67 protein-coding genes and 2 pseudogenes (2 of these 69 only partly in view) are annotated in these 55,463 nt (G+C 43.7%); 42 read left to right on the forward strand and 27 right to left on the reverse strand.

Features of this window, described 5'->3' with window-relative positions; translation table 11 throughout:
• On the reverse strand, nucleotides 1–347 hold the 5' end (the start) of the coding sequence (locus tag AD710_RS13770; RefSeq protein WP_049628279.1) for an SMI1/KNR4 family protein. It extends 493 nt beyond the left edge of the window; 347 of the gene's 840 nt are visible here — the first part of the coding sequence; its start codon is at nucleotides 345–347; its stop codon lies off the left edge, out of view.
• 154 nt (nucleotides 348–501) lie between these two features.
• Between AD710_RS13770 and AD710_RS13775 the strand changes: the two genes are divergently transcribed.
• From AD710_RS13775 to AD710_RS13785, 4 genes are all read left to right on the forward strand, one after another.
• Nucleotides 502–939, forward strand: a complete 438-nt coding sequence (locus AD710_RS13775) for a hypothetical protein (RefSeq protein WP_049628280.1) — start codon at nucleotides 502–504, stop codon at nucleotides 937–939.
• 93 nt (nucleotides 940–1,032) lie between these two features.
• Nucleotides 1,033–1,236, forward strand: a complete 204-nt coding sequence (locus AD710_RS13780) for a helix-turn-helix domain-containing protein (protein ID WP_049628281.1) — start codon at nucleotides 1,033–1,035, stop codon at nucleotides 1,234–1,236.
• A 114-nt stretch (nucleotides 1,237–1,350) separates the two neighbouring features.
• A complete protein-coding gene (locus AD710_RS19610) occupies nucleotides 1,351–1,815 on the forward strand; it encodes a hypothetical protein (protein WP_156187170.1) in 465 nt (154 codons plus the stop codon).
• A gap of 32 nt (nucleotides 1,816–1,847) precedes the next feature.
• Nucleotides 1,848–2,396, forward strand: a complete 549-nt coding sequence (locus AD710_RS13785) for an HIRAN domain-containing protein (RefSeq protein WP_231595056.1) — start codon at nucleotides 1,848–1,850, stop codon at nucleotides 2,394–2,396.
• Nucleotides 2,397–2,563: 167 nt separating this feature from the next.
• Here the strand turns inward: AD710_RS13785 and AD710_RS13790 are convergent, their stop codons facing one another.
• The 3 genes from AD710_RS13790 to AD710_RS19260 all read right to left on the reverse strand — a co-directional run bounded on the left by AD710_RS13790 (nucleotide 2,564) and on the right by AD710_RS19260 (nucleotide 4,652).
• On the reverse strand, nucleotides 2,564–3,181 hold the full coding sequence (locus AD710_RS13790; RefSeq protein WP_049628282.1) for a LysE/ArgO family amino acid transporter: 618 nt from the start codon (nucleotides 3,179–3,181) through the stop codon (nucleotides 2,564–2,566).
• 28 nt (nucleotides 3,182–3,209) lie between these two features.
• Nucleotides 3,210–4,193, reverse strand: a complete 984-nt coding sequence (locus AD710_RS13795; protein WP_156187171.1) for a fatty acid desaturase family protein — start codon at nucleotides 4,191–4,193, stop codon at nucleotides 3,210–3,212.
• Between the two features lie 279 nt (nucleotides 4,194–4,472).
• Nucleotides 4,473–4,652, reverse strand: coding sequence for a DUF8096 family protein (locus AD710_RS19260; protein WP_082197886.1), 180 nt, complete (start codon nucleotides 4,650–4,652; stop codon nucleotides 4,473–4,475).
• A gap of 523 nt (nucleotides 4,653–5,175) precedes the next feature.
• Here AD710_RS19260 and AD710_RS19615 point away from each other — a divergent pair.
• From AD710_RS19615 to AD710_RS13850, 11 genes and pseudogenes are all read left to right on the forward strand, one after another.
• Entirely contained in the window at nucleotides 5,176–5,334 is a 159-nt protein-coding gene (locus AD710_RS19615; RefSeq protein ID WP_156187172.1) for a hypothetical protein, read from the forward strand.
• Nucleotide 5,335: 1 nt separating this feature from the next.
• Nucleotides 5,336–5,554: a hypothetical protein gene (locus tag AD710_RS13805; protein ID WP_049628285.1), complete on the forward strand. Its 219-nt coding sequence runs from the start codon at nucleotides 5,336–5,338 to the stop codon at nucleotides 5,552–5,554.
• Nucleotides 5,547–6,404 (forward strand): LPO_1073/Vpar_1526 family protein, encoded by an 858-nt coding sequence (locus AD710_RS13810; protein WP_044802831.1) that lies wholly within the window; start codon nucleotides 5,547–5,549, stop codon nucleotides 6,402–6,404. Before AD710_RS13805 ends, AD710_RS13810 begins: the two co-directional genes overlap by 8 nt.
• A 208-nt stretch (nucleotides 6,405–6,612) precedes the next feature.
• Nucleotides 6,613–6,954, forward strand: coding sequence for a hypothetical protein (locus AD710_RS13815; RefSeq protein ID WP_049628286.1), 342 nt, complete (start codon nucleotides 6,613–6,615; stop codon nucleotides 6,952–6,954).
• A 204-nt stretch (nucleotides 6,955–7,158) separates the two neighbouring features.
• Complete coding sequence (locus tag AD710_RS13820) at nucleotides 7,159–7,764, forward strand: hypothetical protein (protein WP_049628287.1); 606 nt, start codon at nucleotides 7,159–7,161, stop codon at nucleotides 7,762–7,764.
• A 218-nt stretch (nucleotides 7,765–7,982) separates the two neighbouring features.
• Entirely contained in the window at nucleotides 7,983–8,315 is a 333-nt protein-coding gene (locus AD710_RS13825) for an HIT domain-containing protein (protein ID WP_077391943.1), read from the forward strand.
• Nucleotides 8,316–8,426: 111 nt separating this feature from the next.
• Nucleotides 8,427–8,897 (forward strand): hypothetical protein, encoded by a 471-nt coding sequence (locus AD710_RS13830; RefSeq protein ID WP_049628822.1) that lies wholly within the window; start codon nucleotides 8,427–8,429, stop codon nucleotides 8,895–8,897.
• A gap of 738 nt (nucleotides 8,898–9,635) precedes the next feature.
• Complete coding sequence (locus AD710_RS13835) at nucleotides 9,636–9,998, forward strand: hypothetical protein (protein ID WP_049628288.1); 363 nt, start codon at nucleotides 9,636–9,638, stop codon at nucleotides 9,996–9,998.
• Nucleotides 9,995–10,265, forward strand: a pseudogene (locus tag AD710_RS13840) (hypothetical protein). The gene AD710_RS13835 and the pseudogene AD710_RS13840 overlap by 4 nt, the downstream one beginning before the upstream one ends.
• Before the next feature lie 301 nt (nucleotides 10,266–10,566).
• Complete coding sequence (bla, locus tag AD710_RS13845; protein ID WP_156187173.1) at nucleotides 10,567–11,487, forward strand: class A beta-lactamase; 921 nt, start codon at nucleotides 10,567–10,569, stop codon at nucleotides 11,485–11,487.
• A gap of 42 nt (nucleotides 11,488–11,529) precedes the next feature.
• The gene (locus AD710_RS13850; RefSeq protein ID WP_156187174.1) at nucleotides 11,530–11,850 is read left to right on the forward strand and encodes a putative quinol monooxygenase; all 321 of its coding nucleotides are present in this window, start codon (nucleotides 11,530–11,532) and stop codon (nucleotides 11,848–11,850) included.
• 97 nt (nucleotides 11,851–11,947) lie between these two features.
• Here AD710_RS13850 and AD710_RS13855 read toward each other — a convergent pair whose 3' ends face one another.
• From AD710_RS13855 to lacG, 9 genes are all read right to left on the reverse strand, one after another.
• Nucleotides 11,948–13,360 (reverse strand): MDR family MFS transporter, encoded by a 1,413-nt coding sequence (locus AD710_RS13855; protein ID WP_049628291.1) that lies wholly within the window; start codon nucleotides 13,358–13,360, stop codon nucleotides 11,948–11,950.
• Nucleotides 13,361–13,501: 141 nt separating this feature from the next.
• Nucleotides 13,502–13,975 (reverse strand): MarR family transcriptional regulator, encoded by a 474-nt coding sequence (locus tag AD710_RS13860; protein WP_045925370.1) that lies wholly within the window; start codon nucleotides 13,973–13,975, stop codon nucleotides 13,502–13,504.
• A 221-nt stretch (nucleotides 13,976–14,196) separates the two neighbouring features.
• Nucleotides 14,197–15,309 (reverse strand): glycoside hydrolase family 53 protein, encoded by a 1,113-nt coding sequence (locus AD710_RS13865; protein WP_049628292.1) that lies wholly within the window; start codon nucleotides 15,307–15,309, stop codon nucleotides 14,197–14,199.
• 52 nt (nucleotides 15,310–15,361) lie between these two features.
• On the reverse strand, nucleotides 15,362–16,861 hold the full coding sequence (galT, locus tag AD710_RS13870) for a UDP-glucose--hexose-1-phosphate uridylyltransferase (protein ID WP_053102069.1): 1,500 nt from the start codon (nucleotides 16,859–16,861) through the stop codon (nucleotides 15,362–15,364).
• 1 nt (nucleotide 16,862) lies between these two features.
• Entirely contained in the window at nucleotides 16,863–17,855 is a 993-nt protein-coding gene (gene galE, locus AD710_RS13875) for a UDP-glucose 4-epimerase GalE (protein WP_049628293.1), read from the reverse strand.
• Between the two features lie 3 nt (nucleotides 17,856–17,858).
• Nucleotides 17,859–19,028 (reverse strand): galactokinase, encoded by a 1,170-nt coding sequence (locus AD710_RS13880; protein WP_049628294.1) that lies wholly within the window; start codon nucleotides 19,026–19,028, stop codon nucleotides 17,859–17,861.
• Nucleotides 19,029–19,043: 15 nt separating this feature from the next.
• Nucleotides 19,044–20,750, reverse strand: coding sequence for a PTS lactose transporter subunit IIBC (locus AD710_RS13885; RefSeq protein ID WP_049628295.1), 1,707 nt, complete (start codon nucleotides 20,748–20,750; stop codon nucleotides 19,044–19,046).
• An 11-nt stretch (nucleotides 20,751–20,761) separates the two neighbouring features.
• Nucleotides 20,762–21,076: a PTS sugar transporter subunit IIA gene (locus AD710_RS13890; protein ID WP_016936492.1), complete on the reverse strand. Its 315-nt coding sequence runs from the start codon at nucleotides 21,074–21,076 to the stop codon at nucleotides 20,762–20,764.
• A 62-nt stretch (nucleotides 21,077–21,138) separates the two neighbouring features.
• A complete protein-coding gene (gene lacG, locus AD710_RS13895) occupies nucleotides 21,139–22,539 on the reverse strand; it encodes a 6-phospho-beta-galactosidase (protein ID WP_016936491.1) in 1,401 nt (466 codons plus the stop codon).
• 252 nt (nucleotides 22,540–22,791) lie between these two features.
• Between lacG and AD710_RS13900 the strand changes: the two genes are divergently transcribed.
• Both AD710_RS13900 and AD710_RS13905 read left to right on the forward strand, forming a co-directional pair.
• Nucleotides 22,792–23,553: a DeoR/GlpR family DNA-binding transcription regulator gene (locus tag AD710_RS13900; RefSeq protein WP_045925377.1), complete on the forward strand. Its 762-nt coding sequence runs from the start codon at nucleotides 22,792–22,794 to the stop codon at nucleotides 23,551–23,553.
• Between the two features lie 17 nt (nucleotides 23,554–23,570).
• Nucleotides 23,571–24,254: an HAD family hydrolase gene (locus tag AD710_RS13905; RefSeq protein ID WP_049628296.1), complete on the forward strand. Its 684-nt coding sequence runs from the start codon at nucleotides 23,571–23,573 to the stop codon at nucleotides 24,252–24,254.
• 185 nt (nucleotides 24,255–24,439) lie between these two features.
• Here AD710_RS13905 and AD710_RS13910 read toward each other — a convergent pair whose 3' ends face one another.
• The gene (locus AD710_RS13910; protein WP_045925379.1) at nucleotides 24,440–24,784 is read right to left on the reverse strand and encodes a DUF3147 family protein; all 345 of its coding nucleotides are present in this window, start codon (nucleotides 24,782–24,784) and stop codon (nucleotides 24,440–24,442) included.
• The gene (locus tag AD710_RS13915) at nucleotides 24,768–25,193 is read right to left on the reverse strand and encodes a MarR family winged helix-turn-helix transcriptional regulator (RefSeq protein WP_045925380.1); all 426 of its coding nucleotides are present in this window, start codon (nucleotides 25,191–25,193) and stop codon (nucleotides 24,768–24,770) included. The genes AD710_RS13910 and AD710_RS13915 overlap by 17 nt, the downstream gene beginning before the upstream one ends.
• A 291-nt stretch (nucleotides 25,194–25,484) precedes the next feature.
• Between AD710_RS13915 and AD710_RS20375 the strand changes: the two are divergent.
• A pseudogene (locus AD710_RS20375) lies at nucleotides 25,485–25,881 on the forward strand (MgtC/SapB family protein); the annotation flags it as partial.
• Between the two features lie 580 nt (nucleotides 25,882–26,461).
• Here the strand turns inward: AD710_RS20375 and AD710_RS19270 are convergent.
• From AD710_RS19270 to AD710_RS13930, 3 genes are all read right to left on the reverse strand, one after another.
• A complete protein-coding gene (locus AD710_RS19270; protein WP_064777866.1) occupies nucleotides 26,462–26,635 on the reverse strand; it encodes a YjfB family protein in 174 nt (57 codons plus the stop codon).
• A 43-nt stretch (nucleotides 26,636–26,678) separates the two neighbouring features.
• A complete protein-coding gene (locus AD710_RS13925) occupies nucleotides 26,679–27,080 on the reverse strand; it encodes a ribosomal maturation YjgA family protein (RefSeq protein WP_016936485.1) in 402 nt (133 codons plus the stop codon).
• Between the two features lie 97 nt (nucleotides 27,081–27,177).
• Nucleotides 27,178–27,747 (reverse strand): YjgB family protein, encoded by a 570-nt coding sequence (locus AD710_RS13930; protein ID WP_049628297.1) that lies wholly within the window; start codon nucleotides 27,745–27,747, stop codon nucleotides 27,178–27,180.
• Nucleotides 27,748–27,871: 124 nt separating this feature from the next.
• Here AD710_RS13930 and fdhF point away from each other — a divergent pair, with 124 nt between their 5' ends.
• From fdhF to AD710_RS13950, 4 genes are all read left to right on the forward strand, one after another.
• Nucleotides 27,872–30,829 (forward strand): formate dehydrogenase subunit alpha, encoded by a 2,958-nt coding sequence (gene fdhF, locus AD710_RS13935; RefSeq protein ID WP_047477953.1) that lies wholly within the window; start codon nucleotides 27,872–27,874, stop codon nucleotides 30,827–30,829.
• Nucleotides 30,822–31,364 carry a helical membrane plugin domain-containing protein gene (locus AD710_RS13940; RefSeq protein ID WP_016936482.1) on the forward strand — a complete coding sequence of 181 codons (543 nt, stop codon included), beginning with the start codon at nucleotides 30,822–30,824 and terminating at the stop codon, nucleotides 31,362–31,364. The genes fdhF and AD710_RS13940 overlap by 8 nt, the downstream gene beginning before the upstream one ends.
• A 208-nt stretch (nucleotides 31,365–31,572) precedes the next feature.
• Nucleotides 31,573–32,793: a cytochrome P450 gene (locus AD710_RS13945; protein WP_049628298.1), complete on the forward strand. Its 1,221-nt coding sequence runs from the start codon at nucleotides 31,573–31,575 to the stop codon at nucleotides 32,791–32,793.
• Nucleotides 32,790–33,974: a macrolide family glycosyltransferase gene (locus AD710_RS13950; RefSeq protein ID WP_016936480.1), complete on the forward strand. Its 1,185-nt coding sequence runs from the start codon at nucleotides 32,790–32,792 to the stop codon at nucleotides 33,972–33,974. Before AD710_RS13945 ends, AD710_RS13950 begins: the two co-directional genes overlap by 4 nt.
• Nucleotides 33,975–34,012: 38 nt before the next feature.
• Here the strand turns inward: AD710_RS13950 and AD710_RS13955 are convergent, their stop codons facing one another.
• Nucleotides 34,013–34,198 (reverse strand): DUF8096 family protein, encoded by a 186-nt coding sequence (locus AD710_RS13955; protein ID WP_003154919.1) that lies wholly within the window; start codon nucleotides 34,196–34,198, stop codon nucleotides 34,013–34,015.
• Between the two features lie 173 nt (nucleotides 34,199–34,371).
• On the opposite strand from AD710_RS13955, the gene AD710_RS13960 reads away from it, so the two are divergent.
• Nucleotides 34,372–35,190, forward strand: coding sequence for a uroporphyrinogen-III synthase (locus AD710_RS13960; RefSeq protein ID WP_049628299.1), 819 nt, complete (start codon nucleotides 34,372–34,374; stop codon nucleotides 35,188–35,190).
• Nucleotides 35,191–35,213: 23 nt separating this feature from the next.
• Here AD710_RS13960 and AD710_RS13965 read toward each other — a convergent pair whose 3' ends face one another.
• From AD710_RS13965 to AD710_RS13975, 3 genes are read right to left on the reverse strand one after another with little or no spacing between them, the layout of a single operon-like run.
• Nucleotides 35,214–35,975, reverse strand: a complete 762-nt coding sequence (locus AD710_RS13965; protein WP_049628300.1) for an ABC transporter permease — start codon at nucleotides 35,973–35,975, stop codon at nucleotides 35,214–35,216.
• 1 nt (nucleotide 35,976) lies between these two features.
• Complete coding sequence (locus tag AD710_RS13970) at nucleotides 35,977–36,714, reverse strand: ABC transporter ATP-binding protein (RefSeq protein WP_049628301.1); 738 nt, start codon at nucleotides 36,712–36,714, stop codon at nucleotides 35,977–35,979.
• A gap of 26 nt (nucleotides 36,715–36,740) precedes the next feature.
• A complete protein-coding gene (locus AD710_RS13975) occupies nucleotides 36,741–37,724 on the reverse strand; it encodes a DMT family transporter (RefSeq protein ID WP_049628302.1) in 984 nt (327 codons plus the stop codon).
• Nucleotides 37,725–37,853: 129 nt separating this feature from the next.
• On the opposite strand from AD710_RS13975, the gene AD710_RS13980 reads away from it, so the two are divergent.
• The 5 genes from AD710_RS13980 (at nucleotide 37,854) to AD710_RS14000 (ending at nucleotide 42,415) form a co-directional block, all read left to right on the forward strand.
• Nucleotides 37,854–38,351 carry a cupin domain-containing protein gene (locus tag AD710_RS13980; protein ID WP_049628303.1) on the forward strand — a complete coding sequence of 166 codons (498 nt, stop codon included), beginning with the start codon at nucleotides 37,854–37,856 and terminating at the stop codon, nucleotides 38,349–38,351.
• A 386-nt stretch (nucleotides 38,352–38,737) separates the two neighbouring features.
• Nucleotides 38,738–39,154, forward strand: a complete 417-nt coding sequence (locus AD710_RS13985; RefSeq protein ID WP_016936474.1) for a helical membrane plugin domain-containing protein — start codon at nucleotides 38,738–38,740, stop codon at nucleotides 39,152–39,154.
• A 39-nt stretch (nucleotides 39,155–39,193) separates the two neighbouring features.
• Nucleotides 39,194–40,372 carry an NAD(P)/FAD-dependent oxidoreductase gene (locus tag AD710_RS13990; RefSeq protein WP_016936473.1) on the forward strand — a complete coding sequence of 393 codons (1,179 nt, stop codon included), beginning with the start codon at nucleotides 39,194–39,196 and terminating at the stop codon, nucleotides 40,370–40,372.
• A 381-nt stretch (nucleotides 40,373–40,753) separates the two neighbouring features.
• Complete coding sequence (locus AD710_RS13995) at nucleotides 40,754–41,752, forward strand: LacI family DNA-binding transcriptional regulator (protein WP_049628304.1); 999 nt, start codon at nucleotides 40,754–40,756, stop codon at nucleotides 41,750–41,752.
• Between the two features lie 471 nt (nucleotides 41,753–42,223).
• Entirely contained in the window at nucleotides 42,224–42,415 is a 192-nt protein-coding gene (locus tag AD710_RS14000) for a hypothetical protein (RefSeq protein WP_049628305.1), read from the forward strand.
• Between the two features lie 65 nt (nucleotides 42,416–42,480).
• Here the strand turns inward: AD710_RS14000 and AD710_RS14005 are convergent, their stop codons facing one another.
• Nucleotides 42,481–43,245: a sulfite exporter TauE/SafE family protein gene (locus AD710_RS14005; RefSeq protein ID WP_047475431.1), complete on the reverse strand. Its 765-nt coding sequence runs from the start codon at nucleotides 43,243–43,245 to the stop codon at nucleotides 42,481–42,483.
• Between the two features lie 145 nt (nucleotides 43,246–43,390).
• Nucleotides 43,391–43,858, reverse strand: coding sequence for a DinB family protein (locus AD710_RS14010; protein WP_016936470.1), 468 nt, complete (start codon nucleotides 43,856–43,858; stop codon nucleotides 43,391–43,393).
• Nucleotides 43,859–44,064: 206 nt separating this feature from the next.
• On the opposite strand from AD710_RS14010, the gene AD710_RS14015 reads away from it, so the two are divergent.
• From AD710_RS14015 to AD710_RS14025, 3 genes are all read left to right on the forward strand, one after another.
• Complete coding sequence (locus AD710_RS14015) at nucleotides 44,065–45,198, forward strand: Rap family tetratricopeptide repeat protein (RefSeq protein ID WP_095240872.1); 1,134 nt, start codon at nucleotides 44,065–44,067, stop codon at nucleotides 45,196–45,198.
• On the forward strand, nucleotides 45,188–45,322 hold the full coding sequence (locus AD710_RS19620) for a PhrA family phosphatase inhibitor (protein ID WP_016936467.1): 135 nt from the start codon (nucleotides 45,188–45,190) through the stop codon (nucleotides 45,320–45,322). Before AD710_RS14015 ends, AD710_RS19620 begins: the two co-directional genes overlap by 11 nt.
• A gap of 141 nt (nucleotides 45,323–45,463) precedes the next feature.
• A complete protein-coding gene (locus tag AD710_RS14025) occupies nucleotides 45,464–46,417 on the forward strand; it encodes an N-acetylmuramoyl-L-alanine amidase (protein ID WP_049628306.1) in 954 nt (317 codons plus the stop codon).
• Nucleotides 46,418–46,453: 36 nt separating this feature from the next.
• Here the strand turns inward: AD710_RS14025 and AD710_RS14030 are convergent, their stop codons facing one another.
• Complete coding sequence (locus AD710_RS14030; protein WP_049628307.1) at nucleotides 46,454–46,831, reverse strand: PH domain-containing protein; 378 nt, start codon at nucleotides 46,829–46,831, stop codon at nucleotides 46,454–46,456.
• A gap of 109 nt (nucleotides 46,832–46,940) precedes the next feature.
• Between AD710_RS14030 and AD710_RS14035 the strand changes: the two genes are divergently transcribed.
• Nucleotides 46,941–47,546, forward strand: coding sequence for a poly-gamma-glutamate hydrolase family protein (locus tag AD710_RS14035; protein ID WP_049628308.1), 606 nt, complete (start codon nucleotides 46,941–46,943; stop codon nucleotides 47,544–47,546).
• Between the two features lie 129 nt (nucleotides 47,547–47,675).
• Here the strand turns inward: AD710_RS14035 and AD710_RS14040 are convergent, their stop codons facing one another.
• Together AD710_RS14040 and xre are read right to left on the reverse strand one after the other, a co-directional pair.
• Nucleotides 47,676–48,266: an ImmA/IrrE family metallo-endopeptidase gene (locus AD710_RS14040; RefSeq protein ID WP_049628309.1), complete on the reverse strand. Its 591-nt coding sequence runs from the start codon at nucleotides 48,264–48,266 to the stop codon at nucleotides 47,676–47,678.
• Nucleotides 48,267–48,413: 147 nt separating this feature from the next.
• Nucleotides 48,414–48,752 carry an HTH-type transcriptional regulator Xre gene (gene xre / locus AD710_RS14045; RefSeq protein WP_016936462.1) on the reverse strand — a complete coding sequence of 113 codons (339 nt, stop codon included), beginning with the start codon at nucleotides 48,750–48,752 and terminating at the stop codon, nucleotides 48,414–48,416.
• Nucleotides 48,753–48,942: 190 nt separating this feature from the next.
• On the opposite strand from xre, the gene AD710_RS19885 reads away from it, so the two are divergent.
• The 10 genes from AD710_RS19885 to AD710_RS14085 all read left to right on the forward strand — a co-directional run.
• Entirely contained in the window at nucleotides 48,943–49,119 is a 177-nt protein-coding gene (locus AD710_RS19885) for a hypothetical protein (protein WP_016936461.1), read from the forward strand.
• Nucleotides 49,109–49,936 (forward strand): hypothetical protein, encoded by an 828-nt coding sequence (locus tag AD710_RS14050; protein ID WP_049628310.1) that lies wholly within the window; start codon nucleotides 49,109–49,111, stop codon nucleotides 49,934–49,936. The genes AD710_RS19885 and AD710_RS14050 overlap by 11 nt, the downstream gene beginning before the upstream one ends.
• Nucleotides 49,836–50,636, forward strand: coding sequence for an ATP-binding protein (locus tag AD710_RS14055; RefSeq protein ID WP_049628311.1), 801 nt, complete (start codon nucleotides 49,836–49,838; stop codon nucleotides 50,634–50,636). The genes AD710_RS14050 and AD710_RS14055 overlap by 101 nt, the downstream gene beginning before the upstream one ends.
• Complete coding sequence (locus AD710_RS19890) at nucleotides 50,636–50,803, forward strand: hypothetical protein (RefSeq protein WP_095240868.1); 168 nt, start codon at nucleotides 50,636–50,638, stop codon at nucleotides 50,801–50,803. The genes AD710_RS14055 and AD710_RS19890 overlap by 1 nt, the downstream gene beginning before the upstream one ends.
• A gap of 97 nt (nucleotides 50,804–50,900) precedes the next feature.
• Nucleotides 50,901–51,242, forward strand: a complete 342-nt coding sequence (locus AD710_RS14060; RefSeq protein ID WP_049628312.1) for a hypothetical protein — start codon at nucleotides 50,901–50,903, stop codon at nucleotides 51,240–51,242.
• On the forward strand, nucleotides 51,232–51,435 hold the full coding sequence (locus AD710_RS14065; protein WP_045925401.1) for an XtrA/YqaO family protein: 204 nt from the start codon (nucleotides 51,232–51,234) through the stop codon (nucleotides 51,433–51,435). Before AD710_RS14060 ends, AD710_RS14065 begins: the two co-directional genes overlap by 11 nt.
• 112 nt (nucleotides 51,436–51,547) lie before the next feature.
• Nucleotides 51,548–52,057: a sigma-70 family RNA polymerase sigma factor gene (locus AD710_RS14070; RefSeq protein ID WP_016936454.1), complete on the forward strand. Its 510-nt coding sequence runs from the start codon at nucleotides 51,548–51,550 to the stop codon at nucleotides 52,055–52,057.
• 116 nt (nucleotides 52,058–52,173) lie between these two features.
• Nucleotides 52,174–52,971: a terminase small subunit gene (locus AD710_RS14075; RefSeq protein WP_016936453.1), complete on the forward strand. Its 798-nt coding sequence runs from the start codon at nucleotides 52,174–52,176 to the stop codon at nucleotides 52,969–52,971.
• Nucleotides 52,968–54,266 (forward strand): PBSX family phage terminase large subunit, encoded by a 1,299-nt coding sequence (locus tag AD710_RS14080; protein ID WP_016936452.1) that lies wholly within the window; start codon nucleotides 52,968–52,970, stop codon nucleotides 54,264–54,266. The genes AD710_RS14075 and AD710_RS14080 overlap by 4 nt, the downstream gene beginning before the upstream one ends.
• Nucleotides 54,267–54,314: 48 nt before the next feature.
• On the forward strand, nucleotides 54,315–55,463 hold the 5' portion of the coding sequence (locus AD710_RS14085; protein ID WP_156133002.1) for a phage portal protein. It continues 243 nt past the right edge of the window; the window shows 1,149 of its 1,392 coding nt (coding positions 1–1,149); its start codon is at nucleotides 54,315–54,317; its stop codon lies off the right edge, out of view.

Below are 55,463 nucleotides of genomic sequence, written 5' to 3' on the forward strand. Positions count from 1 at the left end.
GTTTCTCGATAATCCATTGCTACCCAAGTATGTCCGTCTCCATGGATAAGGAGCACATTTTCAGGTAAATCCCATTCCTTTATTAGGTATGAACTGTCTAGTATCCCTGGGTCTTCACCTAGCCCTAGTAGGTAATCAAACTCAATATGATCTTCTGCCCATGAATTTTGAACAGTTGTGGGGAATGCATTATAATTTATCATTCCTCCATTTTGCTCAAGTATAAGCTTCTTGTACGGCTCAGGTAGAATGATATTTAACCTGTTCTCGGTATGTTTGATCATCTCTTCAGTTACACTATCAAGTTTATAAGGATCTTCCTCAATTGCTTCCCAAAAATTACGCACTGTTTTTCCTCCTTAAAAGCAATACCGCGGTATAATTCGCATAGCTATATATATTATTCGACATTAAAGTAGATATACCTGTAATATTGCGAAAAAATTATAAAGGGAAACCACCTCCCGATGTTGTATTATTTGGAATAAGGGGGAGAGGAAAATGAAAAAGTTAATCGTTCTGACCTTAATTTGCATTGGTTTTATATTGAGTTTTAACACGCCAAGTGCTGAGGCGAAGCTTACATTAGACTACAAAAATGTGAATTTTCACATGAGTGAGGATTCAGAGAGTTTTTCAATGGCAGATTATTTTGATCGGAATTATGATCGCACTTGGCTCTTCTACAAATTCACAATTAACAATGCTGAAGGGTGTACTCTAAATATGAAAATCAGTAGGATAACTCTTGCTGGCTGGGTATTTCCACGTAGTGAGAAGCAGTTTGTAGGGAACTATGCTGACTATACTGCTACAGATCGAGTAGAGGGAGATGCTAATCGTAATCATGTGTTAGAGATTACAAAGAATCCAGGCTGCGGAGATGTGTGGATTAAAGGTATTTATGGATTTGAACATGAAGATTCATTTGATTGGTAAGCTTGATACATAGTCAAGGTATATCCTTGACCTTTTTTATGGATATAATGATAATTTAAAGTGATCATACATAATGAATGCGAGGTAGTAATATTGATTAAATCAAATTTAAAGCCAATATTAGACGAAAGGAATATCAGTATTCGAAAGCTGTCCAATGATATTGATCACGGTTTTAACACAGTCAGGAAGCTGTATCATGATGAAATGGAGCGGTACCCAAGGGATCTGTTGGATAAAGTCTGTACATATTTAAATATTGAGCTGCATGAGCTGTTGATTTACAAAAAAGATTAAAAAGATATTGATCACTTAAAGTGATCATGGTATACTAAAGTTACAAGAACAGTAAATACTTACAAATTTTCTAGGTCTACGTAAAATCATTCTTTTAAAGAGAAGGGGATTAGGTTGGATCAGTTAATAAATCCTACGAAACATTCTTTTTATTTTAGACTAAGTAAACATGATTGTTATAAAGTTAGAACAGGAAAGTGCTCCTTAGATTTAACATATAAGGAATTTAATGCATTAGAAGGCGAAGAGCATGAATATGCACTAAAATGCAGAAGATTGGCCGCACACTACATAAAACCAGACATGCATAAAAAACATTCAGGAATATATGCAAGCATAAATGCTTGCGGTCATATTTCGTTTAGTAATGGTCAGCACAGGATGTGTATCTGCAAAAGGTCAGGTGTCGATAAATTGCTTATTCATTTATCAAACAACGGAGATTATATATGTCATATATGTCAGGACAAAAACAAAAAATTAACAGTTAAAGAAAAATTGAAACAAAGGCTTTTTAAAAAGGATTCGAATAAACTTGCAAGAGAAAATGATTTTATTGATGATGAGTTTTTTGATTAAACCAATCTTTTATTTCAAATGGAGGGGTACATTTGGGTATACTCAACTTTTTCAAGAACAGAGCTAAAAATGAACAAAATGAGAATAAAAATAATATTAACACTGTTGGCGTTAATAATGAAACAGATGTGATATCGAAAAAAGAAAATTTTCCAATCTTGATTCAAGAGACAGGATTCTCAAGGAAATATGAAGAAAAGTCTGCATTTTTTGAGTATATAGACTTTAAGGTTGGAGGAACATCACACTATCAAAAAGATATTAAGAAAGCCATCAAGACTGAGGATGAAGATAGCTTTTTCTTCGATGAAAAATATAATGGTATGACAAATAAAGAGATTCTAGAATCAACTTTTGATGAGCCGATATTTATTTATCATAATTCCCTTTTCTCAGATTGTGAATTGCGGTTAGAAGAGAACAATAAGTACGATCCGGAAGCTATAGCAGTCTATGTAAATGATTGTAAGGCAGGGCATGTTCCCCGAAAGAATTTTCAAGAAGGCAAGAAATACATTTATGATCATCTAAAGAGTGGTATAAGGCACCCAATATCAGCAAGTTTGTATGGAGGAATATAAAGTTAACCGTGATGATACAAAGATTGAAGCAGGTGAAACAGATTATAAAATTGAGTGTCAAATAGTGATTAAAACAGATAAATAGAAAATAAAACTACGATTTTAATAAAGCTTCCCCTTCTAAAAGAAGGGGATAAAGTCTTTAAAGAGAAATATAGTTTTGATATTTAAAATGATTGAACTAACTGAATTGTTATGTAAACTGCTACTGCCCAAATGATTACTGCAGATATCCTATTTATAATTCTTAAAAATTTTCCATCGGAATCAATATTGCCTATTATACGTCCTACTATTGCAAGACTAAAAAACCAAATCCAAGAAACAATTATACAGGATGCAGTGAATGCTATTTTTTCTGAGCCCGAATAACTCAATGAGTTAGTTCCAATAACACCAACTGTATCAATAATTGCGTGAGGATTTAATAAGGACACTGAAAGAGCAAACATAATTTGTTTTTTCATTGGCATTGCTGATTCTTTTTTGCTTAAGTTTGCTGAATCACTTTTCCAAATAGACCAGCCCATGTAAATTAAAAAAATCAATCCTACACTGAATATTATTGTTTTTAAAATTGGTATGGTCAAAACAATTAAAGATACACCTAAAACTGCAAATAATATTAGGAATGTATCGCAAAGAGATGCTGTAATGATTACGGGCAATGCGTTTCTGAATTTTAATTGGGATACCCCTTGGTTAAAAACAAAAACATTTTGAGCACCAAGGGGAAGGATTAAACCAAAAGCTAATACAATTCCATTTAGTAACGCTGCTAGCAAAATATTTACGCTCCTATTCTCTTATTTATTACTTTCTGTTTATTAAATAGTGACCACATATATCTTCAATTACGCTATAAAATCCTGGTAAAAAAGATTTGAAAAAGCCTGTGCAATGGTGTGCTTCTTTATATTCCGGATCTTCCATTAATATTACATGTGCTTTTTTTAGATTATAGTGAGGAATTGCTGGAAACAAATGATGTACCAAATGGTAATTATCATGATGTGGGTGTAAAAAGAATATTTGCACAGGGTTGCCAAATGTATTTCTGCTTGCATATAGTTCGTTTTCATTTTTTAATCCTGAATGTTCAGCCATCTCTGCCCAATATCTTATTATTTGAAACGTAGTAAGTAGTGGGACAAACCAAAAAAGAATTAAATCCGTCCAAAAGCCAAAAACAATGCTACATATAACAATTGATAACCAAAAAGCAATCTTTATAATTCTTTCAGAATAAGGCTCCTCTTTTGAAAAAATATTGACTTTAATTGTTCCATAAATATATTTAGGAACGTGGGTTAGTGTAAGTGGTTTTAAAATATGTTTTAAGATAAATTTTTTAATACTACTTTGAGGTTTATCGAGCCCAATTAAAGCATATCTTTTAGTATCCGGATCTTTATTGATATCCCATAAATGCCGATGATGTTGATAATGGGAATTACAATAGGCTGTATAAGAAGTGAAAACTGGAAAAGCTGCAAAAAAGCATGCCATCCATTTATTTAAAAAACGATTTTTGAACAATAGAGCATGACTAGCTTCATGCATTAAATTATCAAAAGCTCTCATTCTACTACCGATAATTAAGATACTTAAAATATACATCCACCAAGAAGGGAATAGCTTTGTTATGAAAATACTTGCTATAATTAAAGACCAATCATATATAAGAGAAAAAAAGTTGTACCAATTATTTCTTTTGTGCAGTTCCCTGAGCCTTGACTTTAACTCTGGAGAAAATTTGGCTTTTTTAATCTTATGATTATGCGTATAAGAAGTCATATTCATTCCTCCCTTTGATGTGTTCTTTTATGGTTTATATTAGGTTTTTCTCCTTTCTTCTATGTGATTAATTGATATTTGAAAGGGTGTCTAATAGATAGTATAAATAATTTGAGAAAAATGTCAATATATTGATAATATTGAATTTATTTTAATCTTACGTCTATTATTGATATTTTGTATACGATCCCTCTTTTGATGTAACTGGATAATTAAAAACTATGTACAACAGTTATTCCCTAATGGAAGGATTTAAACAAACATAAAAAAAGCATTAAACTAAATGCTCTTTTTCATACCGAAACGCCGGCATTCACGCAAGAATACACCACTTTTTACAGAGCTTTTGAACAAAGTGTAATCGCAATTGTCGCAGCGGCCATACTTTACATCAGGATACTCTTTGTAATCATGGACGATTGAAGTATCATACCCATTTGTTTCGTATTTCTTTTCCACAAGATCACCTATTATTCAACATATTCAAGAATACCAACTTTCGTTCGATATAGGGAGGGAAACAATGATTGGATTAGCTTCTGGCTTGGAGTGACCGGTATTAAGTTTATTTTTGTTGAACAGGTCTATGATGAAGAGTTTAAGCAGGAACTGACTGATTTATTTTTACTAGGTATGGAGCAGAATATGATTGAACTGTTCTTTAAGAATAAAATAAATATCATGGTGTTTTACATATTAATTGGATTGCTGCCACTGGCCATAAAAATTGCTGGTCTGCTGAAGAGGAGTTAGTTATATCGGTTATCGATAACTTTTTTGTAATTCAATTTGAAAATGATGATTACTTCAAGTCGTTTAAATTGGACGGTAGTGGTTATGTAGCATCTAAGGGGCTTCATGACGCTTCTAAGTTTACTACAATGTCAGAAGCTTTAGTGATCTCAAACGAGCTATAGACAAAGTTTAAAGCCACTTCTGACATAAGGCAAATTGAAGTTATTACTAGGTGAGGAGTGTTCAGGTGTACTGGATTGAATGGATTGAGGATGGGGAGAAGAAAAGCATCGTTGCTGAAGGTTGGGTTGAATGGGCTTCAATCCTGAAAGACCTTTATCAGCAGCGATTTGAGTATGTTGAATGGAGGAGAAGTTTAAAAATATCTGAAAGGAAATGTATTTGATTTGGTATTGTTTAATTGGCTATCTCAAAACAAAGAATGGGTGTTTAGCGGTGCGGGTTTAACTATTATTGCTTGTGCGTTTAATCTTTTTAAGAAAAAAAATAAAAGTGAAGGAAAAAGATTCATCCAAGAATCTGGCGACAATTCCGTGAATATACAGGGGGAGAGCGTTAAGGTTGGTAATATAACGCCAAAGCAAGGAGAGGATACAGATGCTTAACAAAAATATTCGGCAGCAAGGCGGGAATCATTCCACGAATGTTCAAGGTGAAACTGTACATATTCATAGCGGGATAACCATAGCAGATGCCAAAGAAATTGCAAATGATGTTTTTGAAAAAAACATGTACAAATTAACATCCATTGCAGAAACAACTGCTAAGGAACGTGCTGATTTTCTTGTATCTAATATGCTTAGTAAAATAGATCAGGAAGCTGAGAAAGAAAAGTTGATTGGGAAATTTAGCGATCCTGATATACAGTATATTCTTTATACTTCTCAAAAAAGTTTTGCAAGGAGCGGTGACCAAGACTTGGGGGAGGTTTTGTCTAATCTTTTTATAGAAAGATTAAAGAGCGGTGAAAGTGACTTCAAGAAATTAATCATGAATGAAGCAATCGAAATAGTACCTCGTTTAACAAATAAACAAATTGAAATATTAACATTGAATTATACAATCGCTCAAATGAAGTTTAATAGTTTAAGATCTCTTGATGATTATAGAAACATGTTCTATGAAATTATCAATCCATTTATACCCTCGGAGGCACCGGCTCCCAATGACTGTGTTCATTTAGACTTTTGTAGAGTTGCTAAATTAGACATGGGATATCGCACATCTGTCTCTGAGTGTACTAAAATCGCTTATCCGGAGATATTTCCGCAAGGACTATCAGAAAGTGAGATGTTAGCATTTATAAGCAAATCAATACCTGAGTTTTTAGTTCTTCACAATATATGGAGTAAATCGGTAATTCAACAACTATACCCTACGCTTGTTGGTTGGGTATTCGCGGAATTAGCAATCGAAAAGAAAACTGGGATCAAACTTAATATTGAATTTGAATAATGAACCAATTGGGTAGCACACAGGTACCCGCAAGCTAAGAATTGTCTGTGGCAGCATGATTTCGAAAAAATCTTCTATTTTTTGATGCAGTTAGAGTATCGGGAGACGCTAGTAATCTTAATTTGCAGCTTAACACTATTAAAAAATTCAGTCACTCCGAATTAATGACTTTTAAGAAAAGGAAATGAAAATACAGGGGGATAAGTTAGTGAATCTTGTACTACAGGCATGGATTGGAACAGGCTCTGATATATCAACAGGGCTTATTACTGGAGTAGCAACAGGTATCGTGACAGGATTTATAGTCACAGCTTATTTTAGAAAAAGAGATGCAAAAAAAGAGAAGAAGAGAACATTATATGAGAAATATATGTACTTGCGAACTTTAAAAAGAAATTTAGACTTAATGTTGAATGATGAAAATAAAAAAGATCGTCAAAGTTATTTGTATTTTAATATCATTAATTTACTAATAGATGAACAATTACCACCGCATCTTGCTTTAGAAGGAATTAAACTTAAAGCTGAAGAGGATAAGTGCCTAAGATAAGCAAATAAAGCATACGAATTGATTTATGAAAATTTCGTCAAAAGTAAGGAGATAATTAATGATGAGGATATTAAAAAAATGAGTTCCAAAGTGCTTATGGCCTCAACAGATCTTCTTACAGTTACTAATAAAATCAAAGTGTGAATAACAAGTGAATTATTAAATTTTAATGTTAAGTAAAAACAATAATAAAGGCGGTTTTATATGGACGAGTTTGCTCACTATAAATTGAAGATTGATGCAAAACCAAGTATGTTTCACGGCAAGACAGTTAGAAAAAATCTAACTGATACTCTTTGGCGTAAAAAAATCAGGGCTGCCATTCTTGAAACAAAGAAACACAGGTGTGCGATTTGTAATTATACGCCTCACATCAATGATTTACGAAGACTTCATGTACATGAAATAGAAGAATATGATTTTGATAATGGGGTTGTAAAGCTATTAGACCTAGACCTGATATGCATAGACTGTCATTCTTTTCATCACTTTAAACGATCTCAATTGGTTCTAACTGATAATCAGTTAGCTAATCTTGCTAAACATTTTTGTAATGTGAACAATTGTACGATGGAGGATTACGAACAGTATAGGCAAATTCTAAAAGAAAAACGTTTCAAAGAGATACATGAAGAAATCAAACGAGAATTACAACTTAAAAAGCCGTTAGGGATAAAGCACAACACTGATATAAAGTTCGCTATCCTAGGTGATATACCATATAAAGATTTAGTTATTGAACGCTTAAAGAAAAAAGGCGTATATTACGAGTATGACAACTCGCAAGTTAAAGACAAGGGCTTATCCTAGGAACCCTTGTCTAAATAAAATATGAATTTAATTAGAGGGATCTGAATTTTTCTTAGGGGAGAACGCTTATGGATTTACTGAATTTGACTTACATTATATCTACAATTATAGGAGCCGCTGGGTTCATAAGTTTATTGTGGTTCTCTTATCTTAATAACAAAAGTGAAAAATAAAGCAGAGCATTGGGTTAATTTGTGGCTAAAGAGTAAGGGGGATTAATGATGACAGAAGACTTTTATTGCGATGAAGTATTAAGCGGAAAAACAAAAGTAAATAAAGTTTTAGAAACCGAGAATGTATTGGCGTATCATCATACAAGACCTTTTTGGCCGGTGCATTTTGTAGTTATTCCTAAAAAACACATCTCTTCTTTAATCACTTTGGAAGAAGACGACAATGAACTTTTACTCGAGTTGCTGGGTGTGATTAAAAAGGTTGCGGCGAAGGTGACAAAAGAAAGTGGTTCTTGCAGGGTGCTTACAAACTTAGGAGATTATCAAGATTCAAAGCATCTGCATTGGCATATAGCTTCAGGAGATCCATTGAGATAAAGAATCCTTTTAAAAGTGAAAATTATAAAATTGACCTACAGGATTTATGAAATTCCAAAGAAACTCCAAGTAGCAGTTGATTCTAAATGGCCAAAAATTGGGGATATAAAGATGAAATTGTATAATGAATTTATAAATATAGCTAAAACTCTTAATAAAGAGTTAGACATTATTCCATTATTATATGGATCTTTAGGTCTTGAGAAGGTAACTGGGTTGAACTTTTCACCAGAAGATATTGATATCCTTATTCCTGTAATATTTTTAGAGGAAAAGTGGGAAAAGCTAAAAAAAAGTATGGAACTGCAAGGATATAAATTGGTTGATTTACATGAGCATGAATTTAGGAAAACGAATACTAAAATAGGCATTGCTTGCATTGAGGATTTAAAACCATTTGCAGACGTAGACTATAATAACCTAGGGGTTTTTGAAGATGACGGAGCCAAATATCATTTGCTGACTATTGATGATTACCTCAAGGTTTATAATAAGTCTTTATTAGATGGATATAGAAGAACAAAGAAGAGTAATAAAGATCAAAGTAAAATTAACATATTGAATAAACTAATACAGTATTAATTAAATATTTGTACATTAACATGGCGGCAAAATCATAAAACACTTTACTGCTCAACACCTCATCAATCCATTTTTGCACAATCTTCGTTTATTTCAGTTGTTATCCTTATACATGCTTAAAATATTCCAATCTAGAGAAAGTATATCTGCAGACGGTATTGGAATGCAGACATTTGGATTCAAAAAAGAAATATCGGCCGCATACTCAATAACCCCCTTACCATTAACTGTGAGGGGGTCTATTTTTATTTATCTTATTAATTTAGAAAATGCGTTGACTAACAATCCATATTCAAATAGATCAATTGCTTTTCGATTCACCTTTCTTTTTGCTCCTGACAATCTTTTTGTCGACTAAATCACTTTGTTTAAGTTGAACTGGTTGTTAGAACATCATGTGATGCACCTCCTTTAAAAAGCATACACACATATGAGAGTGCTGAAAATTACCCGTATGAATTGGGATATGGCTGCCCAAACGGCTTTTCGCATGGAGCCAACATGCGGCAACTGGTCAACAGCCTTAGAAACTTCATCCTAACAGGGAAGTCCGGCGAGCATTGGGAATATAAAGAAATATAGGCTTACAGCTATGCAGGATGTATGAATATCCGTCAGCCGGCGAAGGAAAGGCAATCTCTATGTGTCGTGACAGTTCGGATGCGGGTGAATGGAACTTCCCATTCATCCGCTGTTATGTCAGAGGGACGAAAAGACATGTTTTGAGGAGGAAGCGGAATGATTAAATTTACACGGCCATCGCCTATGAAGAAAACATGCACGATGCACCCGGAAAAGAAATCTGTCAGAGCGGTTTCGTTTACTGATTTTAACGGCAATTCTGTAACAGTAACACTTTGTGAAAAGTGTCTGGCTGATTTAAAAAAGAAAGCCGCGGCTGAATACAGGAACGTGATCGAGGAGCGGGCCAAACAGAATCGTTTCAAGATTGGTGATCATGTGTATTTAAAGCATTTGGGAGTAGTCGGCGAGGTGAAAAACATGGAAGGCGTTCAAGCGGCAAACAGGACAGAACCAGACGGAATCCGGATGGCCACCCCTAAGGAAATCGCAGAATACAAAAAGCAGGAGAAGCAATAACAAGGAAAATTCTATCAGCGGTATTACTTACGGGAGCGGCGGCCGTTGCGCCGTCTGCTTCCGCGGCTTGGTCCGGCTGGCAAAATGAATCCGGATAGAGCAGCCGCGACTTATACAAGAAGCACAGCGGGCAGCTTTAAAACAGCAACGCCTCTGAAATTATTCAACGTGAAAACAATCCGGAATAAGACTGGAAAGGGAACCTATGTCATCCAGCTTGAGAACTACATCGGAACATTTGAATCAGTCAATTGTCAAATCAAATAAGGGGGATTCGATGGCGCTGAGAATAGTTTTGGGGCTGAGGGGGTAGGGTTCTGGTTTTATTTCCATTAGAGGGCGGCACATTTTATCGGGCTCAGTAAATGAGTGCGGGCCTTGACCGCCTTCACAGGAGGCAGTAAACATTTCTGTTCGATTGATTGACTCTGGCTGTTTACCGTCAGCGGGTGTTTTTCAGCTGATTCCCTAACTGTCACGGAAAACATTTCACAGGAAAAATATTGACTGTTTTCCTGTTTGTGATGTTTATTAGAAGGAGTATACAAAATTATTATAATGAGGAGGTCTGGATGTGAAAAATAAAGCGAGAATACAGGTTGGAATATGCATTGGGCTTTTATGTTTAAGCTTTACCGGTTTCAGCCCTTTATTCGGCTCAGCGCATGCTGAAGCGAAATCCATAGAAGACACAAAAATGACAAGCTGTACAACGAACAAAAAATTTGTTCAGCTTGAGAAAAAATTTGATGCCAGGCTCGGGGTTTATGCGATTGATACGGGGTCAAATAAGACAATCGCCTATCGGCCGAATGAACGGTTTGCTTACGCATCAACCTATAAAGTGCTGGCCGCAGCTGCTGTTCTGAAGACAAGCTCAAATGAAAAACTTAATGACATCATCCGCTACACCAAAGATGATCTTGTTACATATTCTCCAATTACAGAAAAACATCTGGATACAGGCATGAGCCTGAAAGAAATCTCCGAAGCCGCTGTCCGTTACAGCGATAATACCGCCGGGAACCTATTGCTCCAGCAGCTTGGCGGCCCTAAAGGTTTCGAAAAGTCATTGAAACAGATCGGGGATCATGTAACGAAAGCTGATCGATTCGAGACGGATTTAAACTCGGCGATTCCCGGGGATCGTCGTGACACAAGCACCGCAAAAGCACTGGCAACTGACCTTAAGACTTTTGCTTTGGGTAATACTCTCACGGCTGACAAGCGCACGATTTTAACAGATTGGATGCGGGGCAACGCTACCGGCGACGAACTGATTCGGGCAGGCGCTCCTGCAGGATGGGAAGTCGGCGATAAATCCGGAGCCGGAAGCTATGGCACACGAAACGACATTGCGATCGTTTGGCCGCCTGGCAGAGCCCCAATTGTTTTGGCAATCCTGTCAAACCGGTTTACGGAAGATGCCAATTATCATAATGCTCTTATCTCGGAGGCTGCAAAAGCCGCCCTTGATGGCCTTAAATAAACATTACCGTTCATTGCGGTATTTTTTTCGATAAATGTGATAATGAAGAGCCATAAAATGATGGGAAGAAGGGGAATTGTGATGCATTACATAACAGCATGCTTAAAAATCATCAGCGACAGAGACCTTAATGAAATAATGAAGGAATTCAAAAAACTTGAGGAAGAAACGAACAAAGAAGAAGGCTGTATTCAGTTCCATGCTCATCTGCTTGAACCATCAGAACGCAAAATTATGCTTTGGGAGATTTGGGAAAACGAAGAAGCTGTTAAAGTCCATTTCACGAAAAAGCACACAAAAGACGTTCAAAAACAAAAATTAACGGAAGTAGAATGGTTAATGAAAAGCAATGTGAGTGAGTAAAAGGCTTTGTCTGTTTGGCCGACTCTTCCAGCAACAATCATCAGTTTCATTCACTAAAACCCTTGCTGCGCAAGGGTTTTTTACTTTGAAAAGTTCTTTATATCGCAGTCTTTTTATGGGTAAGGAACAGACTTGGAATGAAGATGGCCGCAAGGATGATGACGGATATTAAGAATCCGGCATGGTAGCCTTTTAAACTGTTCGAAATCGTCGGCTGCAATCCTTGTATGACAGTTGCGGTAACGGTTGCGATCACAGCTGACCCAAAGCTGGAACCGAGGTTTTCAATCATATGAATACCGACACCTGCTTCCGGAAGCTGTTTGCTGTCAAGACCTGTATAAGCGTCACTCATCAATGGGAGCATAATTCCTCCAAAACTGGTGCCGCGGATAAACAATATGACGGAAATCCAAATCATACTTGTGTTATCGGTGATAAAAATAAGCGGGACAGATCCGATCAGCGACAGAACTAGACTGACCATAACCACGTATTTCGCACCAATCTTATCAATCATTTTTCCGGTCAGCGGACGAGTCACGAGCATTCCGACTCCTTGAGGGATTAAAGCGAGTGCTGCTTCGACTGCCGTGAAATGACGGAAGTTTTGAAAAAACAGCGGAAGTATTAACATCGGCCCCATGATGGCAACATTCGCTAAGAACAACCCGATCGCTGATGCTAAGAAGCTCTTGTGAGCAAACAAATTCATCGGCAGCACGGTTTGATTTTTTCTGATCCGATTATATACGAGGTAAATCGCTGCTGAAACAAGACCGATGACCACCCATAAGATCGTGTCGCTATTGTTAAATGATGCATGAGCCGCCGCTTTCGTAATACCGTACATCAATGCCGCGCTCATTAATGACAAATTGATAATCCCGAAAATATCGAGTTTACGATCTTTGTTGAATGGTTCAAAGTCCGGAATGGTTTTCATCATAAGCGGTGCAGCAATCAAAACGATGAACACGTTGATGTAAAAAATCCAATGCCATGAAGCACCTTGGACGATGAAGCCTCCGATGACAGGTCCTAAGATCGGGCCGAAGATCATAGGGGTGCTGACGATTGCCATCACTTTTCCCAGGTTTTCCTGACCTGCCGTTTTAACCAAGAGTGTTGACATAAGCGGAGTGATAATGCCGGCGCTGAATCCTTGAAGCAAACGGAAGAAGATGAAGCTGGAAACGTCACGGCTCATTCCCGCAAAAACAGAAATGACACCAAAGGCGATGACTGAGCCGATGAAGATTTTCTTGCCGTTATATTTGTTCATAAGCCAGCCGGATACGGGTACTGCAATCGCAAGTGCTAACATATAGCCTGTAACGGACCACTGAATGGTATCCAATGTCGTGTGGAAGTCTTCAGTCAGTTTGCCGATAGCGATGTTTACCATCGTAGAATCAAGCATTGGAGCGATTGCTCCAAGTGCAATAGCCCAGGCGGCTGTGAGAACTTCTTTTGGCAGCCGAAGTTCCTTTCTTTTATGTGTTGACATATTATTCTCCTCTCAAAATTGCTGTCTTTGTTTCCTTGTCAACAAAATAATAGAGTGTTTTTGTTTCTTTGTCAACAATAAGAGGGATATAAAAAGGCAGCCCGTTTTCATGGAGCAGGGCTGCCGGTGCTATATTCATATTTATTCCGATTTCATGTCTGCACCAAGTTTCTTTATTTCTGAATCTAAATGTCTGCTGTATGTTTCCACAAAATTCAGCATCGTGTCAAATTGTTCATCAGTTACTTGTTCAAACACGATTTTGTCCCGTTCTTGAAACTCTTTGTGCAATTCCTCGTGAATTTTATAAATGACTTTTCCTTGCTCGGTAAGCCTGAAATAGATTTCTTTCTTGTTAAGCGGCTTCTGATAGCTTTCGATAAGGCCTTTATTGATAAGCTTCTTCGTTAATTTACTTATGGCGCCTCTTGTCATATAAAGGGACTCCGCAAGTTTAGTCACATTGGCGTCTTCAATTTTTTCGATTTTTTCGATGCAATGCACTTCAGAAGGTTTATGCCCCTTAAGGCTTTCTTCCATCTTCAGCCTATTCAGCCACACCATCTTGTTAAAAAAGTCCCTGAAATTCGTGAGGAGCTGTTCTTTTTTGTCCATGGCCCGTCCTCCTGCTCGGTGGTGCTTACACAATATTATAAAATTTTTGTTTCTTTTTCAACAATCGTAAAGCTGTTTTAGGAACTGAGAGTTAACCGAAACGTGGTTTTTCGGGTATTTTTCTTTCCGGATTCGTTACTTGCTCTTTTTCATAACAGGTCAACTCTACAGCCTTATAAAAAAGCAGGCTGCGCAATGAGCCTGCTTGAGAATCGCATCAATCATTTTCCTGTTGCGGCGTCATAAAAAGCGTCGATTGCGGTTGTGTATTTCAGGACGTTTTTAGACACTTTGGCGGTTGCGCCTAATGGATACGCGTCTGACAGAACGCTGGAGTGAGCCTCGGGCTCCCAGTAAAATACGCCGGTTCCTTTGCCATTCGGAACCGCTTTCACCAGTTTTATGGTGTCTTTTATGGTCCAGTAGGAATCTTTCGGATTATTTTCATCTCCGCCCAGTTCAACCACCATGACTTCCTTGTTGTAGCGGGAGGCGATGTCATTTAAATTAGAGGATAATTGGCCGGTGAGCTCCCAGTAAGGCTTACCCTCCCAATAGGGGTAGAACGAAACGCCGATGATGTCGGTTTTGCCGCCATTTTTAAAGAATTGATCAAACCACCATCTGAATAGGCTGTTGTCCGTGCCGTGTGCCAAATGGCTGATTACCTTGGTGGCCGGGCTGACGGATTTCACAGCGTCATAGCCTTTGTTCAATAAGGCGGTCAATTTGCTGAAATCGTTCGTGCTGCCGTCGGGCAGTAAAATTCCTGAATTCATTTCATTTCCTACTTGCACCCAATCAGGGGAGATGCCGTTATTTTTAAGTTCTTTCATGACGTCGTACGTATGGTTATACACCGCTCCCTGCAGCTGGCTGTTTGAATAGCCGGTCCATTGGTTCGGCTTGATCTGATGGCCGGGATCGGCGAACACATCACTGTAATGGAAGTCAACCATGACCTTCATTCCTAACGCTTTTGCCCTTTTGGCCGCCGCAAGTACGCCCGCTTTGTCACTATAGCCGAGCATGGTCCATGTTGTGCCGTCTTTCAGCCAATAATAGCTGCTTGGCGGATTCACAAATACTCTCAGTCTCACGGCATTTATTCCGTGATCTTTAAGAATCTGCAAGGCATCTTTCTGTTTCCCGCCGTCATCCAGCCAACGCACACCTTCATCCTCCATTTGTTTCAGCCAACCTATATCAGCGCCATAGGCAAACGGGGCAGCCGCTTTTGCTTTAGGAGACTTCTCAATGAATGTAAAAGCGGTGAAAATGAGGGAAAGACAGATGATATTTACAAATACACGCTTCACCTGGTTTTTGAACATCACAATACCTCCTGATAAAAAAAGATTATTGGTTGAGTTCACTCTGAATGTTTCAGCTGCCATTCTCCAATAACGTCGTGAAACGCTGAAACGCCTGAATGCCTTCGGCTGTCATTTTAAAAACGCCTGCATCGGTCAGCGCTCGTAAAAATACATTCGCAGTTTCTCTTTGTAAAACAGCAGCTGCATTTTCCGGTCTCACGTCTTTATCCGCTTTGATGTTTTCGGCCCACGGAAGATGAATGTCTTTGATGTCATGAGGTTCATTCAGCAAATACTTTTTTACTTCTGCCAGCTCATCTTTCAGGCGGGGAGGCAAAACGGCGAGCCCCATCACTTCAATCAGACCGATGTTTTCTTTTTTGATGTGATGAACGTCTTGATGCGGGTGAAAAATGCCATCCGGATATTCTTCGGAGGTGCGGTTGTTTCTGAGGGCGAGATCGATTTCAAAATCCGTTCCCCTGCGTCTGGCAATTGGAGTGACGGTATTATGGAATTCATTCGTCTTTGCGATGACGCCGACAGTTTCGTCTGTATATTCCCGCCACTTTTCAAACACATATGCAGCCGCCTCAGTCAGCAAATCCGGATCTTTTGCCCGCAGGCGGATCACTGATACCGGCCACTTCACGACAAAAGCCTGAACGTCTGGAAAATGATGCATACGAAAAGGATAAAGGGAGTCCGCTTTTGCCATCGGAAACTCATGAGCGCCGCCTTGATAATGATCGTGTGAAAGAATGGATCCCCCTACGATCGGCAAGTCTGCGTTTGATCCCGCGAAATAATGCGGGAAGATTTCCGTAATGGCCAGAAGTCTTCTGAAGCTGCAGCAGCTGATGTTCATCGGCTTGTGCGTGCTTGAAAGGAAAATGGCGTGCTCGCTGTAATACGCATAAGGTGAATATTGAAAACCCCACTGTTCTCCCGCTAAGTCAAGCCGGATGATGCGGTGGTTTGAACGGGCAGGGTGATGTAAAGTTCCGGCATATCCCTCATTTTCCATACAGAGCAGACATTTCGGATAACGGTTTTCCGGGCTGTTTTTAACCAAGGCGATGTCTTTAGGATCTTTTTCCGGCTTTGATAAATTAATCGTGATCTCCAACTCGCCAAAAGGTGTTGGTGAGCGGTACACGATATTTTTTCGGATGGCCCGCGTCTTCATATAGTCGTTGTTTTGGCTCAGACGGTAAAAATAATCTGTTGCTTTTTTCGGGCAATCTGATAACAATTCGCTGAATGTGGCATTGATCAGAGAAGGGGCCGGTGTGATTACATCCATGATCCTGCTTTCCAGCATGTCTTTTTCAGCCGGCGTGTCGTTGATGATCGACCGTTTTACCGCGTCTTTCACCATTTCGTCCAAATAGTGAAGCCTGTTTTGTTTCTTGATATGCTTCGGTTCTGCATAATCCGTCAGTCCGAGCAGATCAAGAAGCCTGTTTCTTGTATAAATTACATCTGTTTCATTTATGTCTCCTAAGACAGTGCTCTCTTTCAGAAACCCTGCCACTGATTCAAAAACTTCAATGACCGCCGCCTCCATTTCATTTGTCTTTGTATCCGTTTGGATGACGCAGATGCCAATTCCATGCTGATGCAACGATTTCCGTTATGTCCGTTTGTTTCGGATTCCAGCCGAGAATGTTCCGCGCTTTATCGCTTGATGCGATGAGCGTGCCCGGATCACCCGGTCTTCTTTCGGCCGCTCTTGCTTTTATGCCTCTCCCAGTTGCTTGCCGGGCTGCCTTGACCATTTCTAATACGGAAAATCCGCTGCTTGAGCCTAAATTGAAAATGCCGCTGTCTCCGCCGTTCTGCAAATATTCCAGAGCGAGAATATGGGCATCGATTAAATCAGAAACATGAACATAATCGCGGATGCACGTGCCGTCTTTAGTATCATAGTCAGTGCCGAATATCAAAACCTCGTCCCGCTGACCGAGCGCGGTTTGTAAAAGGATAGGGATAAGGTGGGTTTCAGGATGATGATCTTCTCCTATGGAACCGTCCGTTTTCGCGCCGGCCACGTTAAAATACCGAAGGGAGACATATTTTATGCCCCAGGCGGCATCGCACCACTTCAGCATTTTTTCTGCCATGAGTTTTGATTCGCCGTATGCGCTTTCCGGCTTTTCCGGCATGACTTCTGTAATGGGCACTTTTTCAGGCTCGCCGTATACAGCGGCGGATGAAGAAAATACAATGTGTTTCACCCCGAATTCCTGCATGACCTCCAGTGTAATTAGCGTGCCGTACACATTATGATTGAAGTATGAAAGCGGGTCTTTCATTGATTCGCCGACAAGGGATTGAGCGGCAAAATGGAGGACGCCCGTTATGTTCTCCTTCGCAAAAACAGAGCGAAGAAACGGTTTGTCGCGGATATCTCCATGATAAAAAACTGCCTTTTCATGAACGGCTTTCCGGTGGCCGGTCTGCAGGTTATCTGCCGTTATCGTTTCATATCCATTAGCCACTAGTTGATCAACCGCATGAGAACCGATATAGCCGGCTCCGCCGAGAACGAGAATCGCCATGATTTATTTTTCCCTCCATTCAGCCGCGCCATCGCTTATATCCGCGATGTAGAAAGAAGCTTCAAGACCTGTCCTGCTGCGGTAGTGAGATGAAACAGCCCGGATAAAGCCGGCGGTTTCTCCGCTTTCCACAATGGCTATGGCGCAGCCGCCGAACCCCGCGCCCGTCATCCGCGCCCCGAGCGCTCCTTCCTTCCAGGCTGCTTCAGCGAGCGCGTCTAATTCGGCACCGGTCACTTCATAATCATCGCGTAACGAACGGTGGGAAGCGTTCATCAGCTCTCCGAACGTTTTCAAATCATTCAATTTGAGAGCTTCCGCGGCTGAGAGGGTCCGCTCGTTTTCATTGATTCCGTGACGGGCTCTTTTGCGCAATGTTTCACGGGAGAGAAGGTGTTCGAGTTTGTTGAATTCTTCTGCCGTTAATTCCGCAAGTGATGCGATATTCCGATATTGCCGCAGTTCTGAAAGAGCCTCATCACATTCACTGCGGCGTTCATTATATTTTGAAGCTGCCAGCTCCCGGCGCTTGTTCGTATTCATAATGACGATTTTATATCCGTTAAAAGCAGCCGGAATCATTTCGTGCTCAAGCTTATCGCAGTTTAAAAGAATGGCCATGTTCTTTTTGCCTTTTTGCACTGCGAATTGATCCATAATGCCTGAATTCACGCCGATAAATTCATTTTCGACTCTTTTTCCGATAAGCGCCAGTTCAGTATCGGAAACATTCAGACTGAATAACTCTCTTAAAATGGCACCGGTTAACATTTCAATAGAAGCGGAGGAACTTAATCCGGCGCCGTTTGGAATCGTACCGTGAAAAAGAATATCCATTCCGCTGTCTATTTGGCCGCCGGCTTCGAGAAGGTAACGGATCATTCCCTTTGGATAATTGGTCCAGCCGTCTTCTTTTTTGTATGCTGTATCGTGGAGATCAAGGCAGACAATGCCGCTGTCCGGAAAGTTTTCTGAGAATAACCGGATTTGGTGATCTCCGCGTTTTGCGCAGACGGCATATGTTCCGATCGTAATCGCGCAGGGAAGAACGTGGCCGCCTATATAATCCGTATGTTCCCCGATCAGGTTGATCCGGCCGGGTGCGAAAAACAGTTCCCCGTTACTTCTCTGGAAAACGTCTTTAAATCTTGATTTCAAACGTTTGTCATCCATGATAACCCTCCGATTCTATTTTGAGGTATGCTCCAGTATGAACTGAATGGCTTTGTGCGAATTCCTGGTGAGGCCGATATATTCCGCTCCTTTCGTTGCGATGAGTTTCACATGCAGGCGGTCTGCATCTTCTTTAATGTCATCGTAATAAGAGCCGACTTGCGGAGCCAAAATGATCATATCGAAGTCTTTCATGATGTCGTAATGGGATCCGTAGGCGCCTGCTGAGGCGGTGATCGGCACGTTATATTCCTCGGCGCCCTCTGTCAGTGCGTTCGCAAGCATGGCGCTCGTTCCCGCTCCGGCGCACAGCACTAACACATTGGTGCCGTGTTCCAAGGCGGATGAGGATTCCTGAAGATTTGTGCTGATGACCGAGGCCGCGTCTTCTGAGGCGCCGGCCATTGCGGGCTGTATCTCCCGGGATGTTTGCGGCGCGGTTTCAGATTCGGTGTGTTGAGCTTCTTTCGCCGCTAATACATTGTCGTAAGCTTTGCAGAATGGCAGGTATATCAGGAAATCAACAATGATTAACACGGCTGTGAGGACAAAAGCCGAAAGCCCCATCCCGGTCCCCAGAATCAGGCCGACGGGGGCCGGGGCAGCCCACGGAAGAACATACATAAAACTGTTCATTCCGATGAGATCCACGAAAAATTTAAACAGACAGACATTCACCATCGGCGTTACAACAAACGGAATGAAAAAATAAGGATTTAAAATGATCGGCGCAGCAAAGAGAAGAGGTTCGTTTACTGCGAAAGACACCGGAACCGCGGATGCTTTTCCGACTGCTTTCAATTGCTTGGATTTCGCGAAAAGAAGAAAAATAAACGGAACAACAAGGGTTGCGCCGGTTCCTCCCATAGTGCCGACGAAATTTCCGAGTCCGACGGTCAGCACGTTGGACGCCTGCTCACCGGCATTATGAAGCTGAAGGTTCGCCTCCACATTTGCGTAAATAATAGCCGCGATGGCCGGCTCCACAATAGAAGGCCCGTGAACGCCGACAAACCAGAACAGCGCCATCATTCCCCAAATGACAGAAATCCCAAGATAACCGTCTGCAGCGGTAAAAAACGGCGATAAGAGAGAGGAGAGAGCCTCCGCGAACGATACGTTCAGCGTATTCCTGATCAATAAATCAATGATCACCATGGCCAAAACGGAAAAGGCGAACGGGAAAACATCTTTAAATGTTTGTGAAATGGTTCCCGGAACTTCTTTCGGCATTTTAATCGTAATATTTTTCAGAGCGCAGAGTCTGTATACGTTCACTGCTATGAAAGCGGATACAAAAGCAGCTAAAAGGCCTTTTGTTCCGAGATATTCCGTCGAGAATCCGCCGTCGATTTGAGTGACGCTTAAAATGAGAAACCCGACGACTGAAGCTAGCATCGCTGAAACGGGATTGATCCCTTTGTTTTTCGGCATTTTCCGGTTCATTGATTCACTCAGGCATTTCGCAGTTGTTGCCGCAACAATCAGGCCGAGGGCGCCCATTGAATAGTTATAAACTTTCCAAAGCCATTCAGAAACATTTTTAGGCCAAGTGAAACCCAACACTTCCGGCACAGCCGCGGTGAGGATGAAAATGCTGGCGAATAAAATAACAGGCATGGCCGTTAAGAAGCCGTCGCGGATCGCGCCTAAATAAATGTTTCTTGAGATTTTTTCGAAAAACGGTTTTCCCTTTTCGATTTGCTTGATGATACCGTTCATTTTTCCACTCCTTATCGGCGGCTTCGGTAGAGTTCTATAAAATCCTGAATAAGATCACGGAGCAGAAGGGTTGTCATTAAATGGTCCTGGCCGTGAACGAAAATAAACCCTAATTCCATGTCCTTGCCGTCAGCTTCTTCAGCTAACATTTTCGTTTGCACATTGTGGGCGAGGGTTAGATTTTCATCTGCGCTTTTTAATGCTGCTTCCGTGTTTTCGAAGTTTCCCGCACGGACTTCTTTCAAGACTTTCAATAAAGTGCTTCTGGCATCGCCGGCATAGGCGACGATTTCAAAACCGAGCATCTGCAATTCTTCCTTTGTCATGAAAAAACCTCCTAAAGACGGCACACATGATGAAAAGAGATTCTTTTCACCATGTATGATCGTTAAATGATTGTTTTTGTTTCACTTACAAGTTTGTACCAGTAGGCCGATTCTTTCGGATACCGTTTTTGGGTGTCGAAGTCGACGTAAAAAAGACCGTAACGTTTGTTGTAGCCGTTGGTCCATGAAAATAAATCCATTAAGGACCATAAGAAATATCCCTTTACGTTGACCCCGTCGCTAATCGCTTTGCTGACGGCTTCTAAATATACTTTTAAATAGTCGATTCTTGCCTTATCCATAATGATGCCGTCTTCAAACTCATCTTTATAGCCCATGCCGTTTTCGGTAATGTAAATTTTGTTATATTGCGGATAGTCCCGTTTGATGCGCATCAGCATGTCATACATGCCTTCAGGATAAATGAGCCAGTCCCAATCGGTCCGTTTCAGGCCTTCTTTGTAAATTCTTTCGCCGATCCCTTTTACTTTATAGACCGAAGTGCCCTTATCGCCCGTTCCGTTATGGTGAATAACGGTCTCTCCGTCGTACGCTTTGACGAAATGGCATTGGTAATGATTGATGCCGAGATAGTCATTGCGTGTTGACGCTTTTTTCATCACGTCAAAATCGCTGTCTGAAAACTCGTATGAAGCGCCGTTCGCCTCACAGATTTCATCCAGAGCACGCATCGTTTCCTCAGAATAATAGCCGAGGTAGGTGGCATCCAGGAGGAATCTCACTGATAACGCGTCATCGAGAAAGCAGGCATGGCGGTCTTCTTCCGAGTCACTGGCGGGGTATTTTGTTTCCAGTGAGTGGACGACACCGATTTCTCCCGGATAGCCGCCTTCTTTAAAGAGGTTGACGGTCATCGCATGCGCCACCATCATGTGATGGAGGCATTGAATGACTTTTGTGATATCACTTTTAACAGATGGCGGAAAAACGCCGAGTAAATACTGGTTGGTGGCTGTAGGATAGATTTCGTTAAACGTGCTCCAATATCGGATTTCGCTGAATTCTTTAAAGCAAAACTCCGCATACTTGACGAACGCATCTATTGCGGCGCGGTTGAGAAAATCTCCCTGATCAAATAATCCTTTCGGCGTATCGAAATGATGAAGCGTGACAAAAGGGGTGACGCTGCGTTTTTGGCACTCTGAGAAAATACGATGATAGTAATCCACGCCTTCCTGATTGATTTCGCCCGTGCCGTCAGGGAAAATTCTCGTCCATGCTATAGAAAGGCGGATGCCGTTTATTCCGAATTTCTCACATAGTTTGATATCTTCCGGAAACTGCCGGTAAAAATCACTTGCCGGATCAGGACTGAATCTTCCCTGTTTTTCAAGAAATTCATCCCAGGCTACAGGCCCTTTGCCGCCTTCTTTTGTGGCGCCTTCCGCTTGGTATGCCGCAGTCGCCCCGCCGAAAATAAAGTCATGAGGTAATTTGAGCATTACTGAATCCTCCTTCGCCAATGTGTGAATTGAAGTTTATTAATGTTTGTAAATGTTATCTTTTGTTTAATAGTAAACGCATACATTTTTGTTGTCAATAGCTTCATAAGGAAATAATAACTGTGTTTACAAGGGTAAAACAAGTTCTTCAATGTTTTATATGTTGATAATATTGTTTGTTATTGTTTGTTTTTGTTGACCAGATTGCCGTGGTATGTTAGATTGTGTGTAAAGTTGAGGGGATGATTGAGTATGTTAAAAAAAGAGCGTCTTTTAAAAATCATCGATATTGTAAACTCGCGGGGGTTTATTACGGTGAGTGATATTATCGATGAATTAGAAGTTTCTGATATGACGGTGAGAAGAGATCTGGATGAGCTGGATAAGGCCGGAAAAATCGTGCGTATTCATGGAGGCGCACAGAGCATTTCTTATTCCATTGACCACGAATTATCGCATAATGAAAAACTGGATGTTCAAATGGAGGAGAAGGGGAAAATCGCGGAACTCGCGGCTTCATATGTAAATGATGGCGATACCGTTTTTTTAGGACCGGGCACGACAATTGAACTTTTAGCGAAACACCTGCTGCATAAGAGGATCCGAATTATCACTAATAACTACCCCGTGTTTGATATTTTAAAGCATGGCGACACTGCGGATACCATTCTGATTGGCGGCGATTTCCGAAAAAACACGGGTGCATTTGTTGGGCCTATTGTAAACGGCAATCTGCAGAAATTCAATTTTACGAAAGCCTTCATCAGCGCAAACGGCATACATAATGATGAGATTTCTTCTTACAGCATTGAAGAAGGAGAAGCCCATCAAATCGCGCTGAATAATTCGCGGACGAAATTTTTGCTGGCGGACAATAAAAAATTTAACCGTGAAGATTTTTACGTGTTCTACAACTTACACGATATGGATTATTTAATTACGGATGATAAAGTGATGAAAGATGTTCAGATCCATTATGAGCAATATGTGGATGTCAAAATCGCAAAAAAATAAAAAGGGGAGGCGGTTCGATGAAAGGGGTTATTTTTGATTTCAACGGCACGATGTTTCAAGATTCACATCTCCATGAAAAAGCGTGGTTTTACATGGTGAAAAAATACGCTCCGAAAGCGATTTCTGATGAAGATATTTTCGTTAACATTCACGGAAGAACAAACAGTGAAATCCTGACGCATTTTATTTCCGGCGATTTAACAAATGAAGAAATCAAGAAGATGTCTTTTGAAAAAGAAGCCTACTACAGAGAATTATGCCTTGAAAACAAAGCTGAGTTAAAGCTGACGAAGGGCCTGACCGGCGTCTTAAACCATCTGAAAAAGTCAGGAATGCCGATGACCATCGCCACGGCTACGGTAAAGGACAATGTCGAGTTTTACTTTGACGTCTTTCATTTGGGGAAGTGGTTTGATTTTGATAAAGTCACATTTGATGACGGAAGCTTCCCCGGAAAGCCGGCGCCGGATATTTTTATCATCGCATCGGAAAAATTAGGCCTTAAACCTGAAGAGTGCCTAGTCATTGAAGATGCCTTTTCCGGGCTCACAGCGGCAAAAAAAGCAGGTGCGGGCAAGATTGTGGCCATTGACCCGTTCGGAAAAAACCGCGCGTTATTTGAAGAAAAACATCTGGCGGATGACGGGATACTGACAGATTTCACCTCGTTTTTTGAGGTGATTGCCGGACATTCTGTTTGAGAGATCAGCCGGTTCTTCATGTTGGTATGGCCTTACAGATGCGGACACCGTTCGTAACACAAGATGTTTTTGTGTTCGGGCGGTGTCTTTTTCTGATGAGACTGTGCAGAATCAGTTTCCGACAGGGGCCTTTCTTCTTTTTTTCGCACATGTTCAATTAAGCGCTCGCATGTATTCAAGTCTTATTACTGACTGCTGATATGTTTTACGATAACATCCTGAGCATATAAGAATAGCAGCCATCCTGTTAGTCCAAGCCCTGATGCGGCAATGAAAGGCAGTGAATGGCGAAGGGCGATGCCGATAATGACCAGCATAATGACTGTGGAAGGGATGCCGGAAGCCACACTGAAGGCAAAATGACTTAATGTCTCCTTCGTTTCTCCTTGGATGTACAGCCAAACCATGCTCAGCATACTGACAATTGGCAAAGCCGCTATTATACCTCCATAACTCGGGCTTCTTCTTGATATTTCAGTGATAATCCCAATAATAGCAGCAGAGACAATAATTTTAACGATCGTAAACATCTTCAGCCCGCTCCTTCATCAAACTGAATGCTTTTAAGACAAGTGTTCTTTCTTCATTATTCATGTTGTCAAAAAGAAGCTGTTTAAGCTTTTCTTCATCGAGGCCGGAATGACGGTAAAGGACATCCGCCCCCAAATTGGTAAGTTTTAAAATAACCTTCCGCTCATCCTCAACACTTCTGATTTTATAAACGTACTTTTTCTTAAGTAAACGTTTTATATGTTCGGAAGCGGTATTATGTGAGACTTGAATCGCTTCGGCAATGTCTTTTATTCCGACTGCCTGCTCTTTTTGAATGACTTGCAGAATTCGCACACCTTGGTGAGTGATTTTTTCATGATGCTGATAACGGAGCCGATAGTAAATATCTGTCCAGAGGCCGTTTAATTCCAATATTTCGTTTGCCATCGTCATCAACCCTTATCGTTTATTAAGATTATATCTTATAATACGATATAAATTAACGGATTGAAAGAAGTTTTTAAACATGAGTGATGGAACTGCGTTTTGTTTTGGAAGATGGAAGCGAAAGCAGCCGCTGACTTCAAAGCCAAAATAGAGAAAGAAGCTTTTTAGCATAATAAAAAGGCACTGACAATAAGTTGAAGAACCAAAGAATATATTAAAATACCATGTGCTGATTGAAAAAGATACAGGGAATAAAAAGCGGGTAAGAAGATAAGGAAAGGAGAGAGACGGATGGAACTTGATTTTGTGATTCGTCTGGCGGTTGCGGGGCTGCTTGGGGCTCTGATTGGATTGGAGAGAGAATTCAGGGCGAAGGAGGCCGGTTTGAGGACGCATTTTCTAGTGGCCGTCGGCAGCGCCTTGATGATGATTGTTTCCAAATATGGATTTTTTGATTTGTTATCCAACAGCCATACGTCCTTTGACCCGAGCCGGGTGGCGGCGCAGGTCGTCAGCGGTGTCGGATTTTTAGGGGCCGGCACGATTATTTTGCAGCGGCATGTCGTGCGGGGGCTTACGACAGCCGCGGGGATTTGGGCTACGTCCGGGATCGGTCTGACGATCGGGGCGGGTATGTATGTCATCGGTATCAGCGGCACGATATTGGCGTTAATCGGGCTTGAACTTTTAAATTTTCTGTTTAAACCGGCGGCGCATTCTCTGTCTGTCAGTTTCCAGATTGAGGAGAAAGCCGTTATGCATGAAATTTTAACTTCGCTTGAAGCAAAGGGAATTCTCATCACGTCCTATGAATTGAATAAGGCGGTGCTTGAAGTGAAGGGAAGGGTGAAAAGCAAAAGCGGAAAAGCCTCGGTGATGGAGAAAGTTCAATCCCTCCCGTATATCCTGTCCGTCAAAGTTGAATAGCAAAAAGGGGAAGCTCCCCTTTCTGCGGTCATTTCTTTTCAAACATTAATACCAAGGATAGAACGGGATATACGGCCGCGGATAGTATGGATACGGTCTTGGGAAATAATAAGGCGGCCGCGGATAGTATGGATATGGTCTGGGGAAATAATAAGGCGGCCGGGGATAATGATACGGCACCCGCTCGTGGCTCTCGGCTGTGTATTCATGATCAAAAGGATCGTACAAGAGGAAAACCTCCTTTGAAAGAGTTATTCCGTTTACCATATTCCTGTATGCCCGGTATGGTGTGCGTAATCCGGGCAGAAAAAAAGATGCCGGTTATCATCCGGCATCTTTTTTTACACTTTCACATCAATGGAATGGCCGGCAGTCGGGTGCTGGGCCGGCAGCATTTTTACGGTTTCTTCCGCAGCGGTCTGGGCATTCTGCATGACCGTTTTTGTTAACGCGATATTTACATTCTGCGCCAGAGATGCCTGGTGCATAGCGATTGATAACGCAGGGATATCCATAGCTTCCACCTCCTTATCCCTTCATATCGGCGGCGTGCTCCGATTATGAAGAGAGCCGGCGTTTTCTTTTAACGGCCCATTCTAAAAGTGCGGCCGCGCATACTCCGAGGGTATAGGCGAAAATGTCGCTCCAGACAAATTGCCAGCCGAGGATCAGCCCGCCGAGCGTGCTGCTTCTGATCGCGTCAATCCACGGCGCATGATACAGCTGGCTGCATTCAATCAGACAGCAAAACGAGAGGCTCAGGATAGCGGCTGTTTCCGTCCGGATGTTTCGAAATAAAAAACCGAATCCGGTAAAAATCATTGCCGCCCACAGGGCATCTCCTAAATAAGCGGTTATCATGCCGGGCAATAGGTTGGTAATGCAGGCGGTTCTGGATAATAAACCGAGGGCGATGATAAAAACGGTCAATGCCCCGTATGTCAATCGATGTCTGTTCACTTCACACTGTTCCCCTTTTTTTGTACTCCCATGTATTGTAAGGAATGACGGAGAAGCTGTCTATGAAAAAAACGGCCCGGGAGGCCGCTTTTTCGGATTATCTTTCTTTTAGGTTGACATGGTCTGCTTTTTGATCACTGCCGATGACGAAGCGGAGCTCATACTGTCCCGTATGATAGACGTAATCTGTTTCGCCCGTTTTCGGCACTGTCAGGATTTTGTCAGCGCTGCCGATTTGTTTGCTTAAAACGTCAGGTGTGACGCTGCCGAGGTTTAAACGCCGTTCCACCCCTGTCCCGAAATAGCGGATTTCTGAGATTTTGCCGTTTTTATGATAGGAAAATCCATAACCGGGGTTTCCCATGTTCCAGCTGTATAAATCAAATGGATTGCGGCTGTCTGCTTTCTGTTCCGGCTCGCCGATTTTATCGTAAACATCCTGTCTCGTGCTTTGGTTGATTTTCAGGCCTTTCACTTGTTGCGGCATTTCCCCTTGAAACGCCGATTGATAAAGGCTGTTCACCAGTTCTTGTGCACGTTGATTTTCCGTTTTTGAAGCGGCTGCAGCATGAACGGACTGTGTATCCGAAACTGCTTCTGCGCTGAATGCGCCGCCTGTGAGCATCACGGCCGACAATCCCGTGATGAGTGTTTTTTTCTTCAGCATATGTGAATGCCTCCTTTTTACCGCTCATACCCGTATGTTTCCTCAGTTAAACGGGATGTTTTAGTGAAAGGTGGGCTGGGAATCATAAAGGATGTATAGAGGGGAACAGAAAGGGGAAAAGAAAATGGCTGATACAAAGAAGGTTACAATCAATGGCGTTGAAATGGAAGCCGCAGACGGACAAACCGTTTTGCAGCTTTTGAACAATAGTTCAATTGACGTGCCGCACGTGTGCTATCATCCGAGTCTCGGTCCGATTGAAACGTGCGATACTTGTATCGTCAGTGTTAACGGGGAACTCGTCCGTTCGTGTTCCGCGCAAATAAAGGACGGAGATGTCATTGATACGCTTTCGTCCGATGTGAAAAAAGCGCAGATTATCGGCATGGACAACATTCTGCACAACCATGAATTATACTGCACGGTTTGTGATTACAACAATGGGAGCTGCGAAGTACATAATACCGTAAAGGAAATGAAAATCAATCACCAAAGCATTCCGTTCGATCAAAAACCGTATCCTAAAGATGAATCAAATCCGTTTTACCGGTATGATCCCGATCAGTGCATCTTATGCGGACGCTGCGTCGAAGCCTGTCAGGACGTACAGGTAACTGAGACGTTAAGTATCGATTGGGAGCGCAAACGCCCGCGGGTCATTTGGGATCAGGATGTGCCGATTAATGAATCATCATGTGTTTCCTGCGGACATTGTTCAACCGTATGTCCGTGCAATGCCATGATGGAAAAAGGCATGGAAGGCGAAGCGGGTTATTTAACAGGCATCAATGAAGAGACGCTTCGGCCGATGATTGACATCACAAAAGGCGTCGAAACCGGCTACGGCTCGATTTTAGCCATATCAGACATGGAATCGGCCATGCGTGATGAAAGAATCAAAAAGACGAAAACCGTATGCACATACTGCGGTGTCGGCTGCAGTTTTGATATATGGACGAAAGGAAGAGACATTTTAAAGGTAGAACCTCAGGCCGAGGCACCCGCAAACGGAATTTCGACGTGTGTAAAAGGGAAATTCGGCTGGGATTTCGTCAATAGTGAAAAGCGCCTTACCAAACCGCTTATACGGGAAGGGGATTCGTTTCGGGAGGCGGAATGGGATGAAGCGCTGCAGCTGATCGCCGATAAATTTACCGATATAAAAGAACATTTCGGCCCGGACGCGCTTGCTTTTATCACATCTTCCAAATGCACGAATGAAGAATCATACGTGATGCAGAAGCTTGCCAGAGCCGTGATCGGTACAAATAATGTCGACAACTGCTCACGCTACTGTCAGTCTCCAGCTACGGCCGGTTTGTTCAGAACGGTCGGCTACGGTGGCGATTCAGGATCGATTACAGATATAGAAAAAGCTGAGCTCGTACTGATTATCGGCTCAAATACGTCTGAGTCTCACCCCGTTCTGTCTACACGTATTAAACGTTCCCATAAGCTGCACGGACAGAAGCTCGTCGTGGCGGACTTGCGAAAACATGAAATGGCCGAGCGCTCCGACGTGTTTTTCCAGCCGCGTGCCGGATCGGATATTGTCTGGCTGAACGCCGTATCGAAGTATCTGCTTGATCACGATTTGGCGGATACTGCATTTCTGAATGAAAGAGTGAACGGATTAGATGAATTCGTGAAAAGCCTTGAACCTTACACGATGGAATATGCTGAAAAACATACCGGTGTGGACAAGGAGACCTTAATCAAGGTAGCGCGGATGATTCATGAAGCCGGCAGTGTGTGCGCGCTGTGGGCAATGGGGGTTACCCAGCATATCGGAGGAAGTGATACGAGCACGGCCATTTCCAACCTGCTGCTTGTGACCGGAAATTACGGCAAGCCCGGGGCAGGCTCATATCCGCTTCGGGGCCATAATAACGTGCAAGGTGCCAGTGATTTTGGCAGCATGCCTGACAGCTTCCCCGGTTATGAAAAAGTAACGGATGAAAAAGCCCGCAAAAAGTATGAACAGGGCTGGGGAGCAGACCTGCCGAAAGAAATCGGAATGACAAATCATGAAATGATCGAAGGCATCCACTCGGGAAAACTGAAGTCCATGTACTTAAAAGGAGAAGAAATGGGGCTTGTCGACTCCAACATTAACCATGTTCATGCCGCCTTTGAAAAGCTTGATTTCTTCGTTGTGCAGGATATTTTTCTCTCGCGGACGGCCGAGTTCGCCGATGTGGTGCTCCCGGCAAGCCCGAGCCTTGAAAAAGAAGGCACGTTTACGAATACGGAACGGAGGGTGCAGCGCCTTTACCAAGTGTTTGAACCGCTGGGCGATTCAAAGCCTGACTGGCAGATTATTACGGACATCGCCAACCGGCTGGGCGCTGATTGGCGCTATGAACATCCGGCAGACATTATGGAAGAAGCGGCGATGCTTTCACCGCTCTACGCAGGCGTCACTTACGAACGTCTCGAAGGCTACAATTCACTGCAATGGCCCGTTGCAGCGGATGGAACCGATTCACCGCTTTTATTTACGGAGAAGTTCCCGTTTTCAGACGGCAAAGCGGTTCTTTATCCCGTTCAGTGGACCGAGCCGAAAGAATTTGATGAAGAGTATGATCTCCATGTGAATAACGGGCGGCTGCTTGAGCATTTTCACGAAGGAAACCTGACTTACCGGTCAAAAGGAATTTCCGAAAAAACACCGAGTGTGTTTCTGGAGGTCTCACCCGAACTCGCTGAAGAAAGAGGGCTTGAAGACGGGACGCTTGTCCGCCTGACATCACCGTACGGAAATGTGAAAGTCAAATGCGTCATTACAGACCGGGTAAAAGGCAAACAAGTTTATCTGCCGATGAACGATTCAAAAGATGCCGCCATTAACCTTTTAACAAGCAGCTATGCGGATAAGGATACGGATACACCAGCCTATAAAGAAACCTCAGCGAAGATGGAGATTTTGAAAAAAGAAGGCATTAATCCGCTTCCGAAAATCAATTTCCGTTACGGAAACCCGCAGCCGCAGATCGGTGTCCAGGTTGAGCGGAAATGGGCGCGAAAAGATTATGTATTTCCGGGAGACGCGGTAAAAAGGGGGAAACAGCAAAATGGCTAAAGCAACCCGCACTATCCGAAAACAGACCGTCACGGAAGAAGACAAACGAAGAAAGGATTTAGAAGAGATTGAGACGGCTCTTCTGCAAAATAAAGACGCGATTTTGGAGTCTTTGCACATTCTTCAGCACATGAATGAGCGCGGCGTTTTGGCGCTTCTGCGCGGACTTTTCGGCCAGGGCGACAAAGTGATGGACATCCTCGTGAAGAAGGCGAATACGCCGGAAACGGCCAATATGCTGAAAAATCTCCTGCTGTTAACCGGCGTCCTCGGCATGCTTGATGTAAAACAGCTTGAGCCGTTTATCGTCAAAATCAACGCGGGCGTCACAAAGGCTGTTGAGGAGAAAGACAGCAGCAAAAAGACGGGTTATTTTGATATCGTCCGCGCTTTAAAAGACCCGGAAATCAACAAGGCCGTCACGCTGCTGTTTTCTTTCCTGAAAGGCATGGGTGCTGATACAAGCGATATGGAGAGAAATACGCGGCCTCCTGAAGACCAAAAGCACCATCAGGAACCGCAGACGAATGAGTGAACATCACCCCCCGAGCCTCTCATACGGCTCGGGTTTTTTGTGCGTTCATGCTGCTTTCTTGGGAAAAATTTCACCTCGGGATTCATGACTTTTGTTGTGTTATGTTAATAGTTAAGGTTATGAATAGAAAAAAATTGAAAATATGTGCTAGGATAAAATTCAAAGTAGGTCAACTGTTCAAATATGAAACAATCAGGAGTGATAAAACATGAGTAAGCTGAGGAGCCCGAGACAAGCCATCCAAAGAACCCTGATGAAAGGAAAAAACGGTCTGGACGTATACAATCCTTTTCCTTGGTACGAAAAAATGAGACGGGAAAGCCCCATTCAATTTGATGAAGAAACTAAGGTATGGAGTGTGTTTTTATATGATGATGTCAAAAGGGTCATCAGTGATAAAGAGACTTTCTCAAGCCTTATGCCAGACGTGAAAAGCTCGATTGCAAAGTCCATGCTGAATATGGACCCGCCGAAGCATACCCAAATCAGATCGGCCGTCAATCGCGCTTTCACTCCGCGCGTACTGAAGGAATGGGAGCCGAGAATTGAAGATATTACAGAGAATCTGCTGAAACAGGCAAAGAACAAAGGGCGGATTGATATCGTGAAAGATCTTTCCTATCCTTTGCCGGTCACGGTGATTTCAGAATTATTAGGCGTCCCGTCCGAATACATGGAGCAGTTTAAAAAATGGTCGGACATTCTCGTCAGCATGCCGAAAGATGCGAGTCCTGAAGCGGCGGAGAAAAATCAGCAGGAGCGTGACCAATGTGAGGCGGAGCTGGCGGCGTTTTTTGCGGAAATCATAGAAAGCAAACGAAAACAGCCCGGCCAAGACATTATTTCTATTTTGATCAAAGAGGAAGAAGAGGGGGAGAAGCTATCGGCAGAAGACCTGATTCCGTTTTGCAATTTGCTTTTAGTAGCGGGAAATGAAACAACGACTAATCTCATTTCAAATGCGGTTTACAGTATATTAGAGACGCCCGGCCTTTATAAAGAACTGAGACAGGACCCTTCTCTCATCGCGCAAACGGTGGAGGAAACACTGCGTTTTCGCGCTCCCGCTCCATTTGTCAGAAGGACGGTCCGGCATGATACTGAATTGTGCGGCCGCCGTCTGAAAACCGGGGATATCGTTCTTTGCTATATTGCATCTGCCAACCGTGATGAAAACAAATTTGAGCAGGCTGACGTATTTGATATTCATCGCCGGTCAAATCCGCACCTCTCCTTCGGGTTCGGTATACACTTCTGCTTAGGAGCCCCGCTTGCCAGACTTGAAGCGGAAGTTGCGCTGAAAGGAATTGTAAAGTCCTTTCCACACCTGGAGCCCGTCCGGATTGAGCCGATCCGAAACAGTGTCATGTACGGGCTGGAGTCTTTAGAAGCGGAGATAAACGAAAATAAGGGAGAGAAACAAAGATGAGACAAACACACATCGCCATTATTAATGTGGGCGCTCACGGCCATGTCAATCCCACGCTGCCCGTAGCCGAAGAGCTTGTCAATCGCGGGCACAGAGTGACATTCGCTACGACTGAGGAATTCGAGGCTTCCGTTGCCAAAACGGGTGCCGTTCCTCTTTTATACCGCACAAGCATTAAGGCGGATCCGAAGACGATAAAAGAACGGGTAAATAAAAATGACGCGTTTGTGATGTTTCTGGAAGAAGCGGTTGAAGTGCTTCCGCAGCTGGAAGAGCTGTACAAAGACGACCTTCCCGACATCGTCCTGTTTGATTTTTTAGCGCTTGCCGGAAAGTTGTTTGCGGATAATGGCGGCATCCCGGCCGTAAAGTTCTGCCCAAGCTATGCAATGAATGAGTATTTTCAATTAGGAAGAGACGAAGAAACGATGGAAGCCGCCAAACAGGCGATAGAAGAATATCAGGAGAAAATTGAAAATGAACAACTGAAACGGATGACGATGGAAGAGTTTTTCATGCCTGAAAAACTGAATATCGTCTTTATGCCAAGAGCCTTTCAGCCGAAACAGGAAACCTTTGATGAACGGTTTTGTTTTGCCGGTCCGTCCCTTGGGAAACGCACAAATACGGGAAGTTTGGAAATTGATGCGGCTGATGACCGTCCGCTTATGCTCATCTCTCTTGGAACTGCGTTTAACGCTTGGCCTGAATTTTACCAAATGTGTATCGATGCGTTTCGGGACTCAGACTGGCGGGTTATTATGTCAGTCGGCACAACAATTGATCCGGACAGTTTTTCGGATGTGCCCGATCACTTTATTATCCGCCAGCACGTTCCGCAGCTTGATGTACTGGAGAAAGCAAAGCTGTTCGTATCTCACGGCGGGATGAACAGTACAATGGAGGCGATGAATGCGGGTGTTCCGCTCGTTGTCGTTCCGCAAATGCACGAACAAGAGGTCACTGCAAAGCGCGTGGATGAATTGGGGCTCGGCGTGCATCTGCCGCCGAAGGAAGTCACTGCGGCGCGTCTCCAAAAAGATGTTCAGAAAGTTTACGGTGATAAAAACATCCTCAGCCGTGTGAAAAGCATGCAGCAGAAAATAGAAGAAACCGGCGGCGCCAAACAGGCTGTTTGTGCCATTGAAGAATTTCTGAAAGAGGCGTCCGTCGAAAATTGATTGAAAAAACAGGCAGCGCCGGACGGCTGCCTGTTTTGTTATATATTTTTCTTCATGCCGCATCTCCGGCATTCCCGCAAAAATTTTCCGCCCTTCACTGAGCTTTTAAACAGCGTATAGTCGCAATTATCACATCGGCCGCTGTGAACATCAGGATATTCATTGAACTCATAAATGACCGAAGTATCGTAACCTTTTGTTTCGAACTCTTTTTTTGTTTCCATGATTGAAAGTCCCTCCGCGAATCAAATCATTCTGCCCGGTTAATGATACAGCAACTGCACGGGGGATTCAACGGAGCATATCTTGATTTTCCCGGCTGATTGCGTAACAATAATAGAAATAAATGACGGCCTGCCATGGGGCGCCCGGCATCTGAAGGGAAGAAAAAACAGCGATGGGAAAAGGATTGAAAGGTAAACGGATTGCCATCGGCGGTTCGCGGAAAACAGAAGAGATCACAAGATTAATAGAAAAGCAGGGCGGAACGGCAGTCACCCGTTCCCTCCAAGGAACAGTATACTTGGCGGAGGATCAGATAGAACCTGACGTAAGAACATTTGCTGAGCAAAAAGCCGACTGGGTGATATTTACCACAGGCATCGGGACGGAAACGTTATTGTCCGTATCAGAAAAAATAGGTCTGAAAGAAGAATTTCTAGCGGCCGTACACGAAGCGAAAATCGGCTGCAGAGGCTATAAAACATATGCGGCCTTAAAAAAGCTCGGCATCACGCCGCAAGCCTCTGACGGAGACGGTACAACAAGAGGGCTGATCCGCTCCTTGGAACGGTTTGACTTTAAAGACAAAAAAGTCATGATACAGCTTCATGGCGAAAAAGCGCCCGTTTTAACGGAATTCTTCGAGAAAAACGGAGCAGAGGTATTCCCCGTTCTGCCTTATCAGCATATTCCGCCTGAAAGGGAGACGGTTGATAAACTGCTGGGAGAGCTGTTAAACGGCGAGGTTGACGCCGTATGTTTTACGACAGCCATTCAAGTGCGTTCTCTCTTTGATTATGCAAAAGAAAAAGGGTCCGCAAAAGAACTGCAGCAAGCTTTCGAAAACCATGTTCTTGCCGCCGCAGTCGGCAAAGTGACGGCAGAAGCGATCAAGGATGAAGGGGTGGAGAGGGTCCTTGCTCCGGACATTGAGCGGATGGGAGCGATGATTATTGAATTATCCCGTTACTATGAATCTCTGACCTTGTCATAAACAATCATTCAGCAGGGAAAAGCCTAAGCTTCCCTGCTGAATTTTTTTAATTGCCAGTGTTCCGTGAAAAGGGATGGATACGTTAAGGCGCTGAGTATGATACATGTAAGAAGAGCGGAGGCCATCGTTGTAAAAACGATCAACAGCTGAAAGCGCACCGCCTGTATCGGATCAGCCCCCGCTAAAATCTGTCCCGTCATCATGCCGGGAAGCTGAACAAGACCTAATGTTTTCTGGCTTTCCAGTGTCGGTATCATACTGAGTTTCATACTGGACGTCAATATATGGCGGACTGCCTGCTTAGGCGTTCCGCCGAGAGAGAGAATCAGCTGAATTTCTTCCTTCCGCAGATCCGCTTCCGAACTGAGCCGGTTTAAAAACAGGCTTGAAAGCACCATGGAGTTTCCGATGACCATGCCGCTTATCGGAATGACATATCTTGAAGTGAACGGAATGATATGAAGAGCCAGTAAAATTCCCTGTGTCACGATTTCCACAATAGCCAGTGTCAGAAAAACGCGCCAAAATGAACCGATCCGCATTTTTTTCCGTTTGGCGACATTATGCGAAGCGGCCGTGAGCATAAGAAGCACCATGAGTAGGATAAACACCGGGTGATCACCGTGGAAAATCAGCGACAGCACATAGCCGATGATGAGAAGCTGAATGACGGCTCTGACGGTTGCGATGATCATATCTTTTTCTACGCCGGCTTTAAAAGATTTAGACAGGAATAAAGCGATAATGACAAATACACTTGTAAATAACAGAGAAAGATAATCCATATCAGCATCCGCTCCCTTGTAAAAGCGCCCGGGCCTTTTCGTGTTTCGGTTCTTTAAAGAACGTTTTCGTTTCCGCGATCTCTAAAAGCCTGCCCTCGGCCATAAACCACACCGTATCGGATATCCGTTCCGCTTGTTCAAGATTATGAGTGATCCACAGGATCGTCAGCTGTTTTTGCCGATGGAGCTTTGTAATCAGCTTTTCGATGATGAGAACAGATGTGGGGTCCAGGGCCGATGTAATTTCATCGAGAAGCAGGATGGACGGCAGGCTGGCGAGGGTTCTCGCCAACGAGAGCTTCTGCCGCTGTCCGCCGGATAATTCTTTTGCATTCTGATCCAGAAGCCCGTGCGGAAGATCAGTGAAGTCTGCGAGCTCTTCAGGCGTATAGTGCTGTGTCCCGTGAAGTTTTTCTGCGAGCAGAAGGTTGTCCCGCACCGTGCCGTCGATGACGGGAGCTGACTGGAATGCAAGGCCCGCGGTTTTCCTGAGCTCTCTGATGTCCCAGCGCCTTATTTCTTTTCCGAATACAAGCACTTCGCCTTCATCAGGTGTATTCATCAGGTTGCACAGTGACAGCAGCGTGCTTTTCCCCGCGCCGGACGGCCCTATCACCGCCGTAATAGAGCCTTTTGGGATATGTCCGGTTACCTGGTTTAGGACATCAAAGGACGTATTGTTTTGTTTGAAACGTTTGCCGGCCGACAGAAAAGATATTGCCGGAATTTCTTCTTTCATACAGGATGACACCTTTCGTAAAAAAATCAGGAACCGGTGAGATCGGCTGCCGTTTGTTCCGCCGTTTTCGGGTCTGTCTGCCGTGAAGCGAATGTATGCATGACCATTCCCGCAATAATAATGAACAGTCCGGCAAACGAAAGAAGTGACGGAAACGCTGCGGATAAAAAGACGATCTCGCCGATCAGCACAAACAGAACCTCTCCGGATTGCGTCGCTTCAACAGCAGCGAGCTTCTGCGGCTCATTCCTCACCATATCGGTGGCGCGGAAAAATAACACTGTCGCGATAACACCCGAGCTGAGCGCGACGATAAAAGATTGAAATGTCTGCCCCATTGACGGAAGCCCGTCTCTTTGCCAGCCGAAAGCGGCGATCAGAAGCCAAAACGGAAGGCTTGCGAGCGTCATGCCGAGCACGCGCTGAAACGTGTCGAGTTTACCGCCGTATTGCTCCAGCATTTTTCGATTGCCGAGCGGATAGGCAAATGCGGCGATGACGACCGGCACAACACTGAATAGTATCGTGCGCCCGGACAGAGAGCCCGCATGCTGAAGCTGAATCAGGCCTGCTCCGATCAGGATGATGACGGAAGTAACCAGCGAAATCAGCGGGATCTTTTGTCTGACGGGAACCGGGCCCGCCGGTGAATCTTTTGTTTCATAGAAAAACGGCGACAGGAGCACACCCGCGACAATTGTAACCTGCCACGTGCCGGCGATCAGCCAGCCCGGCCCATATGCCGCCGCAAAGGTAATCGGGGCATAAAAAAGCACGAAGCCGGTAAAGCTCCACTTCAGCCAAAAAAACGGTTTTTTCCGGATTTCATGCCAGAGCGGCACCCATTTTCCTTTCGCATAAACGATCAGAAATAAAAACGGAACCATAAAAAGAAAACGCAGGGAAGAGCTCCACATCCAGTTTCCGCCGGAAAGCTCCATCGCCCTGTTTAAAATAAATGTGACTGCAAAAAACAGAGATGCCAATATTCCGAATATGATGGCTTTCATGAAATCCCTCATTTTGACACATATTTTTTTATACTATACTATTCACCGGCAGGCTTCGCAATGGAATATGTGAAAATAGCGTTTTAACAACTGATGAATGGGAAACAGACATATACGGAGGTGAACACAATGCAGAAAGAGGATATTGAAGTTCTTTATTTTGAAGATGACGGCCGCATTCCGAATAATCCGAATCTCCCGCTTGTCATTTATAAAGCGGTATTTAATGAAGAAACGGTACAGAAAGCGGAATCCGTCCTCCGCCGGCACGATTGGTCGAACAGCTGGAGGGGCGGAGTATTTCCGTATCACCATTTTCACAGCACCACCCACGAAGTTCTCGTCGCGGTAAAAGGAAACGCGGTTTTGAGGTTCGGCGGGGAACAAGGCGCAGACGCCGTTCTTCAAACTGGAGACGCAGCGGTCATTCCGGCCGGCACCGGACATAAAAAACTGTCGGCCAGTTCTGATTTCACCGTGATCGGGGCTTATCCGGGCGGCCGGCAGTACGATACAAAAACGGAGAAAAATGATAGAACTTCAGAAGAAATCAGCCGTGTCCCGCTCCCGGAATATGATCCCTTTACGGGAAAAACGGGCCCGCTTATAAAATTGTGGGAGAAATGACAGGGGAAAAGCGGATGGTCTGTAAAAAAATAGCCTAAAAGAAACGTTATTACACCCCCGCCATATAAATAATTTCATAAACGAAACAATTCACGTTCAAATTTTGTTCAAAAAGTGTTATTATATAAGAGTAATTCAAATTGGGGTTTTTTATGTTTGCTATTTTCAGAGAGGAAAAAGAAATTTTGACTTATTCAATTGTTTTTGTTGATATAAAAATAATACTGAATATGGCAAAGTGAAAAACTGGGTAGTAAACATTTATTTTTGTAACTGATTGTGCACGGATTCACAATCTTGCTTTTTCATGCTTTTCTGCATGAGAGGGGAAAGGCTACCCTTTCCAAAAAAATCAGCACACTGCTTATAGTAAAGGAGAATCGGATATGCCAGAAACAATCGATCAAACAAATGCATCTGTCAGCCAAGGCCAACGCGATCTTATTGATCAGCTGCTAAAACCTGAAGTTCAAGAATCACTGACTGTTTTAGTGGATCAGCTACCAAAACTGACTGAGTTAGTAAATATTTTAACGAAGTCTTATGATTTTGCACAGTCTGTAGCGACAGACGAAGTATTGAAGAGCGATACAGTGGGTGCGCTTACAGAAATTCTTGAGCCTGTGAAAGAAACAGCGAAAGACATTGCGGCTACTGCGATCGAAGCAAAAGACCGCGCGGATGCAAGCAATGACACGATCGGACTTTTCGGCCTGCTGCGCATGCTGAAAGATCCTCAAGCGCAAAAGCTGTTCCGTTTTGCTAACAGCTATCTTGAAATCATGAACGAAAAACAAAAATAATCTCAGATTCAAATTGATATAAAGGACGGAGGATATACGATGTCAAAACATATTGTCATTTTAGGCGCTGGTTACGGCGGAGTTCTTTCTGCTTTAACCGTTCGCAAACATTACAGTAAAGATGAAGCACGCGTAACCGTTGTGAACAAATACCCGACTCACCAAATTATTACGGAACTGCACCGCCTTGCAGCCGGCAACGTGTCTGAACAGGCTGTTGCTATGCCGCTTGAAAAACTTCTTAAAGGAAAAGACGTTGACATTAAAATCGCAGAAGTCAATTCTTTCTCAGTTGATAAAAAAGAAGTCGCCCTTTCTGACGGTTCTAAGCTGACTTATGACGCGCTTGTTGTCGGACTTGGTTCAGTTACGGCTTATTTCGGCATTCCTGGACTCGAAGAAAACAGCATGGTGCTCAAATCTGCTGCGGATGCCAACAAAGTATACAAACACGTGGAAGACCGTGTGCGTGAATACTCTAAAACGAAAAACGAAGCTGATGCAACGATTCTTATCGGCGGCGGCGGCTTAACAGGCGTTGAGCTTGTCGGTGAGCTTGCTGACATCATGCCGAACCTTACGAAAAAATACGGCGTAGACCATAAAGAAATCAAACTGAAACTAGTTGAAGCAGGTCCGAAAATTCTTCCTGTTCTTCCTGATGATCTTATCGAACGCGCGACAAAAAGCCTTGAAAAACGCGGCGTTGAGTTCTTAACAGGTCTTCCTGTTACAAACGTGGAAGGAAACGTCATTGATCTGAAAGACGGTTCAAAAGTCGTTGCCAACACATTTGTATGGACAGGCGGCGTACAAGGCAACCCGTTAGTCGGCGAATCAGGTCTTGAAGTGAACCGCGGCCGCGCGACTGTTAATGATTTCTTACAATCTACTTCTCACGAAGATGTATTTGTTGTCGGAGACAGCGCAGTATACTTTGCGCCGGACGGCCGTCCATACCCGCCTACAGCGCAAATCGCATGGCAGATGGGTGAACTTGTCGGTTACAACCTGTTCGCTTACTTAGAAGGAAAAACGCTTGAAACATTCAAGCCTGTAAACTCTGGTACGCTTGCAAGTCTCGGACGTAAAGACGCGGTTGCCATCATCGGAGCGAACTCTACTCCGCTGAAAGGTCTTCCGGCATCTTTAATGAAAGAAGCAAGTAACGTACGTTATTTAACACATATCAAAGGATTATTCAGCCTGGCTTACTAATCCTTCAAATGACACTGCCGACTTTCTCGGCAGTGTTTTTTTATGTCTGAATGTTAACGTGAACAGTCAGCACCACGGCTGATGCGCTGAATTTCTGTCTTCCGTCATCCGTCATCAGGGTTTCTTTCAGGCATCAGGCTGATCAATACCGGCTATATCCCGAATACATCTCAGACGAAAGACACGTTAATCGGGATTATAGGCTCCTTTTGCTGTGCGCCATGCTGATTATCGGTATGATGGATAAGCTGATAGACAGGCAGCATGCCGGGTCCGTTCAGGACTTACATCATGCAAAACCTCAACTTTAGTGATTTTATGGACTGTCCGTTAATGGTACAATAGAAATAAATGACAGTATACAGGGAGAAAGGAAAACCGATGGTAACCATAAAAGATATCGCAAAACTCGCCAACGTATCCCATACAACGGTATCCCGGGCACTGAACGGCAGCCCCTACATTAAAGAGCATACAAAACAGAAGATATTAGAGCTCGCTTCACAGCTGAATTACACACCGAATGTAAATGCAAAAAGCCTTGCCATGCAAAAGTCCCATACGATCGGACTGTTTTTTACAAGCATCACAAACGGAACTTCACACAGCTTTTTTTCCGATACCATCAAAGGAGTAAACCGCACAATCAGCGAGGATTACAATTTGTTCGTCCGCGCGATTGACGACCTGAAAAGCTTTGAAACCATTACGCCCATGAGATATGACGGAATCATCTTAATGAGCCAAAGCGACAGTGATAATTCCTTTATTTATCATATCCGTGAGAAAAACATCCCGCTCGTCGTGCTGAACCGGGACATTGATGACCGGAGCATCACGAATATCCTGTCAAACGATAAAGAAGGCTCCAGACAGGCGGTCGACTGCCTGATCGCAAACGGACACAGAGATATCGCGATCATTGAGGGAAAAGAAGGATTCAGGTCAACTTCTCAGCGGAAAGAAGGCTATTTGTCATCTTTAATTGATCATTCTATTCCGATTAAGCAAGAATACAGTGTAAAAGGCCGCTACGATATGGAGAGCGGCAGTCAGGCGATGGAAAAACTCTTGGCGCTTCAATCACCGCCTACCGCTGTTTTTTGTTCAAATGATGATATGGCGATCGGAGCGATGAACGCCATTTTCGCCAAAGGTCTGAACGTTCCCGAAGACATATCCGTCATTGGGTTTGATGACATCGGCATTTCACAATACATGACGCCGAGGCTTTCGACCGTAAAACGCCCGGTTGAAAAAATCAGTATCCTCGGCGCAGAGAAGATTCTGGCGCTTATCGCTGATCCGAATACGGCGGCGAGAAAAATATATGAAAACACTGAGGTGATGATAAGAGATTCAATCAAAAAACTCACATAAACTGCCCGTCTGAATATCCGGGTTTTTTGTACAAAAAATGTTAACGTGTGTATAAATGCAGCAGGAGGCAGAAAGCTTGTGGCAGATACATTCAATATCCTGAAAAATTCCTTCAGCTCGGTGAAGGCAATTTCTTGCGGGCTTTATCAGTCCCGTGTGACGTTATAAGGGAACAGGCGATCCGTGAAAGGGTTGCTTTTTTGTTTTGGAATGAATTGTGAGAATGGGAAGTGCGAAAATGCAGTCAGAAGAAAAGTGTTACTGCATACTTGATTAAGTTATAATTTGGAATGACGCTGTAAAGAGCAATCAAAACGGAATGGTTTTTAATAGCGACATTTTTTCTGCTGCAATGAACCTCGTAACGTTTCATTTCTGGTAATGAAAATGTCAGGTCGCAATCGTCTTATCTTTTTCCCAGACTAATCGGCATATTTGAAAAACTAGAATGTAAATGGAGGGTGATTTGACATGGATCAGGTTATTTTTGTGATTTCAATGCTCGCTTTAGGAGTTACACTGGTGACATTTTTCGGAATGATTTTGAATGACGGATTAAGAGGAGTATTAAACTTCTCAAGAAAACCCGTAAAATTTATGACCGGATCATTTCTGGTATACATTGTCGCGTTTGCTGTTTATATTTTAATAAGTGTAAGGTAATAATAGAGGTGCCTCATTGGGGGGATTTCCTAAATAAAAAAGCGTTCCTATAAAGGACGCTTTTTTTATATTAATTTTATTCCGCTGATCAAAATGATCGCCGCCATTACAAACTGCAGCGGGCGCGGAGAGAATTTCGGCGAAAAGAAGCTGCCGAGGAGCACACCCGGTACGGAGCCGAGCAGAAGATTCAATACGAGCAGATAATCGACGCTGCCGAAGCTTGCGTTTAACAGACCTGCGGCCGTTACGAGCAGAAAGGCATGTGCGATATCTGTTCCCACCACTTCTGCAGTTTTCATTCTGAACAGGTACAGCATGGCGATCGCGAATAATGAGCCGGACCCGATAGATGTCAAGCCGACGATGAAACCGAAAATGACGCCGATCAGTATCATAAGTGTCCGTTTTTCTTCAAGCGTTTTTTGCTGCCAGCGGTTCGGCCGCAGTTTTTTATCGAAAAAAAGGCGGGCGATAATGGAAATGGCGACAAGAGTCAGCACGTAGCCGAGCGCCTGTTTGATAATCTGCTCCTGATGCTGGTGAAAAGCGGGAAACAGGTGAAGAATGCCGATGGCGGCTGTTGCGCTGGGAATACTTCCGAGCGCCAAGTAGCCGACAAGTTTAAAATGAACGGTGCGCTGCTTCCAATGAGAAACGACACCGAACAGTTTGGTGATGGAGTTATATAAAAGGTCCGTGCCGACGGCAATTGACGGGTTGATTCCCAAAACGATCAGTAAAGGAGTCAAAAGCGCCGCTCCTCCCACACCCGTCAATCCGACCAGCGTTCCGACAATGAACCCCATAAACACAATGCTTACAGTCATCTGTGTGCCCCCTGAATAATCCTACTATTTTTATCAGATTATATATGATTAAGGGGCGATTATCAATTAAATTTTCGGAAAATTTTATACAGAACAAAAAAATCCGCCAGCCTGCTGTTATTTCGCAGACCGGCGGATGGCCGGATTATGATTTTTGCTGGTAAAACGGAAGTTCCGTGTGGCCCATTTCTCTTACATACACGAAAAGATTGCCTTTATGATGAATTTCATGTTCCATCGCAAGCTGAAGGAGAGCGGAGCCGGTAATTTTTCTGCCGAAAGAGGCAGTCAGGTCAATTTCGCGGTTCAGCTGCTCTTCAGTCAGCTGTGACAGGATGTCTGTCGTTTTTTCAGTACATGCTTCCGCCAGTTTGACGAGGTCTGTTTCCGCTTCTTCTTTCGGCTTGTTCTGGATGGCTGATCCGTCTCCGTCTTTAATGACGTTTGCAAACATGAGAAAAGAATAAACGATGTGTTTTACAAGTTCCTGAGCGGACATTGATGTCTCTGCCGGCTTGTAATCGTAATGTTCGCGGCTGATTTTTTCCGCCAGCTCAATCGTCACGTTTCGATGTGACAGAAAGTGGCTGACCAATTGATTTTGTGCTGTCATGTGAAAACCCCCATTTGATCAAGAATTAAAATGATGCAAGGATATGCTATATCAACGGCACGGAAGAAACAAGCAATAAGCTCTTGATGAAGATAAATCGTTGCGGATTTCCGAAATTCGACAATTGCGGTCTTTTTGCGTTCTTCTTTTTCTAGCAAATATGATAAAATATGACATATCTCGGTCATTCCAAAAGGGGGGATTAATTGAGGATGAAGCAGACTATTCCGTCCTCTTTTGTCGGGCTCAAAATTAATGAATGGTATACCCATATCCGGCAGTTTCACGTTCTTGAGGCGGAGCGCGTCAAACGTGAAGTAGAGAGAGAGATCGAGGATATGGAAGAAGATCAGGATCTGCTGCTGTATTATTCATTAATGGAATTCAGACACCGCGTCATGCTGGATTACATTAAGCCCTTAAAGGAGGACCCTTCTCAGCCTGAGTTTTCAGAATTATTGGAAGACATTGAAGGCAGCCAGTATAAGCTGACAGGACTGCTTGATTACTATTTTAATTTTTTTCGAGGAATGTATGAATTTAAACAGAAGATGTTCCTAAACGCCATGATGTATTACAAACGGGCTGAAAAAAACCTTGCACTCGTTTCTGATGATATCGAGAAAGCTGAGTTTGCTTTTAAAATGGCCGAGATATTTTACAACCTGAAACAAACCTACGTCTCCATGAGTTATGCCGTACAAGCCCTTGAAACGTACCAATCGTATGAGACGTACAACGTCCGCAGAATCCAATGTGAATTCGTTATTGCAGGGAATTATGATGACATGCAGTATCCAGAAAGAGCATTGCCCCACTTAGAACTTGCTTTAGATCTTGCGAAACAAGAAGGCAATCCCCGTCTTATTAGTTCAGCCTTATATAATCTCGGAAACTGCTATGAAAAAATGGGAGACCTCTCTAAAGCAGCCGAATATTTTGAGACATCTGTTTCCATTTGCAAGTCAGAAAAGTTCGATAATCTTCCGCATTCTATTTACTCATTAACACAGGTCCTTTATAAACAGAACACCACTGCCGAAGCAGAGAAGCAATACCGCCTCGGGCTTAGTATCGCCCGCGAATACAATGATGAATTGTTTGTCAAGCTGTTTCAATTTTTACATGCGTTATACGGTAAGATGGATAACGCATGCGTCAGGCACACCTTTGAGTTTCTGGAGGAACACATGCTGTATCCGTATGTTGAAGAATTGGCGCATGACGCAGCTAAATTTTACATGGAGCACGGACAGCCTGAAAAAGCGCTCACGTTTTATGAAAAAATGGTGCACGCCCAAAAACAAATCCAGAGAGGAGATTGTCTATATGAAATCTAAACTGTTGTCAGGATTGCTGCTTGTTGCTGTCGGGTTCAGCTTTACACAGGGAATCGGCCATGAAAGCCATTTGGAAAACCAAGCGGACGGCACATTTCATATTGCCGCGCGCAACCAAACATAAGTAAAGACCCTTCTTAGGAAGGGTCTTTTTTTGCCTAAGCACAAACATTCCACTTTTATCCGATTGCGGGGTCTATATACTCAAGGCGTCTGTCCTACGAATGCCACCTCTTTATGAAAAAGGCATAAGGAGAGATGAAGAGTGGAGATTGAAGTGAAAAAACGGCTCGTATCGGCTGATAAATATGCGTTAAAATGTCCGAATCCAATGACACCGGAGTATATTACCATCCATAACACGGCAAACGACGCATCCGCCGCCAATGAAATCAGCTATATGACGGGGAACAGCGAATCAACGAGCTATCATTTTGCAGTCGATGACAAAGAAGTGATTCAGGGCATTCCGCTGGACCGGAATGCCTGGCATTCGGGAGACGGCACAAACGGCACCGGAAACCGGAAGTCGATTGCTATAGAAATCTGTTACAGCAAGTCAGGCGGCGAACGGTACAGAGCCGCAGAAGAACTGGCGATTGAGTTTGCCGCTCAGCTTCTGAAGGAGCGGGGATGGGGGATTGACAGAATCAGAAAGCACCAGGACTGGAACGGAAAGTACTGCCCGCACCGCATTTTGTCTGAAGGCCGCTGGGATGAAGTGAAGGCGAAAATCGAAAAGAAATTAAACGGCAGTACGCCTGCAAAAAAGGCTGCCGTTTCTCCGTCGGTATCTGAATATCATGTAAAAAAAGGCGACACCTTGTCGGAGATTGCCGCATCACACGGTGTCAGTGTAAAATCGCTGCAAAGCTTAAACCATATCACCGACCCGAATCACATTACAGTCGGGCAGGTGATCAAGCTGTCTCAGACGGGATCTTCCTCAAAAAGTCAGGCTGCGTCTTCCTATCCGCTCCCGTCCGGAGTGATTAAAGTGACAAACCCGCTGACGAAAGGGACAAACGTGAAACAAGTGCAAAACGCTTTATCCGCCCTTTATTTTTATCCTGATAAAGGCGCAAAACATCACGGGGTTGACGGCGTTTACGGTCCGAAAACGGCAAATGCCGTAAAACGTTTTCAATCCGTCAGCGGATTAACGGCAGACGGAATTTACGGCCCGAAAACGAAGGCAAAAATCGAGGAAAGGCTGTAAACAATAAAACGGAAGCTTTCCGGGCTTCCGTTTTTCTTACATACAAACTGCGGCAAGAGCCTTTTGAATATCATAAATGCTTTCATCTTTTTTAAACTGCTTTGAGACAGCGGGAATTTCCGCGCCGGAAATCCAAATTTTCAGCTCTGAATCTAAGTCAAAGCGGCCGGCGGTTTCTACGCTGAATCTGGAAATACTTTTGTACGGAATGGATTGAATCTCTGTTTTCTTACCCGTAAGTCCCTGTTTATCAACAAGAATAAGACGCTTATCCGTAAAGACAATGATATCGCGGACGAGTTTAAACGCAGCGTTGACATTCTCACCTTCCAGCAGAATACGGGTCAGTTCTTCTTTTGCTTCAGCCGTCGATATTGTCGACGCATTACCCAGCAATCCATTGATAAACCCCATGACATATCCCCCCTGATACGTATTCTTTCAAATCATACTATAAAAAGGTTTTCATTCCTAGATGAGTAGAGTAAACTGGTGCTGACTGAAAAAGGAGAGCATGTTAAACATGAAAGATCGATATGACAGCTTCGCAGCTCTTTCCGCTGCTGAATCGGAATACAGAATTATCTATGAAGAAAATGAGGGAAGTGAACATATCGTCCTCGCTCCCCACGGCGGCAGAATTGAGCCCGGTGTCAGTGAACTGGTGCGGGCATTTTCTGACCAAAGCTCAATTTACTTATTTGAAGGCACAAAGCAATGCGGCAATCGCTCCCTCCACTTGACAAGCACACGCTTTGATGAACCGCTGGCTTTAGAAAAAGTGACCGCCCATCATTATGCATTGGCATTTCATGGGTACCATGATCGGGAAACGGCAAATACACTCGTCGGGGGCGCGGATCTGGAAAAAGCCAGACTGATTTGTGATCTGCTGCGTGAAGCGGGTTTTAGCGCCGAGCTGACGGACATGAACGACCGGCTGGCAGGTGTAAACCCCGGGAATATTGTGAATCGGACAAAAAGGAAAATGGGGCTGCAATTGGAAGTAAGCACGGCACAGAGAAATGCGCTGTTCAGCAATTTTGGCTGCCGGGGAGAAGAGTATACGCCAACGGATCTGTTTTTTCGGTATGTAGATGCCGTCAAACTCGGTTTTTATGATAAATGAACAGGGTTCACTGGGTCTGTGGGGAGCAAGAAGTGCTTGGCTGGCAGCACGGTGAGAACAGCTTCATATCCTCCGATGGGTCAAAATGATGACATTCTGCCGGCTGCGTTTTCAGCCGGCAGAAAATCGCTAGTTTTCAATAAAATACGGCGATTTTTCTTCAGCGGCATGCAAGTGTGTCTGCCTGCCTTCGTAATACACATTCGGCCGTTTGTCGGATAGCAGACAAGTGAGCCGCTTCTGAAATTGAATACCTGCTTTACGCCGTTCAAACAGCTCAAGCCTTTTTTCCGCAAATGACGCCGTCACCCGGAAAGCGGCTGCGATTAAAATGACGGCATGGCTCCTCCGCTGGGGAAGCTCCATATTTAACAGCATAAAGGTCGGTACACAGAAGTGGTACATAAAATGGTTGGCCTGGAATTCCTGCAGTTCTCTGAACAGCTTGTTCATGTGGAAATGGTTCCCGGTATGCTTCAGCACATGGCACAGTTCGTGTGCAAAATCCTCCCATTGCTCCTCAGGTGACTTTCTTTGGTTCAGGACGATGCTGTACATGCCGTCCCGCTTCAGCATCATGCTGTGCGTATCTTCAAAATGAATCCAAATGTCAAGCTCCTTGGCAATCGTTTGCATATCAATATGGAGGGGGGCGGTCATTCCCATGCGGCAATATAAGTTTTTGACGTATTCCTCAAGATGTGTTAAAAAATCGCCCAATTGAATACACCCTTTCGAACATATGTTCTTTTTTAAGCGAGAAAGAAAAGCCCTGATCGGACTTTGAATCAATTCCCTTTTCTTTCAAAAATAAACATTCAGATATTATATCGGCTGAACGTTAAGCATTTTAAGGAAAAGAGCGAATTATTTATGTTTCGGCCTGCGGTTTTTCTCTTTTTCTTTTAAATAATTAATGAATTCAATGGCCTGCTGTTTGCTTTCCGGTGAAAAGTCCTGCATGTCCCGATATGCGATCTGCAGGTCGGGATCGGCAAACATGTCTTCATCTGAAGGTTCTTTTCCGGTTAACAAATAATCCGTCGACACTTTGAAATAATCCGCAAGCTTTTGCAGCGTTTCATAATCGGGTTCAGATCGGCCGTTTTCATAATGAGAATATCTGGCGCGCGAGACACCGATATGATTTGCGACTTCTTCCTGCGTTTTTTTTCCTCTGAGACTTTTCAATCTTCCGCCTATCATCCGAACGACCTCTCTTTTTTCAACACCCTAAGTTACTTATCATTATAGATACAAAATGTATCAAAATAAAGCGATGATAAAAAAAGTATCAAAAAGGTCTTGATGATACGAAAAGTATCGTTTATAATCAATATCACAGGGATACAAAATGTATCAAAATATGATAAGAAATTGATCGGGAGGGTGAGAGATGCATCCGATTATCATCCGTTTCAGCAGCAATCCGGCTGACCAAAGAAGTTTAGGAAAAGCAGGCGGGTCGATATCTTTTACCGCTTGCGGACTTCCGGTGTTCCGATTTGATAACCGATTGCAGTATGAACACTATATAAGTTTGAAAAACGGAGATGTCCGTTATGAATCGTAAAAGCTACCCGTTTTTTATCTATTCCGGATTATTGAATTCTGAACATTATGACAAAATAGGTTCCGCTTTATGGCTGTTTTTATGGTTCATCAGTTCAACGACAAAGGAACACGTAAAAGACGGCGTCAAGTGGGGACTCGTCCTCGGACATAAGCCAATAAAAGCAAGAGAAATGGCCGATGTATTCGCAGTCAGTGAAAAAACCGTCAGGCGGTGGCTCGAGAGCTTGGAACAGCATGAGTATATCAAAACCGTCCGCGCGCCTTACGGACTTATCATCTCCGTAAAACACTCGAAAAGATTCATGCAAAAAGGGACATTGACCCGCCCGGAAGCAACTGACCGGACAATATCGGCAGATCACCGGGACAAAATTGTCCGGAGAGAAATAGATATAACAAAAAATCATACTGCTGAAGAAGCGATTACCGAAATTGCCGCCCATTTTATCAGATTAAGGTCTGCACAGGAGGGGCGGAGTGTTTACCCGTCGCCAAGAGATTATCAGGCCATCGCCCGTATTGTTTCCCTCGGTGCGTCAGCACAAGAAGCAATCAAATGGCTCGGCGAATGCTTTACCGCTTTTGAACAGCGGCGCACCTCTTCAGCTGAAACGATCAAGGCTTTCAGCTATTGCGCTAAGTTTATGGAGGACCGCTTGAATGCACGAATTGCGGGAAGGACAATCACAACAAAAAAAGAGAGGAATACGATACATGACAAAACGAACGATCGAGCAGATACTGGCCGACCTGAAAAACGGAAAACGTCCATTACTGGCGGACAGACCGGAAGAATCAGACGAAAGCCGCTTTGACTGTCCGCTCTGTAAAGATCAGGGCGGTTATCTCGAAAAACAGCTGGGCATGGATGTGTGGGTCAAGTGCCGCTGCGCCGCGGAACGAAAAGCAGAGCGCATCCTCAGCGCAAGTGAGATTACAGGCGCTTTTCGGAAGCTGGATTTCAAAGGATTTATTACGCAGGGCAAGCCTCAGGCGATCGTTGACGCATATGAATGCGCCCTTGAATTTGCTGACAACTTCGACAAGATTAAAAACTGCCGGAAAAACAGCATTGCTCTATTAGGGCGTCCGGGATCGGGGAAAACCCACCTTCTGACTGCTCTCAGCAATCATGTCATGAGACAGAAGCAGACACCGGTGCTGTATTTTCCTTTTGTGGAGGGATTTACAGATTTAAAAAATGATTTTGATCTGCTCGATACAAAACTGACCCGTATGAAACGGGCGGATGTGCTCTTTATTGACGATCTGTTCAAACCGCTGAACGGAAAACCCCGGGCGACCGATTGGCAGATTGAACAAATGTACGCCGTCGTGAATTACCGCTATTTAAATCATAAACCGCTTCTTATCTCGAGTGAGCTGGCGTGTGACGAGCTGGTGCAGGTTGATGAAGCATTGGGCACAAGAATGTATGAGATGTGCAGCGATTATTTAGTCATCATTAATGGAAACCCATACGAAATCAACCACAGATTAGAGGGGGCGAGATAATGTGTAAACTGTGCGGGCCAAAGAGGGTCGTTGTGACGGAAACAAGTTTCGGCGCTGTCTTTCACCCTTGCCCGAACTGCAAAACAGGAACTGATTTAACGCCGGTCATTAAACGCCTTGAGCGAATGGTTCAAGACGCAAAAGCGAGGCTTGATGCACGTGTATAAATATATCAAATGGCTTTTTTGCCTGCTGTTCAGGGCGAAACGGATCGAAAAGCAAATTGAAGCATGGCATGAGGCTGATGGAAAGTGAGGATAAACATTGCAAGTAAACAACAGCCCCGCTCCGTGGCGGGCCGTACACAGCGGAGAAGAAAAACCCATTTACATTTATTCTGCTTACAGCGAAGCGGAAAAAGAGAAATTTCCTTATTCAAACGGAAGGCTTATCGCGGCCGTTTTCAACTTAAGTTCTTACTCACAGCGGATCAACGCGGCAATGATGGCGAAAGCCCCGGAACTTTTTGAGGCGGCCGAAACGGCTCTCCGCCTGCTCCGGGGAGAAAGTGCTGAAGAAAAAGAAGCGTTCATAAATGAGCTCGAAAGCCTCGTACATGAAGTAAATATCCTGAAAAAGACGGAGGGCGTAAAACATGAATCCTAAAAAACTGTCAGACATTGAACATACAACATTAAAAAGCCAGCTGGAAGAAGGCAAGGTGCGGGTGATTATTGTAGACGGGCTGAAGAATGAAGCCTGGCTCGCCGAGGCGCCGGAGCACGGCAAAACGCTTGTCGAAACGAGAAAAGGCGACCTGGCCCGTGTCGAATATGAAATCGGCTTTAAATTGAATTAATCGAGAAAACAGAATACGTCCAAGACGGAAAGCCTGCGGACACTGATCAATCGCGCATATGCTGCGCATTGGTCGGTGTCCTTTTTTTGTCCGAAAAAGAGGAGGATCTATGATGGAAGACTTACTATTTGAATATAAACGCACGCTGAAAGAGACGAAAAAATGGTACAAGCAGCTGGGGGAAGCCGATGAAGCGGCGCTGACTTCAGAAGAACTGAAAGATAAAAAAATCATCAGAACGATCATTACAGATTTGGAATATGTTACCGAATGGCTTGAAAAAGGCCGGCAGCCCGGCATAAGAAGAGCAATAGACCGCAGAGACGCTTATCAAAGGATGCTGATTAAAGATCCTAGAATCATAGATACCTATTCACAGGCGCTGATGTTCGAACCTTCCGGGAATGTGACTGAAGAAGACAGAATCAGACTGCGGGAAGCATTAGCCGTTTTAACGGAAAGAGAAAAAGAAATACTGCTGCTCCACAAAGCGGAATGCTTTTCATATGAACGGATCGCTGCATTGCTGAATGTAAAAAAATCAACCGTACAGACAACGGTCAAACGGGCGCTTCTAAAAATTCAAAAACAGCAGGAACAAAGAAATCAGTCGCCTGCTTAAAATGTTGTCATACGTTTGCCACTTAGAAGTGAACAGACAAATTACAAAAAAGCGGCCCGAAAGAAGCCGCTTTTTATTATAGACATCCATGTCGGAGGTGGCGGTGATGCCGTAGCATGAAAAACGCAAAAAGAGAACAGGCATTTACAATCTATCAGTCTCATAAAGGCCGCATCACAAATCGCGCCCTTGCCGGCAAATCAGGCGTATCCGCAAGAACGATCGGCAGATGGAAAAAAGAAGGGCGCTGGGACGAGGCGCTCGATAAGAACGCGGAAAGCGGCGGAAAAATCGCCCCGGCCGAAAGTGATGAGTTAAACGAACGGCAGCGGCTGTTTTGTCTTTATTATGTGAAAAGCTTTAACGCCACCCAATCTGCGATAAAAGCCGGGTATTCACCGGAAAGCGCGCATGTCACGGGAAGCAGGCTGTTAAAAAACGAAAAAGTCGCCAAAGAAATCAGCCGCATGAAAAAGGAAATGGTCAATAAAGTGTTTGTCGAAGCGATGGACGTTCTTCAAGTCTATGTGAAAATCGCTTTTGCCGACATTACCGATTATGTAACCTTCGGAAAAAAAGAGGTTCAGGCCTTCGGAAAATCAGGGCCGCTCTTTGACGAAAATGATAATCCGATTATGCAGGAGATCAGCTACGTTGACGTTAAAGATTCGAATCTGCTGGACGGAACAATCGTTACGGAGGCAAAACTCGGGAAAGAAGGCATTGCAATCAAGCTTGCCGACAAAATGAAGGCTCTTGAAAAGCTGTCTTTGTACTTTGACCTTTTCCCCGATCAATTTAAACAAAAAATCGAAAATGAAAAATTAAAGCTGGCGCAGCAGAAGCTGGAAAAATCAGAAGACAGCCAAAAGCCGATTGACATTGTCATTACGCGGAAAGAGGAACGGCCATGATTGAAAAAGCGGTCAACCCGCGCTTTGAAGATTATTTATTCAATTGGAATGAAACGTACCAATTTCTCGTCGGAGGCTATGGGTCGTCAAAAAGCTATCATACCGCGCTGAAAATCATCTTGAAGCTGCTTCGTGAAAAGCGGACGGCGCTTGTGGTGCGGGAAGTTTTCGATACGCACAGAGATTCTACCTTTGCCTTGTTTGAGGACATTATCGAAGAGCTTAAGCTGGGACATGCCGTAAAGGCCGTGTCTTCACCGATGCAGCTGAGATTTTCAAACGGAAGCCGGATTATGTTTAAGGGGATGGACAACCCGGCCAAATTGAAATCCATTCATCATATTTCTCTGATTTGGATTGAAGAATGCTCAGAAGTGAAATATGAAGGCTTTAAGGAGCTGATCGGCCGTCTGCGCCATCCCGAGCTTTCGCTTCATATGATATGCACCACAAATCCCGTCGGCACTTCCAATTGGACGTACCGGCATTTTTTTCGTGATGAGCAAAAAAAACGGTTCGTTTTGGATGATCAGATGCTGTATGAAAAAGGCACCGTCGTTAAGGGAGATACGTATTACCATCATTCCACAGCGTGCGACAATCTGTTTTTGCCGAAAAGCTATATTAAGCAGCTGGACAGCTTACGGCAATACGATCCCGATTTGTACCGGATCGCCCGCAAAGGACAGTTCGGCGTGAACGGCATCCGTGTATTTCCGCAATTTCAGGTCCTGGAGCACAACGAAGTAACAGAGAGGATTGCCGCCATCAGGCGCCCTCTGTTTCGGACGGGCATGGATTTCGGTTTTGAAGAGTCATACAATGCGGTCATCCGGCTTGCCGTCGATCCCGATCAAAAAGAGCTTTATATTTTCTGGGAGTATTACAAAAACAAAATGACCGATGACCAGACAGCTGAAGAGCTTCAGGAATTGGCGGATCAAAAGGAGCTGATCAAGGCGGATTCGGCCGAGCCGAAAAGCATCCAATATTTCCGCAGGCAGGGCTTTTGTATGGTCGCGGCCAAAAAATTTCCCGGCTCAAGGCTCCAGTATACGAAAAAGCTGAAACGGTTCAGACACATCTATTGCTCAGACAGCTGTGAAAATACGATCCGCGAATTGCAGAACTTAACATATGCGAAAAACAAAAACGGCGCTCTGTCGGAAGATGAGTTTTCAATTGATCCCCACACACTTTCAGCCATTTGGTACGCGCTGGATGATTATGACGCGGCGGATCTGAAAGAGTCATCGCAAAAACGGATGCGTCCGAATCGGGAAAGGAGGAGGTAAACGTTGCCCAACAATCAAAACGTTAGAGCCACCGTCATTAAATCAAAAATGGCCGCGCCGCAGGCAAGGCAGATGCACGAAGATCAATTTGCCGATCTGTACGGAGAAGATATCATTTCACCGCCCTATAATCTGATCGAACTGAAAACGATCGCCGAATATTCGACCATTCTTCAGCAATGCATTGACGCATACCGGGTCAATATTACGGGTTTTGGATTCGATGTGGAATATACCTTTGACGTAAATAGTTCAGATTGCTCCCCAGGCAAAAAGGCGCGGGCCGAAAAAAACTGGATGAAGCTGGAGAGCTTTTACAAATGTCTTCATTTTGATGAATCAGCTGAGACGATCCTTGGATATGCGATAGAAGACCGTGAAAAAACAGGCAACGGTTTTCTCGAGGTGCTCCGGGACGGGCTGGGAAAACCGGCGGGGATTGAATATCTGGATGTAAAGCATATGCGGGTATGCGGTGTGACTGATCCTGTTGAGGTCACGTTTTCCTATGAAGAAAACGGCGCATCCAAAACGATTAAAAGGCAAAAACGGTTCCGTAAATATGTTCAGATGCTGAACGGACGGAAAGTGTTTTTCAAGGAATACGGCGATCCCCGCATGATGGACATGAGAACCGGCGAATACGTAAAAACCCTGCCTGAAAAGTTCAGGGCAAATGAAGCCGTTCACTTGAAAATCGGAAGCGGCACGTACGGTATTCCGCGCTGGGTCGGCAATATCGTCAACTTGTACGGCGCCCGGAAAGCGGAAGAACTGAATTTTATGTATTTCAAACAGGGCCGTCACGTGCCGGCCGCCATTACGGTTGAAAACGGCATGCTGTCAGAAGCATCGTACAAAGAGCTTCACGATTATATGAATGACCTTGAAGGGGTGGAAAACGCCCACAAATTTCTGCTGATTGAGGCGGAAGGCATTGCGAAGGAAAAAGACCTTCACGGAGGCGAAGACATTACGCCTGTGTCTGTGGAAATTAAATCACTTGCGGAAATTCTGCAGGAGGATGCGCTGTTTCTTGAATATGACGACAAAAGCAGAAATAAACTCCGCTCCGCGTTTCGTCTCCCGCCGCTTTATACGGGCGAGGCGCAGGAATACAACAAAGCCACAGCCGATACGGCACGCAAAATTACGGAGGAGCAGGTGTTTCAGCCGGAGCGGAAAACGCTGATTAAT

The sequence above is a fragment of the Bacillus sp. JFL15 genome (genome assembly GCF_001184225.1).
Lineage (GTDB): Bacteria > Bacillota > Bacilli > Bacillales > Bacillaceae > Bacillus > Bacillus siamensis.

Excerpts from the sequence above, each read along its gene's own strand:
- AD710_RS13795 (WP_156187171.1), bottom strand. The coding sequence starts at position 4,193 with ATGACTTCTTATACGCATAATCATAAGATTAAAAAAGCCAAATTTTCT.
- galE (WP_049628293.1), bottom strand. The coding sequence starts at position 17,855 with ATGGCGATTCTCGTTCTCGGCGGAGCCGGCTATATCGGTTCTCATGCG.
- AD710_RS14080 (WP_016936452.1), top strand. The coding sequence starts at position 52,968 with ATGATTGAAAAAGCGGTCAACCCGCGCTTTGAAGATTATTTATTCAAT.
- AD710_RS13820 (WP_049628287.1), top strand. The coding sequence starts at position 7,159 with ATGGACGAGTTTGCTCACTATAAATTGAAGATTGATGCAAAACCAAGT.
- AD710_RS13835 (WP_049628288.1), top strand. The coding sequence starts at position 9,636 with ATGATTAAATTTACACGGCCATCGCCTATGAAGAAAACATGCACGATG.
- AD710_RS13850 (WP_156187174.1), top strand. The coding sequence starts at position 11,530 with ATGAAGAGCCATAAAATGATGGGAAGAAGGGGAATTGTGATGCATTAC.
- AD710_RS13775 (WP_049628280.1), top strand. The coding sequence starts at position 502 with ATGAAAAAGTTAATCGTTCTGACCTTAATTTGCATTGGTTTTATATTG.
- AD710_RS19620 (WP_016936467.1), top strand. The coding sequence starts at position 45,188 with ATGAAATCTAAACTGTTGTCAGGATTGCTGCTTGTTGCTGTCGGGTTC.
- AD710_RS13860 (WP_045925370.1), bottom strand. The coding sequence starts at position 13,975 with ATGGACAAAAAAGAACAGCTCCTCACGAATTTCAGGGACTTTTTTAAC.
- AD710_RS14050 (WP_049628310.1), top strand. The coding sequence starts at position 49,109 with ATGAATCGTAAAAGCTACCCGTTTTTTATCTATTCCGGATTATTGAAT.
- AD710_RS13950 (WP_016936480.1), top strand. The coding sequence starts at position 32,790 with ATGAGACAAACACACATCGCCATTATTAATGTGGGCGCTCACGGCCAT.
- AD710_RS14005 (WP_047475431.1), bottom strand. The coding sequence starts at position 43,245 with ATGACTGTAAGCATTGTGTTTATGGGGTTCATTGTCGGAACGCTGGTC.
- AD710_RS13825 (WP_077391943.1), top strand. The coding sequence starts at position 7,983 with ATGATGACAGAAGACTTTTATTGCGATGAAGTATTAAGCGGAAAAACA.
- AD710_RS14070 (WP_016936454.1), top strand. The coding sequence starts at position 51,548 with ATGGAAGACTTACTATTTGAATATAAACGCACGCTGAAAGAGACGAAA.
- AD710_RS13865 (WP_049628292.1), bottom strand. The coding sequence starts at position 15,309 with ATGTTCAAAAACCAGGTGAAGCGTGTATTTGTAAATATCATCTGTCTT.
- AD710_RS13830 (WP_049628822.1), top strand. The coding sequence starts at position 8,427 with ATGAAATTGTATAATGAATTTATAAATATAGCTAAAACTCTTAATAAA.
- AD710_RS14065 (WP_045925401.1), top strand. The coding sequence starts at position 51,232 with ATGAATCCTAAAAAACTGTCAGACATTGAACATACAACATTAAAAAGC.
- AD710_RS13990 (WP_016936473.1), top strand. The coding sequence starts at position 39,194 with ATGTCAAAACATATTGTCATTTTAGGCGCTGGTTACGGCGGAGTTCTT.
- AD710_RS14010 (WP_016936470.1), bottom strand. The coding sequence starts at position 43,858 with ATGACAGCACAAAATCAATTGGTCAGCCACTTTCTGTCACATCGAAAC.
- AD710_RS13905 (WP_049628296.1), top strand. The coding sequence starts at position 23,571 with ATGAAAGGGGTTATTTTTGATTTCAACGGCACGATGTTTCAAGATTCA.
- AD710_RS13915 (WP_045925380.1), bottom strand. The coding sequence starts at position 25,193 with ATGGCAAACGAAATATTGGAATTAAACGGCCTCTGGACAGATATTTAC.
- AD710_RS13930 (WP_049628297.1), bottom strand. The coding sequence starts at position 27,747 with ATGCTGAAGAAAAAAACACTCATCACGGGATTGTCGGCCGTGATGCTC.
- AD710_RS13885 (WP_049628295.1), bottom strand. The coding sequence starts at position 20,750 with ATGAACGGTATCATCAAGCAAATCGAAAAGGGAAAACCGTTTTTCGAA.
- AD710_RS14035 (WP_049628308.1), top strand. The coding sequence starts at position 46,941 with ATGAAAGATCGATATGACAGCTTCGCAGCTCTTTCCGCTGCTGAATCG.
- galT (WP_053102069.1), bottom strand. The coding sequence starts at position 16,861 with ATGGAGGCGGCGGTCATTGAAGTTTTTGAATCAGTGGCAGGGTTTCTG.
- AD710_RS13810 (WP_044802831.1), top strand. The coding sequence starts at position 5,547 with ATGCTTAACAAAAATATTCGGCAGCAAGGCGGGAATCATTCCACGAAT.
- AD710_RS13995 (WP_049628304.1), top strand. The coding sequence starts at position 40,754 with ATGGTAACCATAAAAGATATCGCAAAACTCGCCAACGTATCCCATACA.
- AD710_RS13900 (WP_045925377.1), top strand. The coding sequence starts at position 22,792 with ATGTTAAAAAAAGAGCGTCTTTTAAAAATCATCGATATTGTAAACTCG.
- AD710_RS13890 (WP_016936492.1), bottom strand. The coding sequence starts at position 21,076 with ATGACAAAGGAAGAATTGCAGATGCTCGGTTTTGAAATCGTCGCCTAT.
- AD710_RS19885 (WP_016936461.1), top strand. The coding sequence starts at position 48,943 with ATGCATCCGATTATCATCCGTTTCAGCAGCAATCCGGCTGACCAAAGA.
- AD710_RS13980 (WP_049628303.1), top strand. The coding sequence starts at position 37,854 with ATGCAGAAAGAGGATATTGAAGTTCTTTATTTTGAAGATGACGGCCGC.
- AD710_RS13945 (WP_049628298.1), top strand. The coding sequence starts at position 31,573 with ATGAGTAAGCTGAGGAGCCCGAGACAAGCCATCCAAAGAACCCTGATG.
- AD710_RS13965 (WP_049628300.1), bottom strand. The coding sequence starts at position 35,975 with ATGGATTATCTTTCTCTGTTATTTACAAGTGTATTTGTCATTATCGCT.
- AD710_RS13940 (WP_016936482.1), top strand. The coding sequence starts at position 30,822 with ATGGCTAAAGCAACCCGCACTATCCGAAAACAGACCGTCACGGAAGAA.
- AD710_RS13985 (WP_016936474.1), top strand. The coding sequence starts at position 38,738 with ATGCCAGAAACAATCGATCAAACAAATGCATCTGTCAGCCAAGGCCAA.
- AD710_RS19270 (WP_064777866.1), bottom strand. The coding sequence starts at position 26,635 with ATGGATATCCCTGCGTTATCAATCGCTATGCACCAGGCATCTCTGGCG.
- lacG (WP_016936491.1), bottom strand. The coding sequence starts at position 22,539 with ATGCTCAAATTACCTCATGACTTTATTTTCGGCGGGGCGACTGCGGCA.
- AD710_RS13970 (WP_049628301.1), bottom strand. The coding sequence starts at position 36,714 with ATGAAAGAAGAAATTCCGGCAATATCTTTTCTGTCGGCCGGCAAACGT.
- AD710_RS13955 (WP_003154919.1), bottom strand. The coding sequence starts at position 34,198 with ATGGAAACAAAAAAAGAGTTCGAAACAAAAGGTTACGATACTTCGGTC.
- AD710_RS14000 (WP_049628305.1), top strand. The coding sequence starts at position 42,224 with ATGGATCAGGTTATTTTTGTGATTTCAATGCTCGCTTTAGGAGTTACA.
- AD710_RS13910 (WP_045925379.1), bottom strand. The coding sequence starts at position 24,784 with ATGTTTACGATCGTTAAAATTATTGTCTCTGCTGCTATTATTGGGATT.
- AD710_RS14055 (WP_049628311.1), top strand. The coding sequence starts at position 49,836 with ATGACAAAACGAACGATCGAGCAGATACTGGCCGACCTGAAAAACGGA.
- AD710_RS13960 (WP_049628299.1), top strand. The coding sequence starts at position 34,372 with ATGGGAAAAGGATTGAAAGGTAAACGGATTGCCATCGGCGGTTCGCGG.
- AD710_RS13855 (WP_049628291.1), bottom strand. The coding sequence starts at position 13,360 with ATGTCAACACATAAAAGAAAGGAACTTCGGCTGCCAAAAGAAGTTCTC.
- AD710_RS14075 (WP_016936453.1), top strand. The coding sequence starts at position 52,174 with ATGAAAAACGCAAAAAGAGAACAGGCATTTACAATCTATCAGTCTCAT.
- AD710_RS14030 (WP_049628307.1), bottom strand. The coding sequence starts at position 46,831 with ATGGGGTTTATCAATGGATTGCTGGGTAATGCGTCGACAATATCGACG.
- AD710_RS13880 (WP_049628294.1), bottom strand. The coding sequence starts at position 19,028 with ATGGATGACAAACGTTTGAAATCAAGATTTAAAGACGTTTTCCAGAGA.
- fdhF (WP_047477953.1), top strand. The coding sequence starts at position 27,872 with ATGGCTGATACAAAGAAGGTTACAATCAATGGCGTTGAAATGGAAGCC.
- xre (WP_016936462.1), bottom strand. The coding sequence starts at position 48,752 with ATGATAGGCGGAAGATTGAAAAGTCTCAGAGGAAAAAAAACGCAGGAA.
- AD710_RS13975 (WP_049628302.1), bottom strand. The coding sequence starts at position 37,724 with ATGAAAGCCATCATATTCGGAATATTGGCATCTCTGTTTTTTGCAGTC.
- AD710_RS19890 (WP_095240868.1), top strand. The coding sequence starts at position 50,636 with ATGTGTAAACTGTGCGGGCCAAAGAGGGTCGTTGTGACGGAAACAAGT.